Source organism: Halorussus ruber (genome assembly GCF_004765785.1).
Classification (GTDB): Archaea; Halobacteriota; Halobacteria; order Halobacteriales; family Haladaptataceae; genus Halorussus; species Halorussus ruber.
Genome location: NZ_SBIT01000008.1, coordinates 278,003 through 332,879, shown reverse-complemented (window position 1 = coordinate 332,879; position 54,877 = coordinate 278,003). Strand labels below are relative to the sequence as shown.

Here is a 54,877-nt window from a genome sequence, read left to right as displayed (position 1 = left end):
CTCGATTTCCGAGAGCTTCCGGGCGTAGACCGCGTTGATGGCGGCCTCCGGACCCATGATGGCGATTTCGCCGGAAGGCAGACCGATGACGCTCTCGGGGTCGTAGGCCGGGCCGCCCATGGCGTAGATGCCCGCGCCGTAGGCTTTCCGGACCACGACGGTCTGTTTGGGCACGGTCGCCGAGGAGGTCGCGTAGATGAACTTCTTGCCCTTCTCCAGAATCGCGTCCTTCTCGACCTGCGACCCGGCCATGAATCCGGGGGTGTCACACAGGTACAGCAGGGGAATCTCGTAGGCGTCGCAGGTCCAGATGAACTCGGCGGCCTTCTCGGCGGCGTCGGGGAAGATGGCCCCGGCGCGCTGTGCTGGCTGGTTCGCCACGATGCCGACCGGTCGGCCGTCGATGCGGGCGAACGCGGTGATGATTTCCTTGCCGTACTCGGGCTTGAGTTCGAAGTAGGAGCCTTCGTCCACGACCCGGTCGATGACGTCGGTCATGTCGTAGCCCTTGTTCGGCTCCTGCGGGACGATGGAGTCGATTCCCTCGGGGGACTTCAGCGGGGGCTTGCCCTCGGTCTGCGGGGGCTTCTCGTCCGCGCTGTCGGGTAGATACGAGACCAAATCAGCGACGAGTTCGCGGGCGTGTTCTTCGTCTTCAGCCACGAGGTCGGCGCTGCCGGACTGCTGGGCGTGAACGTCCGGGCCGCCCAGTTCTTCGAGTTCGATGTCCTCGCCCGTGACCATCTGGACCATCCGCGGCGAGGCGATGGCCATCGCGGACATGTCCCGAACCATGATGGTGAAGTCGGCGAACACCGGGGTGTAGGCCGCCCCGGCGATGCAGGGACCGTAGAGGACGCAGATTTGGGGCACCCGGCCCGAGAGCATCGAGTGGTTGTAGTAGTACTTGCCGATGCCCTCGCGGTTGGCGAAGAAGCCGGTCTGCTGGTCGATGCGGCCGCCCGAGGAGTCCATCAGGTACAGGACCGGCTTGCCGTTCTTCAGCGCGCGCTGTTGCATCCGGAGGAACTTCTCGACGCCCTTCTCGGCCATCGACCCGGCCTTGACGGTGAAGTCGTTGGCCATGAAGTGGAGTTCCCGGCCCTCGAACTCAGCCGCGCCGGTCAGCAGGCCGTCGCCGGGGAGTCGGTCGTCGTTGCCCTCCTCGACCTCCGGGCTGTCGGGGTGCCACGAGTCGAAGTTGGCGAACTTGCCGTCCTCGAACAGAATTCCGTCCTCGCCGTCGTCGGACTGCGTCCGACTGCTCGACGAGGTTCCCTCGTCGTTGAACCAGAGGTCGAGGCGGTCGCGGACGAAGAGTTTGCCCTGCTTTTCGAGGCGCTCCTTGTACTTCTCGGGACCGCCGAGTTCGATGTCCTCGATTTCGTCCCAGAGGGCGTACTCGCGGTCGGTCGGCCCGAGGTCGTCGTCGGTCTCGTCGGGTCTTCCGGCGGGACTGGCGGACCCCGCGGTCGTCGGCCGGTCGCGGACTACCGCTGGCGAGTCGGCGTCGCCGACGTACACCTCCACCTCGTCGCGGACGTGCTGGGCGAGCGCCTCCCCGATGGCGGAGGCCTCCTCGTCGGTCGCCCCGTCGCTGATACGGACTTTCATGTACCAGACTGCGGCCAGCGATTTCAAACAGTTTTCCCTTTCGGTTCGACCGAATCTTGCGGTCACCCCAGCGCGATGAGCGAGATTCCGACGACCGCAACCGCCCCGGCGACCAGTCGGAGCGCGAACCGGTCCTCGCCGAGGAGGACGCCGCCGAGGACGACCGCGACGATGGCCTGCGTGTTGAGAATCGGCGAGACCACGCTGGCCGGGAGGACCGCGAACGCCTGCATCATGGCGTGGCTCGCCACCGCGACGACGAGGCCCAGCGCGGCGAATGTCGGGATTGCGGGGGCGAACTCCTCGGCGTGCGACCACTGGCGGACCGCGAGGGGAACGAGGACGAGGCCGACCCCGCCGGTGTAGCCCAGCACCCACACGTCGGGGCGAATCCCCACGCCCTGCAACAGGACTCGGGTGCCCACGTCCACCGCGCCGAAGACCGCCGCGCTTCCGAGCGCCAACTGCGCGGGCCGGTAAGTCGCCGCCCGGCGGAGCGGCGCGAACAGGCCCGTCCCCTGGTAGTTCGCCAGATACACCGCGAGGGTGGCGAACCCGACGCCGACGACCTGCGCGCCGTCGAGGTGCTGGCCGACGAGGAGGACTTCGAGGGGCAGGGTGAACGCCGGGACGAGTTTCCCGAGCGGGGCGACGTAGGAGACGTCGCCAGCGGAAATCGCCGAGAGGAGCGCGACGGTGGCCGCGGCGCTGGCGACCAGCACGAAGGCGACGAGTGCGAGCGCGCCGGGGGTCACCGCCGCGTCCACGACCGGACCGTCCGCTGGCCGGAGCGCGACGACCGGGAGGTACCACGCGACCGCGGCGGCGTTGGCAGCGACGATGACGACTGCGGCCGGGAAGCGCGAGAAGTACCGCTTCAGGCTGAACAGGTAGCCGCCCCAGACGAGCGCCGAGAGCGTCGCGTACCAGATTCCGAGTCCAACCACGGGACCGCTTCGTCGTCTGCCGGGCAGAATCGACTGGTAGCCTCCGGTCGAGTCTCGGGACGCCGGACCGTCCGACTCGACGCCAGTAGCCTTTCCGGCGTCCGGCCCGAGGAGAGGGACATGGACCTCGATTCGTATTTCTCCGAGTTCGCAGCCCGCGACTGGGAGGAGGAAAGCGGCGGGACGGATGCTGACGGACCCATCCGTCTCGCCCTCGTCGGCCTCGGCGGATTCGCTCGGGACCACGTCCTGCCCGCGCTGTCCGGCGAGGCGACCGGCCCGACCGACCGGACGAGTTTCTGCGAAATCACGGCGCTGGTGAGCGGGTCGCCCGAGAAGGCCGAGCGAGTCGCCGACGAGTACGACGTGGGCCGCACCCTCACCTACGACGAGTTCGAGGCGGGCGAAGGCGTCGAGGCCTTCGATGCGGTGTACGTCGCGGGACCGAACGCGCTCCACCTCGACTACGCGACGACCGCGGCCGCCCACGGCAAGCACGTCCTCTGCGAGAAGCCAATCGAGGTGAGTGCGGACCGAGCGCGCGAGATGGTCCGAGTCTGCGAGGACGCGGGCGTCACCCTGATGGTGGGCTACCGGCCCCAAATCGACCCGGCGACGCGCCGACTGCGCGAGATGGTGCGCGACGGGGTTCTGGGCGACCCGGTTCAGTTTCACGGGGGGTTCACGGGACACATCTTGGAGGAGGGGAGCGCCGACCAGTGGCGACTCGACCCGGACCTCTCCGGCGGCGGCGCGCTGATGGACGTGGGCGTCTACCCCCTCAACGCCGCCAGATTCCTGCTCGACGCCGAACCCACCGCCGCGCAGGCCGCGACCTCCTCGCCGGACCCGGAGTTTTCGGGCGTGGACGAACACGTCGCCTTCCAGTTGGAGTTTCCGAGAGCGCGACGGCCTCCTGCACGGCGAGTTACGGCGCGCAGGCCGACGACCGCCTCCGGGTCATCGGCACCGAGGGGCAGGCCGAACTCGCCCCGGCGTTCAACTCGGAAATCAACCCGACGCTGACGGTGACGAAGGGCGACGAGGAGTTTTCCTACACCGGCGAGTTCGTCAACGAAGTCGCCGAGGAGTTCGAGTACTTCGCCTACTGCATCCTGACCGACACCCGGCCGGACCCGGACGGCCGCGACAGCGTGGCCGACATGGAGGCCGTCGAGGCCATCTACGAGTCGGCCGAGACGGGCCAGCGCGTCGAAGTCGGCGACGTGACTCTCTGACTTTCTCCCCGCCTCCCGCCGACCGCGGCGGCCGCGCCGCCGCGGGGCGCTCGGTGCCACAAACCACGGGAACGCGCTCGGTGACTCGTCCACCGGGGCATGCGCCCCGTGAAACTTCCCTCGGGTGGGATGAAGGGGCCGCCCGGTCGCGTCCAGTTTAGTCGCTGGTCGGCCCCTATCCAAGGTCGGGCGGTGTCTGCGGGAGCGAAGCGACCGCGACCGGGCGGGGGCTTCAAGAAGACAACATCACATCGGTTCTCCGGTTCAGGTTCGTAGACCAGCCAACTCCGCGGTTCGTACTCGCCATCATATCGAAGTCACACGTCGAGCCACAGAACACCCCAAATTTATCACATCTCGCCGTCACGCCACGACCACATGGACCGCATCGTCCCCGCTTCGTTCGCCCTCCTCGGACTCGTCCTCGGTGCAGTCGGACAGATAGACAGCTTCGCTCCGGCGCTGCTGACCGACTCGACGCCCGAATCGGTCGGCCTCGGCGTCGCGCTCCTCGGCGGCCTCCTCTTCTTGCTCTCGACGGTCGTCGTCGCGCTGGTCGGCTACTGGACCGGCCAGCGGGTAGACCTCCCCGCGGCGTTCGCCCGTTTCGCGCTGACCGCTGGCGCGGCGGTGGCGCACTTCCGGAGCGACGTTTGAGAAATGTAATTCTATCTTTAGGGAATAAAATACTGTGTTTAAAAATTAAAAAGATATGCTTCGGCGAGGTCAGAGCCGTACCACACCACCGACCAGTCGGCGGGACTCGGCAGGCCGCACCCGGTCAGCGCGACCAGCGCGACGGTCGCCACGTGGTCGCCCGCCGCGAGGGGGTCGGGAAGCGCGCCGACCAGCACCAGCGCGAGCGGCAGGGCCAGCAGGACCGGCAGGAGCGCGGCCACGCGGAGCATCCAGTCCGGCGTCGAGTCGGGCACGCGAGTAATCTCGACCCGGACCAGACCGCTGGCCACGGCGCTCTGGAGCGACGATTCGCCCGCGTCCGGCAGGACGGTGACGGTGTAGTCGGCGTCGGTGAACGACAACCCGAGCAGATGCAGGAGTTCGTGGGCGCAGACGCCGACCGCGAGCGTGACGAGCAGGACGGTTGCGAGTGTGAGCAGGTGGAGGGCGACTTGCATCGACGTTGACGGCGGTGTCGGTCGAAATTACTCAACTGTTTCGGAATGTTCCGGGTAGTCGTCTCGACAAGCGTATGACTGCAAACCGCCGGAATCGGTGTGGTGATGTCCTCTTGAAGCCCCCGCCCACGGCGGTTGACTCACAGAGCTTTCGCGTCGGTTGGTCAGTCGGGCGTTTGCCCGTGGTATAGTCGGCCGAGTGCACCCCGGCGGCTGGACCGCCCGGCGCTCCCGCGACTCGGACAGGTCAGTCAGAAATCCTCGGAAACAGCGTGAGAGAAATAATCGAACAGCGCGCTGGCCGGGTTCAGAACTCGGCTTCGAGTCTCTCGATGAGGTCCTCGTTACCGACGTAGACCGGCGTGCGCTGGTGAATCTCCTCGGCGTCGGCGTCCAGCAGCGACTCCGTCCCGTTCGAGGAGGCCCCGCCTGCGGACTCCACGATGTAGGCGATGGGATTGCCCTCGAACTGGAGGCGGAGTTTGCCCTCGGGCCGCGAGTCGAGTTCGGGGTAGGCGAACACCCCGCCGTAGGTCACGACTTGATTCACGTCGCCTATCATCGCGCCGCCGTAGCGGAGTTTGAGTTCCTCCTCGACGTCCCCGGCGTAGTCGGCGAAGCGGTCGGTCCAGTTGGGCACCCGGCCGCCGAACCCGTAGACCGTCGGGTCGTCGGGTAGCGAGATGTCCTCGCGGACCGCGCGGCGCTCGGCGTCCTCCGCGCCGTCTCGCGGCTCCGCCGCTCGACTGTCCGAGGCGCTTTGCGCCTCGCTCTCGATCACGTACTCGGTGACCTCGCCTTCTCGCGCGACCACCATCGTCGTGATGGGGCCGTAGAGGACGTAGGCCGCCGCGACCAGTTTTCGACCCTTGGCGGGCAGTTCGCCCTCGTAGACTCCGAGGATGGTGCCCATCGAGTTGTTGGACTTGAGGTTCGAGGAGCCGTCGAGGGGGTCCACGGCGACCGCCAAGTCGCCCTCGCCCGCGTCGATAACCTCGTCGCGCTCCTCGCTGGCGAACTGGCCCACGCCCTCGATGGCCGAGAGGCGCTCGGCCAGCAGTTCGTCGGCCCACACGTCGGCGGCGAGTTGGGTCTCGCCGCTGGCGTTCTCGTCGTCGGTCTTCGTCCGGCGGCCCGTCAGGCCGTCTCGGATTTCGGGGGCGGACCGGGCGACGACTTCGATGGCCTCGGAAATCGCGTCCTCGGCTTCGGCCTCCACGCGCGGCGATTCGGCGTCGCTCATTCGTCGAGTGCTTCGTCGGCGGTGGCTCCCTCGAAGATGACCTGTTCGAGCGCGTCGAGGATGCGCTTGGGTTCGTCGCGCTGCCAGACGTTCCGACCGACCGCGAGACCCGACCCGCCAGCGTCCATGACGGCCTCGACGCTGGAGAGGAACTCGTAGTCGCTGACCTTCGAGCCGCCGGACATCACGACCGGCATGTCGGCACCCGACTGGACGGCCCACTCCATCGCCTCCCGACTGCCGGGGTACTTGACCTTCGCCATGTCGGCGCCGATTTCCAGCGCGATGCGGGTCGCGTAGGCGATGACCGACTCCTTGGTGTCGTTCTTCATGCCCTGACCGCGGGGGTACGACCACATGACGACCGGCAGGTCGTACTCCGAGTGAGCCTTCTCTTGGATGTCGCGGAAGTCCTCGTACATCTCGGTCTCGTGGTTCGAACCGGAGTAGACCGTGTAGCCGACCGCGTCGGCACCCAGTTCCGCGGCGTAATCGACCGTCCAGTTCTGGGGCGAGTGGGGTTCGCCCATCCAGAGGTTGCTGGTGCCGTTGAGCTTCGCCAGCAGGTTCACGTCGTCGTCGTAGGAGGGGTAGTAGGTCTCGGCGACGCCCTTCTGGACCGCCAGCGACGTGACCGCGTCGTGGGTGGCGATGTCGAACACCTGCTCGGGGTCGAGGGTGTCGGGCACCGAGCTGAAGTCCGCGGAGGGACCGTGTTCGAGTCCGTGGTCGTACGCGAGAATGAGCGCGTTGCCGTTGCGCGTTACCGGGGAGTCTTCGAGTGGTATCATTCGTTCCAATCTCCGGTAACATCGCATAAGAGTCTAATGGTCACAACGGCCCCTGAGAAACAGTCTCAGAGGCCGTAACGCACCGCGAGGCCGGACCTGCTCCCGTCTTCTGAATCTGGAAACTTACTACTCAGATAGTAAAAAGTAGGGCGATCGGGAACGGAGAGCGAGGAGCGGAATCAGGCGAGGTCCTTTGCCTCGTCGCGCCACCGTTCGACGCGCTCGACGCCGAGGCCGAGCGAGTCGGCGACGTGTTCGGGGTCCGCCGTGGCGAGGCTCCGGACCGACGTGATGCCGCCGTTGGCCAGAATCTCGGCCATCTTCTCGGTCACGCCGGGCACGTCGGTCACGGGGTCGGGTTTGCTCCGCTCGCGCCACGCCGCCTCGGCCTCCGCGGCCGCACCGCTCCCGTCGGTGGTCGCCTCGCCGGTCGGGGTCCAGTCGCCGTCGGCGGTGGTCTGGGTCGTCTCGGTGGTTTCGGGGTCTTCGGACTCCCAGTCGCCGCTGCTGGCGGCGACCCACGCTCGCTCCTCGTCTTTGAGTCCGCGGACCTTCTCGGAGCGCTGTTCGAGCGAGTCGTCGTCCTCGTCGCTTCCGCCGAACGACCACGGCAGGGAGTGTTCCTTTCGCAGGCGGGTGGCGACGCCGGGGTTCACGCCCGCGTCCTGCAACATCTCGTAGGATACTGTCTTGTCGCTGATACCTGTGGCGTCGAAGGAAGCCTCGGCAAGCACCTCCGCAGTCGCCGGGCCGACGAAGTGGATGTCGGTCAGCGCCTCCTCGTCGTTGATTTTCGGGTCGTCGGGGGCGTCATTGTTGCTCACGGGGCGTCACCGATTTATTTCAGCGTCACACCGATAGGGCTTGAATGTTTTGCAAACTGTATCATAGCGTAAATACGTTTAGTCCGACACCCTGCTCGACTGTCTATTTGCGAAACGCCTACGCCCCCCAATTCCTAAGAGCGACTATGAACGAACCCGGACTCCACGTCCTGCTGGACCAATCGACGCTCCGCCGCCGAGTCGAGTCGGGAGCGCTTCCGGACTGGGCGGTCGCCCACTACGAGAGTTTCCGCGAGGGACTCCTCGGCGAGCGAAACGACACGCCCTTCCCGTGCTACTTCGGCGTCGAGATGGAGCGAGACGGCGACGGCCTCTACACCTTCTGCGAGTCGACTACCGACCCCGACTCGCTGTTTGCCCTCGGCGAGACTCTGCTGGAGTACCTCGACACCTACCGGAACCACGCCGAGCGCGCCCCGCTCACGGTCTTCTTCCGTCCGGTCGAGGAGGGCGCGGAGAACCTCACGGAGGCCGAGTACCACGAGCGACTCTGGCACGTCCTCCAGTTCCTCCACGTTCACGACCCCGAACCGTGGCCCGAGGAGGTCCCGACGAATCCCGACGACCCCTACTGGGAGTTCTGCTTCGGCGGCGAGGCCATGTTCCCGACGTGTCGCGCGCCCTTCTACGACGACCGCAAGAGCCGATACTGCCCGGTCGGCCTCGAAATCACCTTCCAACCCCGTACGCTGTTCGAGGGCCTGACCGCCGACACCGAGGCCGGTCAGCGCGCCAGAGACGTGATTCAGGGCCGCATCGAGGAGTACGACGGGGTCTGTCCCCACGCCGACCTCGGCGACTGGGGCGTCGAGGGCGACCGCGAGTGGAAGCAGTATCTGTTCTCCGCGGACGACGAGCAGGCCCCCGACGAGTGCCCGATTCGAGTCACCCGGGAGCATCCCAAGGCCGACCCCGACCTGCTGGTGGGAGCGTGAGCCTCGAAATACCGCCAGACGCGGTCCTCCTGCTCGTGGACTTCCAGCGCGGGTTCGACGCCCCCGGATGGGGCGACCGCAACAATCCCGAGGCCGAGGAGCGCGCCCGGGACCTCCTCGAAGCGTGGCGGCGCGCCGACCGCCCGGTGGTCCACGCCCGCCACGACTCGACAGAGCCGGACTCCTCGCTCCGAGGCGACAGCGAGGGCTTCGCGTTCAAGCCCGGCCTCGAACCCGACGAATCGAGGGAGAGCGAACCCGAGTTCCGCAAGCGCGTCAACAGCGCGTTCGTCGGCACGGAACTGTCGTCGTGGCTCCGCGAGCGAGAGTACGAGACGCTCGTCGTCGCGGGACTGACGACCGACCACTGCGTCTCGACCACGACCCGGATGGCAGAGAACCTCGGTTTCCGGCCTATCGTCGTCGCGGACGCGACCGCCACCTTCGACCGGGAAGCGCCCGACGGCGGCGCGATTTCGGCGTCAGAGAACCACCGGGTCGCGCTCGCGCAGTTGCAGGGAGAGTTCGCCCGCATCGCCGACGCGGCGGACCTGCTCGCCGCGATGGATTGACTACTCTTTGACGCTCTCGGCTGTTTCCGCGCGCATTCTATTGCTTCCAGTTTCTATCGACTCCAATCCGTTCACCGTCTCGATGATTCTGCGGTACCTGCTGAGTTCCTGCTCGGTCTCGACGCGCTCGGAGATGTCCACGAAGTAGACCGACAGGCCGGTCTCGGAGGGGTAGGCGTTGCTTTCGGCCCAGAGTTCGAGCGGTTCGTCGTAGCGGTCGAAGTCAACCGGCCGTCGGGTCGCCATCGCCTCGTGGAACTTCTCCCCGATGAGTCCCTCGGCGGTCTCGGGAACTCGTCCCAGATGCGCTCGTAGACTTCCGACTGTTCCTCGATTCGGCGCTCCTCGGTCTCGCTAACTGCGGAGTCAGTCGCGTCGGTCGGTCGGTCGGTCGCGGTCGCTCGCGGCCGGTCGGCAGTCCCGGATTTCGGTAGGCTTACCACCCGACCGCAAGAATTGCCGAGCATGGTACGCACGCTCGACAGCATCGAGAGCATCGGCGTAGTCGGCGCGGGAACGATGGGTAGCGGCATCGCGCAGGTCGCGGCCCAATCGGGTTACGACGTGGTGATGCGCGACATCGAGGAGGACTTCGTCCAGAACGGCTTCGACTCCATCGAGGACAGCCTCGACCGGTTCGTCTCGAAGGACAAACTCTCGGAGGACGAGGCCGCCCAGACCCTCGACCGCATCACGGGCACCACGGAACTGTCGGACCTCGCGGACTGCGACGTCGTGGTCGAGGCCGCCGTCGAAGACATGGACATCAAGCAGGACATCTTCGCGGACTTGGACGAGGAGATTCCCGAGGACGTGATTCTGGCGACCAACACATCCACGCTCTCCATCACGACCATCGCCTCGGTCACCGACCGCGAGGAGCAAATCGTCGGCCTGCACTTCATGAACCCCGTCCCGGTGATGAAGGGTGTCGAGGTCGTCGTCGGCGAGAAGACCGACGACGAGGTCGCCGAGTTCGCCCACGAACTCGCCGAGGACTTGGGGAAGGAGACGTGGGAGTCCGACGACAAGCCCGGCTTCGTCACCAACCGCATCCTGATGCCGTGGATCAACGAGGGCATCCGGGCCTACGACGAGGGCGTCGCCACCAAGGAGGACATCGACAAGGGCATGAAACTCGGCACGAACACCCCGATGGGGCCGCTCGAACTCGCCGACCACATCGGACTGGACATCTGTCTCGACGCCTCCCAGACGCTGTTCGAGGAGCTGGGCGACCGGTACAAGCCCGCCTACCTGCTCAAGCGCAAGGTGGACGCTGGCGACTTGGGCAAGAAGACCGGGAAGGGCTTCTACGAGTACTGAGTCCTCGATACGTCTAGCTAACCTACTCTCTCACTCGCCCGCTCTCACTCGCTCCGTCTTGCCCGACCCCTACACCGGCACGACGCGGAACACGTAGTCCGGATAGGCCGCGTCGAGGTTCACGGGACTCTCCTCGGCGGTGTGTTCCTGACAGAGGAAGGCCTCGGCCTCGACGGCACCGTGGCCGGTCTCCTCCTGATACCGTTCGAGGACCGCGAACGCTGGCGTCTTGTCACAACCGCGGCGGTGACACTCGCTCGGCGGGTCGGAGTGTTCCTCGCGTCGGGTCTCCGCACGCCGGATTTCGTCGGCGTCACCTGACTCGGCTTCGTCCGGCGGTTTAGCCTCGTCGGCGCGACGACGCGCCGCGTCGATTTCTCGCTCGCGCTGGCGTCGTTCCCGGTCGGCCGCTTTCTTCTCTCGACCGTCCTTCGTGTCTGGCATCCTCCTCATTAGGAGGGCGAACGGGATAATCCTGTGGTCGCTGGTACCGATACGCAGTCGAGTCAGCGAGCGCCCGCAGACAGAGAAACGATTACGTTTCTAAGAGAATCAAAATAGTTTCTAAAAGAAATAAGGATATTGCTGGGAGTTCACGACGGCGAGAACGGCTCGTCCTCCAACTGCGACCGGAGCTCGCCGATTCGCTCGCGCTCCACGTCGCCCGACTTGAACAGCTGGATGAGACCCATCACTTCCGCGCGAGAGACCTTCACGCCGCCCTCTTGGACCACGTCCTCGGGGCGCTCCAGCAACTCGCGGCTGGTCCCGACCGCCAGCAGGAAGGGGATGGCCCACGCTTCGAGGGTGTTGCCCTGCGACTCGGGCAGGACTTCCAGATACCGCTGAGCGTCGTCCATGTAGCCGCGAGCGTGGCGGGTCACGCGCTGGATGACCCCTGCGACCGCGGTCTCGTTCTCCGGTTCCGTCACGTTCGCGGGGCTGACGCCGCGCTCGCGGAGCCACGCCGCGGGCAGGTAGACGTTGTTCTCCTCGCGGAAGTCGTCGGAGACGTCCTTGGCGACGTTGACCAGTTGGAGCAGGAGCGCGAATCCGCGGGCGTTCGCCCGGAGAATCTCCGCGCGCCGGTCGTCCACGTCCTGTGCGACCAGATTCGTGATGAGTTCGCCGACGGTCCCGGCGGCGTACCAGCAGTACTCCTCCAACTCGTCGATGGTGCCGATTCGGAGGCCGCCGTCGTCGGAGTACCGCTCGACGAACTCGGCCATCCCGGTGACGAGTTCGCTGACGGGCGGGTAGATGGCCGACTGAGCGTCCGCGCCGAGCGACTCGAAGGTGGCGACCACCCGAGGAGACTCGGCGACGACCTCCCAGTCGTCGTCGGTCTCGTCGGGAATCCACGGCTCGACCTCGTCGCGGAACTCCTCGATGGTCGCCGAGCTCTCGGGGTCGAGCGCCCGGTCGTACTGCCGGAGGAGGGCGGCCTGCTGTTCGGGCGGGATGTGACCAGCGTCCTCGACTGTGTCGGCGACCCGACAGAGGAGGTAGCCGACGCAGATGTAGGAGGCCATCGGCTCCTCGAGTACCTCGATCGTGATGGCGAACGTTCGAGAGACGCCCTGGACGGCATCGAAGCACCAGTCGATGTCGCCGTCCGCGGGGCGCTCGGTGGGCGGCTCCGTATCCATTTACTTGGGGTATCTAAGAACCCGAGATTGAAAAGCTTGAGCAAACGCCTTAGAATTTACCGCCGAAACTCGCGCTGCGTCGCGTCGGACTGTTCACCGGCCCAACGCTTAACCCCGCCCGACTCCTCGTATGGGGCATGATTCCGACGCCGAAAGACGCCGCGAAGGTCCTCGCTGGCAAGCCGCTACAGGTCCAGAAGAATAAGCTGAACGTCGCGTCGTTCGTGCTTCAGGCCGCCCTCGCCTTCAAGAACGGCAAGCCCAAGCGTGCCTTCCTCCTGCTCGGCGCGGCCAGCATCGCGCCCAAGCACCCCACGGCCTCGTGGCTGGTTCAGGGCGCGGTCACGGCAGACGACATCCGGAAGAAGCTGTTTTAACCCGCTCTATTTCAGTCGAACCGTCCCGACGAGATGGTCAGCCGAACTGCCCCGACGAGACGGCGGTCGGCGGCCCGAATTTCCGGAGCGACGGCACGCCGAGCCAGTAGGCCCCGGCCAGCACCGACCCGAGGGCGCTGGCGAGCATGATGGTCCGACTGCCGAAGCGCGCGCCGACGAATCCGCCCAGTAGCATCCCGGCCGGGAGGACGAGACTCGACGCGCTCCCGATGACTGCCGTCACTCGCCCCAGCAAGTCGTCGGGCACGCCGGTCTGAATCGTCGCCGAGACCGAGACGTTGTAGACGCCGAGGGGGACCCGCGAGAGGGCGAACAGCGCCACCGTGACGAGTCGGCCGGGAAGGACCACCGCGAGCGCCCAGAGGAGGCCCGCCGAAGCGAGTCCGACGATGGTGGTCCCGCCGAGGGGAAGTTCGTCCACCGCCGAGGCCGCGACCGACCCGAGGACGATGCCGACCGTCGTGGCCGACAGCAGGAGACCGTAGGTCTCGGGGCCGCCCACCGCGTCGGCGAACGCCGGGAGGACCGCCAGCGTGACCCCCGTCAGGAAGTTGGCGAAGAGGCTGGCGACGAGCATCTTACCGACGACCGAGTCGGTGAGGACCGCCACGCCCTCGCGGATGTCGTCGAGGTATCGGTCGAAGTCGAGGGCGTCGGAGTCGTCCTCGGAACCGCTGTTACCCCCTTCGCGCGAGGGAATCGACAGCGACCCGTAGAGCAGCCCGGCCGCGACGAAGGTTGCGGCGTCAACCACGTAGAGCGCGACGGCACCGATAGCGGCGACGAGAACCCCGGCCACGCCGCGCGCCGCGGCGTCCATCGTCTTGGCGGTGACTTGGGCCGCCGAGTTCGCCCGGACTAGCTCCTCGTCGGCCACGATTCGGGGCAGGGTCGCGTTCTGGGCCGGTCCCGTCAGCAGGTTCGCCAGCGCCAGCAAGGGCATCACGGTCAGCACGACCACGACGTTCAGGTGGCCGAGCGCGGCCGCAATCGGAACCCCGAGGACGAGGAGGCCCTGCGCGAACTCCGAGAGCGTCAGCACGCGACCCAGCGGGAGTCGGTCCACGACCGGGCCGACGAAAACCTTCAGCACGCCGGGAATCCGGGTCAGAAACCCCGCGAGTCCGGTGTAGGCGGTCGAGCCAGTCAGTTCGTAGACGAGCCACATCGCCGCGACGGTGTAGAAGCCGTCGCCGAGGACGCTCACGGCGTGGGCCGCGAGCATCCTCCGCAGGTCCACGTCGCGGAGGACCGCCACCCTCCGGCGGGCCGCCGCGCGAACTCCGAGTCCGGTCATGGTCGTGGCCGACGCCCGAGGGCACCTTTAGCGTTCGGCGAACTCCAGTTCTGTAATCTATCCTATCTTATTCCGAGGGGTTGAATGGGATGGCGCGAGCAATTGTCTGCATGGCGAACTCGGAGGTGAGCAGATGACGAACTCCGGCGACGTGACCGACGCGCTGGAAGTCCTCGGCAACGAGATTCGAGTCTCCATCCTGCGGGAACTCGCGGAGGCCGACGGCCCGCTGTCGTTCACCGAACTTCGAGAGCGTTCCGGCGTCCGCGACACCGGGAAGTTCAACTACCACCTGAAAAAGCTCTGCTCGTACTTCGTCCGCGAGGCAGAGGGCGGATACGAACTCGGCCACGCCGGGTCACGGGTCATCGCGGCCGCCGACCCGCAGATGATGAGCAACGCGGAGGGCAGGGACGCGGAAACCGACGGCGGCGAACCCGAAACCGAGACCTGCCCGGTCTGTGGCGAGAAGGACTGCGAGAAGCTATTCCACGTGCATCTGACTCCTCCGTGGCGGTGACGCTCGACTGACCGTCCCACCTCGATACACGCTCGGCCGACCGTTCCACTGTCTGGGTGGACTGAAAGGGGCCGGGCGCTCGCGGCCGAAGGCCGTGGTCGTCTGGCCGATCCCTATCTGACGCGCGCAGAACTGCGCGCGTCAGATATGTCGGTCAGCGACCGCGAGCGTCCGGGGGCTTTCTAAACCGTCTTCTTCATTTCCTCGGCGGTTGCTCTCGACACGAATCTTCGTACTTCCCCGACCCCCGACGCCGAAGGGAAAACTAAAGGGTCGCTCCGGCGCAACTCCCTCGCATGGACTTCAGTCTCTCCGCCGAGCAGAAGCAGATACGCGACATGGTTGCGGAGTTCGCAGACGAGGAGATAAAGCCCCGCGCCGACGAAATCGACAAGAACGACGAGTTCCCCGAGGACCTCGTGGACGAGATGGCCGAGTTGGGCCTGATGGGGATGCCCTTCCCCGAGGAGTACGGCGGGGCGGGCCTCGACTACCACTCCTACGCCATCGGCCTCGAGGAGATTTCCCGCGGCTCGGGCGGTCTGGGCACCGTCGTCGCGGCCCACACCAGCCTCGCGGGCAACATGCTCTACGAGTTCGGCGACGAGGACCAGAAACAGGAGTATCTCACGCCCCTAAATCAGGGCGAGGACATCGGCGCGTTCGCGCTCTCGGAGGCCGGTGCTGGCTCCGACGTGCCCGCGATGGACACCACCGCCGAGAAGGACGGCGACGAGTACGTCGTCAACGGCGGGAAGCTCTGGATTTCCAACGGCTCGGTGGCCGACACGGTGACGCTGTTCGCCAAGACCGACCCCGAGGCCGGGAACAAGGGTATCTCCTCGTTCGTCGTCCGGCCCGAGGAGGACGACGGCTTCCACGTCGAGGGTACCGAGGACAAACTCGGCGACAAGGGCTGTCCGACCGCCGAGTTGCGGTTCGACGACATGCGAATCCCCGAGGACCGCCTGCTGGGCGAGGAGGGCCGCGGGTTCGTCCACGCCCTCAAGACCCTCAACGGCGGGCGCATCACCATCGCGGCGCGGTCCATCGGTATCGCTCGCGCCGCCCTCGAAGACGCGCTGGAATACTCCCAAGACCGCGAGCAGTTCGACCAGCCAATCTCGGAGTTCCAGACCATCCAGCACAAGCTGGCCGACATGGACACGAAGGTCCAGTCCGCCAAGATGCTGATGCACCGCGCCGCCGACCGGAAGATGCGCGGCGAGGACTACATCAAGCAGGCCGCGCAGGCCAAGCTCTACGCCTCGGAAATCTCGCGTGAGGTCGCCAACGAGGGCGTCCAGATTCACGGCGGCTACGGCTACACCAAGGACTTCCCCGCCGAGCGGTATTATCGGGACTCGAAGCTCAACGAGATTTACGAGGGGACCAGCGAGGTCCTGCGGAACACGATTGCGAACGAGTTGTTGGACTGAGAGCGTCCCAGACCACCGTCCTGGTGGACATGAAAAGGGCGAGCGACGGTCGGCGGGTGCCGACCGAGCGAGGGCTTTCCAGAACACGATTGCGAACGAACTGCTGGATTGACCACGGCGCGACTTTTTCGACGCCCTCCTCTCGGGTTACGTGCCGAGTTCGGCGACGAATCGGTCGATTTCCTCGATGTCCACGAGCATGCAGTCGATGGAGTCGAGCATCGCGTCCCAGTCGGTGCCCCCGGTGTCCCACTTGTCGGCCACGACGACGGCCTTCGGCACGTCGAACTGCCTGAAATCGCCCATCTCGGCGTAGGCCCGGCGCATGTGGTTGATGTAGGTACTCCGGTTCGAGGAGCGAGAGGTCTCTTTCACCTCGACGTAGCCCTTCCGGAGGTCGTGGTCGTCCAGCAGGACGCAATCGACTTTCCACCGGTTTCCGGACTTGCCGACCTCGTACTGTTTGGTGCAGGTGTAGCCGGTCGCTTCCGCGAGGGTGTCGCGGACGTGCTGCTCGAAATCGTCGTACTCGACGCCTCGGCCCATGACCCCCGCTACTCAGAGGTCACTGGTTAACGCTGCGCATCGTCGGCGTCCGACGAGGAGGCCATCTTCTCTTTCGTCCACTCGAAATGCTCCTCGACCCGCCGCTCGCCCGCCTCGGTCAGCGCGTAGGCGTCGTGAATCCCCTCGGTGCGCTGTTCTACGAACCCCTTGTCTTCCAGCGAGGAGAGCGCGCCGTAGAACGACTTCGAGTCGATGTGGGTGTCGTAGTGGTCTTCGAGGCGGGTCTTGAGCGACTGGCCGCGAAGCGGTCCCTCGCCGTACAGCAGGGTGCAGATGTCTCGCCGCCGTCCGCTCTGGAGCCATCGGGTCATGGTCGAGTAGTCTGGCCGAGCGACTACGACGCTTGCGCTTCGCCGCGAAAAATTGCTCGCCTCGGTGGCTCCTCAGGTGTTTTTCATCATGTCCCGGGCCTCGTCCTCCGAGACGTTCATAGAATTGCGAGGCGGATACCCCGACCCTTGAGGTCGGGGAGGAAGCCGATAACTGATGACACAAACCACGTACGATAGCAGAGCCGACTCCCCACCACCCATGATAAATACTTTCAAGTATATCTAGCGGTACTAATGAAGTATGGCGGTCGTCCGTAACATCCAGATAAAGCTCGACGTTCCAGAGGACGCTCATAGCGTTCTCGATGAGACGTTCGAGCAATTCCAACAGGCGGCCCAGCACGTCGCTGATGCTGGATGGAGCGACGACCCCACCAAAATCGAAGACACGAAGAACACGCTCCACGAACAGACCTACGCGGACGTTCGGGAGCAAACCAGCCTGCAAGCCAGTCTCGTCCAATCTGCCCGCAACCTTGCCGCCGACGCACTCGGCAACTGCAAAGACCGCATCCTCGACGACGGCAAGAAGACAAGCAAACCTGAGTTCCGAGGGAGTGTGGTCGTGTACAACGGGCGCACCATCACCTACAACGACGACCACGTGACCCTCGCCACCGTGGACGACCGCGTCCGCGCCGAGTTCGTCACGCCCGAAGACGACACGGGGACTCCCTTCGCAGAGTATTGGACGGACGACTGGGAACGCACGGAAGCAACGCTCCACAAGCGTGATGGTACATACTACCTCCACGTCGCAGTCGAGAAAGAAGTCGAACCTGCTGATTCTGACGACGAAGCGACCGAGAACGGAGTGGTTCTTGGCGTTGACTTGAACGTAGACGGGTATATTGCTGTCACCAGTACGGGAGCGTTCCTCGGGAACGCAGACTACCTCAACCACCGCCGCGACGAGTACGAGCGTCGGCGCGGCGACCTCCAACAAACGGGCACTCGCTCGGCACACCTCACCATCAAAAGCATCGGCTCACGGTTCGCACGGTGGAGCGCGGACTACTTGCACCGTGTCTCGAAGGCTATCGTTCGTGAAGCCGTGGAGAACGATTGTACGGCGATTGCATTCGAGAATCTGAAACACATCCGCGAACGCATCTCGAACGCCTCGAAGTTCCAGCAGTGGGCGTTCCGTGAACTCCAACGCCACGTCGAATACAAAGCTGAAGAATACGGCATCGAGGTGGACGATGTTGCACCTGCCTACACGTCGCAGCGGTGCAGTCACTCGGAGTGTGGGTTCACGCACGAGGACAACCGTGATGGTGACGAGTTCGAGTGCCTGAAGTGTGGGAAGGAACTCCACGCCGACTATAACGCCGCTCGGAATGTCGGGTGGCGTCTTGTCCAGCACTGGCTCAAGTCTGGTGCTGGACGGGCCACCAGTCAACTGGCCCTTAAGTCAGGGACGTTGAACGCGAATGGTCGATTTCGACCTACTGCATTACGCAGTTAGAGCGGGAGTCCACTGACAAGCCTCGGGGTTTGACCCCGAGGCGGTTGACATCGTGCTGGGACCGAGCGTGTATCTGGATGAAGTCCACCATCTCCTCCTCGTGTTCGTCGGTAATCTCGAAGTCGCAGTCCATTCCCTGTTCTCGACAAGCCATGTGCTTTGGCATCGTTTCTCAACCCCGGCAGAGGTGCCACCCGATTTGCCATAAATCTACTGCGGTCGCGGGCCGGGCGCGCTCGGTGGACCAGACCACGAGCGAGCACTCGGCCAATCAATCTCTGGAAACCGGCCAGCGGGCCAAACCACCGTAGGGTGGATGAAGGGGCCGCCCGGTCGCGGGCCGCAGGCCCGTGGTCGTCTCAGCGGGCCACTATCTGACGCAACTACGTCCGTCAGATATCCCGCTGAGCGACCGCGACCGGGCGGGGGCTTCAAGAAGCCTTCTCAGTCCTTTCGGAAGCCGTCTCCAGTCCAACTCCGCCTGTAATTTCTGAGAGACGAATCGGTACCTTCGACTGTCACCCCTCCTAACTCCCGGCCATGACCGACGAGCGACCCACCGAGGAGCAAGCCCAAAACGACGGCATCACGGCGCGCTACTACGAGACCGACGACGAGCGCGTCCTCGAATTCGAATCCGACCGCGCCACCGCCGCTATCGCCCAGAACGTCGAGGGCTACGCCATGCTGAAGGTCCGACCGAGCGCCGACGGCGACGAACTCGAACGCTACTACGGGTTCGACATGGCGCTCGACCACGCCGGAGAGCTGCTGGGCGTCTCTCCTCACGACCTGCCGGTGCCCGCCGCCGCCGAAGACATGGGTATGTGACCCACGGAACGTTCTCAGCAACCTCTTCCTATCTAAAGAAAACAATTTCCTATATTTAGGAAATAAGGATATTCCTTCCCCTTCCATCGCCTCCTCGACTGCGACGACCGTCCGGACCTCGCCACACAGACCGCCCGTACCTCCGCGCACGGAAGGATATTTCCCGCCGACACTCCAACCTCGCGCCCATGGACCGATTCCAGAACACGAAACTCCCCGACTGGGACTGGTGGGGTAAACTCTGGCCCGCGCCCGGCGAGACGCTCCGAGACCTCGGCGTCGAGTCCGGAACTACGCTCGCTGAGGTCGGGAGCGGCGACGGCTACTTCGCGCTCCCGGCAGCCCGAATCACCGACCCGGCCACCGTCTACGCAATCGACCTCGACTCGGAGGTGCTGGAAGAACTCGCGCTCCTCGCCGACCAGCACCGAATCGAGAACGTCGAGACCGTCGAGGGAGACGCCCGCTCGCTCGCCCGGAACCTGCCCGAGAAAGTCGATACCGTCCTCATCGCCAACACCTTCCACGGCGTCGATGATATTCCGGGCTTCGTCTCCGAGGTCTACGAGGCGCTCCGGCCCGGCGGCGAGTTTATCATCGTCAACTGGTACGACCGGCCGCGCGAGGAGACTCCAATCGCGGGCAGTCCGCGCGGCCCGCCGACCGACCTGCGGATGACCCCCGAGGAGACCGAGTCCGCCGTCCTCGGCGCGTCGGCGTTCTCGCTGGCGCGGCGAGTCGAGTTGCCGCCCCACCACTACGCGCTCGTCTTCGAGCGATAAAGATGAAGCAAGATAATCCGAGTGAGAGGTGTCCAGATACGCGCCGCCATCCACGGATTTCGCTCGGTGCCACAGTCACTGTCCTGGCGGACTGAAAGGGCGAGCGGGCCTCGCGTTCACGTGGTCGTCTGCGCAGGCCACTATTTCGGGCGTCTAAACGAGCGAAGCGAGTGGTGACGCCCGAAATATCCTGCGTCAGCGACCGCGAGGCCCGCGAGGGCTTTCGAAACCCGGCTCTATTTATTTGAAACCGCAATTCCTCAATATCTGAATACTACGTAGCGATAGTGACGCAACATCTATCCCGCGTGCGGACTCAATTGGTCGCATGACCGACTACACCACCGTCTCGATTCCGAAGGACCTCGCCGACCGCGTGGACGAGACCATCGAAGGCACCAGTTTCTCCAGCACGAGCGACCTCGTTCGGTTCCTTCTCCGGAGCATCGTCATCCAGCACCAGAAGGAGGGCGAACTCACCGAGGCCGAGTTCGAGGAGATTACGGGCCAACTCCGCGAGCTGGGCTATCTGGAGTAGCGCCGCTACGCCGACGACTTGCACCGACACAAGCAACTCGACCCTACGCCAGCGATTCGGCTGGCGGTTCGGCGTCAACGATTTCGAGCGGTTGGCGGCGACCGGACCGGTCGAACGCCGCCAGCGACGACTCGTCCCACGGCGGCACCGCGACGAGGATGGCCTCGTGGAGGTCGTCGGTCTTGTTCACTTCGAGGTTCCCCCGGGGGTGCGAGATGAACCGGCCCTGCGTCTGTCCGGCCGGGACCGAGAGGTCCACGCCGAAGACGGCGGTAATCGACTTGCCAGCCTCCGGCGGGTAGAAGTGGGTGAAGACGGGCGCGTCGGGCGGTACGTCGGCCAAGTCCTCGAACTCCGCGGCGGGCGTGACCGCGAGTGAGACCGTCGTCTCCTCTGGTTCGGCCTCGTGTGCGAGTTCGAGTAGCACGTCCACCAGTCCCCGCGTTACGTACACCACACGCCCCCTTCGGCCCGTTCGTGTATAACGATATTGCCCACCTAGCGATGCGCCACGACCGGCTTAATCTCGCTCGGACCGCCACAGGCGTCGGTTTACGCCGGTTAAGCGGACCCGGACTACCGCTGGACCAGCAGCCGCAGGTTCTCGGCGTAGAGCTTCGGCGTCCGACGCCGGGACCGCCGGAGCGCGTCTTCGAGGGCGTCGGCGGCGTTCTCCGTCGCGCCGCGGCCGTGTCCGACCAGCACGCGCTCGGGCCGCAGACCGCGCAGGACCGACGGCGGCGTGAGTCGCATCATGGGGTGGACGCCGATGCGCTCGCCCGGCGTGGTGAAGTAGGGCGCGTTGCCGACGCTCTCGCCCACGACGAGCGTGCCGGAGTCCTCGTCGTAGAGGGCCGCCTCCTCCCACCCGAACGAGTCGGCGACGTTCAGTACGCGGTAGTCGGTGCCCGGGAGCGTCGTGTCGAATCGCCGGAGCGGGGCCGTCATCTCGGGCACGCGGTCGAACCACGCGGGGACGTACACCGGCACGTCGTGACGCTGAGCGATTTCGTCGGCGTCCCGATAGTGGCGGTTCAGCAGGACGACCACGCCAGCCACGTCGCCGAACTCGGCGAACAGGTCGTCGATGCCCTCGGCGTCCACGGGGTCTACGACCCACACGCCCTCGTCGGTGTCGATGGCGTGACTCGCCCGAAGCATCGTCTCGTCGGGGTGGGCTATCCACCCGACGCCTTCCTCCCACCGGTCTATCTCCTCGAACTCGGTCGCGGATTGGGTCTTTTTCAGCGGCATGTCGTGGTATAGGGACCGAACCCTCAAAATCCCCGGTGGCCAGTAAGTGGGACGACGTGGTCGATGCATCACCCCTTCGACTGCTCCCGCCACTCGACTCCCACTGCTCCCGCCACTTGACTTCGACTGCCCCCGCCACTTAAGCGCCGGGCGTGCGTACCACGAAGCCATGCTCTCGGGGTTGCGATGGCTAGCGCTCGAAGCGAAGTATCTCGACCGGGCACGCGAGTTCTACGCGACCCACCTCGATCTCCCGATTCTCCGCGAGGGCGACGGCGAAGTCGTCTTCGAGGCTGGCGATTCTGCCTTCGTCCTCCGAGAACCCGGCGGGGTCCCCCGCGGCGGGGTCCACACCCACTACGCCTTCGCCGCGCCGCCCGACAGGTACGACGAGTGGCGCGACCGACTCGGCGAGTCGTTCGACCTCACGGAGTTCGACTTCGGCGGGTCGAAGTCGCTGTACTTCTACGACCCCGACGGGAACTGCGTCGAAATCGGCGGCTGTGGCGAGGGCGAGTCGGCCATCACCGGCATCTTCGAAATCGTGCTGGAAGTCGAGGACCTCGCGCGCGCAGAGTCATTCTACGAATCGCTCGGCTTCGAGGAGGTAGACCGCGGCGAGGAGCGAAAGCGCGTTCGCCTCTCCGGTCCGGTGGACCTCGAACTCTGGGAACCGCAACTCGGCATCGCCGACGCCCGCGGCGGTCTCCACGTGGACGTTGGATTCGAGGCCGACGACCCCGAGGCCGCAGTCGAGGCAGTCCGCGAGGACGCCTGCGAAATCGAACGCGTGGATTCGAGTGGCCGCTTCGAGGACGCGACCGCCGACGAGGCCCTGCGAGTACGTGACCCAGATGGCCACTACGTGACGCTCTACTGACCAATAACGGGGTTTGCGGGGCCGAGTTCACCCTGTGCCTAATCGTTTAGGTACCGTGCTTTTTGTGCCGGAGTATCCAGTAGAAGTTGCACCATGAATACGGACGCCCCGGACGTGACCGCTGGCTTCGCCGGAGGAAACAGCGGCATCTCGCCAGCTCTCGACGCTACGCTCGACCTCCTCTCGAACCGCCGCCGCCGGTACGTCCTCTATCACCTCCGAGAAGAAGGCAGTACGGTCACGCTCGACGAACTCGCCGAGCAAGTCGCCTCGTGGGAGAGCGAGGCTGGCGACCCCGTGGACGCAGAGCGCGTCCTCGCCGACCTCTACCACAGCCAACTCCCCCGACTCGAAGAAGCCGACGCCGTCGCGTTCGACCCCGAGGAGGGGTACGTGACGCTCCTGGAGGACGACGAGAAGCCCATCTCGGAGTACCTCGACCTCGCCGCCCGCGAGGAGAACGTCGTCTGAGGTTCCGCTGACGGTCGGCCGTCCGTGACGTCGCCCTTCCCCGCGATAGCTGTGTCCCGCGCTTCGGTCCCAGTCTCCTGTCTCCTCAGCCTCTCTGCTACCTTCTCAGCCTCCGTATTCTCTGCGATTCGATTGTCCTACCGCCCGGCCCGGGGTTCGCTACAGGTCGGTGACTTCGCCGACGCTCTCGGTGATGTCCTCGTCGGCCCGCCAGAGGTAGAGGCTGGCGTAGCTTCGATACGGTGCCCAACGCTGGGCGGCCTCGACCATCTCGGTTCTGGTCATCTCCGTGCCGAGGACTGCCTCGATGCCCTTCCGGATGCCGAGGTCGCCGACCGGGAACACGTCGGGCCGACCGAGCGAGAACATCAGTTGCATCTTGGCGGTCCACGTCCCGACGCCCTTGATTGCGGTGAGTTCGGCCAGCACCTCGTCGTCGGGCACCCCCGCGAAGTAGTCGAGCGAGTAGCCCTCCTCGATGAACGCCTCGGCCACGTTCCGGACGTACTCGGTCTTCTGGCGCGAGAGTCCGGCGTCCCGCAGGACTTGCGGGTCGGCCGCCAGCACGGCCTCGGGGGTCGGTTCCACCCGGTCGAACAGACGCTCGCGGGTCGCGGCCGCCGACGCCATCGACACCTGCTGGCGCAGGATGGAGACGACGAACCGCCGGTAGAAGTCCGCTGCCGGTTCGATGGTCAGCGGGCCGTACTCGGCGACCAGCGGCCCGAGGTCGGGGTCAGCCCGGAGTTCGGCGATGGCTTGCTCGGTCATCGGAGCGAGGTAGGAACTGCTCGCTAATCAGCGTACGGCCTCGATGCGGCGAGGAGTCGGCCTCGATTCAGTAAGGGATTTGAGACACCGCCCGAAACCAAACGCAATCCGACTCAATCCATGCACACCACTACCTCCGCCGACGGCGTCGAAATCGCCTACGAACGCTACGGCGATGGCCGCCCGCTGGTCCTCGTCCACGGGAGCAACGACTTTCGCTCGACGTGGCAACCGCTTCGGCCCCTGCTGGAAGAGGAGTTCGAGCTGTTCGCCATGGACCGCCGAGGCCGGGGCCAGAGCGGCGACGCCGACGGCTACGTCTTCGACCGCGAGGTCGACGACGTGCTGGCCGTTATCGAGGCGGCCCAAGAGGCGAGCGCCGAGGAGGACGAAGGGGTCGCGCTCCTCGGGCAGTCCTTCGGCGGCATCTGCGCGCTGGAGGCCGCCCGGCGGACCGACGCGGTGGAGTCGCTGGTCCTGCACGAACCGCCGGTCCTCCTCGAACCGCACCGCGCGGCCCACACCGAGATGGTCGCCGGGGCGACGGCCCGGGCCGCCGAGGAGGACGACGAGGCCGCGCTCCGGTGGTTCCTGCGCGAGGCGCTGGGGCTTCCCGAGGCGATGATAGCGAACATGCCGATGTGGGACCAGCGCGTCGAGTTCGCGGACGTGAGCCGCCGGGAGCTAGACGCCGCGGGGATGTACCGCCCGCCGGAGACCCCGGACATCGAGGCCGAGACGTTGCTCCTCTGGGGCACCGAGAGTCCCGACTACCTGCGGGAGACCGCCGAGGAACTGGCCGACCGCATCGCCGACGCCGAGGTCCGGCGACTCGACGGTCGAGGCCACCTCGCCCACGCGCTGGCCCCGGATGCGGTCGCCGAGGAGATACTGGACTTTCTCGGGGAGTGAGCCAGTTACTCTCCCCACCGACTGAGTGCGCTCGGTGACCCAGCCGCCTCCTGGTGGACTGAAAGGGCGAGGGCTTTCGAAACCTCGTTCCCTCTGTTCTCTCTATTCGAACCAGCGACTCTCTCTCCCAATTCTCTCACTCCGCCACCACACCGTAGAACCCGTCTGCGAGTCGCGGAAACACCCCCACAGAGAGCGCCCCGACCAGCAACGCGAACGCGACCGACGCGACCGGCGAGACGGCCTCGCTCAGGGCGCGGCCGCCGTAGGCCGCCAGCGCCAGCACGGCGTTGTAGTAGCCCAGTCGGAGGAGGACCAGCGACGGCGTCATCGCCACCCATCCTGGTTCGTCGGTGGCGAGCGGCGTCACCCACCCGCCGCGGAGGAGCGCCGCGCCGACGACCATCGTCAGCCACGCCACCAGCGCCCCGAACTTGAGGCCGAACCACGCGTTCGTCGCGCTCGTCATCAGGTGGAACAGAACCGGGATGCTCAGCACGGAGATGTCCGCGAAGGCGTAGGTCACGTCGTCCAAGAACACGCCGACGCCGTCCTTCTCGTCCACGCGCCCCTCGCCCCACCCGGACCACGACTGGCGGCGTCGGCTCGTCGCGGGTCGGGTCTGTCTGGCCCCGCGGTCTGACATGTTGGCGAGTACCACGCTCGGCGAGATAAAACTGGGGCCGGACCGGCGTCGAGGAATTGAGGTCAGACCGCCGTCGAAGACGAGAAGACCGACAGAGAATGAATATTATTTGTTTAGAGAATAAGTACAATTGTTAGAAAATTATATTGGTGTGTTTACTCCCTGAATATCGTTACGAGGTCACTCCTCGGTCTGCTCTTCCTCTTCCTCCTCGGTCTCCTCTTCCTGGTCCACGCGCTTCTGGACGTTGACTTGATAGTGCTTCAGGATGTCGCGGCCGAGCAGAACCGGGTAGTCCATGTGGGCGCGGTCCTCGACGCTCGCGGTCACGGTGTGGCGGTTCCCGCCGACGCCGACCACCACGTCCACGACCGGCCGGGAGCGACTCGACTTGCTACTGCCCGATTTGACCTTGGCGATGCTCTTGATGGGGCCAGCGCCGATTTCGGCCGCGAGTTTGGTGTCGATGCTGGTCCGGGTCGCGCCCGTGTCGGACTTGGCGACGACCGTCTCCGACCCGCTGGTGCCGCTCAGGATGACCTCCTCGGTGTAGCCGACGACGATTGGTTCCCCTGACCCGATGTCCTTGGGCATCGGCTTGCAGGCGGGAACCGAGTCGTCCAGCGAGGCGGTCAGGTCCTCGACTTGGCCCTCGTCTACGGTGCCGCCGCCGCGCTCGATGGCGAGCTGGGCGATGTAGGGCGCGGCGCTCCGACCGGTCGCCTTGAACAGACCCTTGAAGCCCGCGGTCGGGTTGACTTCGAGGACGTACCAGCCGTCGTGGCCCTCGATGAGGTCCACCCCGGCGTAGTCGAGGCCGATGACGTCGGCGGCGTCGCGGGCGATGTTCGCCACCTCGCGGGGGAGGTTGTCGGTCGCGTCCTCGACGGCTCCGCCGAGCGCCACGTTGGTCCGCCAGTCGTTGTCGGGCGCGTAGCGGTTCATCGCGCCGACGATGCGGTCGCCGACGACGTACACCCGCAGGTCGCGGTGTTCGCCCTCGTCGCGCTCGATGAGTTCCTGCAGGAAGGCCTGCCGGTCGCCGACTCGGGGGTTGACGAGTTCGTCGGGGCCGACCTTCCACGTCCCGCCGCCGTGGGTCCCGATGGCGGTCTTGTAGACGGCCTCCTCGCCGAAGTCGCTCCGACCGTCGTTGAGTCGGTCGTTCGACAGCGCGAGCAGGGCGTCGGGAACCGGCAGGTCGGCGTCGGCCAGCGCGGTCGCAGTCGAGAACTTGTGGATGGCCGTCATGACCGAACTCGGGTCGTTCAACACCGGCAGGAGGCTGTCGTAGATTTTCGCCAGTCCGACCGCCTCCGAGGGCTGTTCTGTGTTCGACAACAGGAGACGATTCGCCACGATGTCCACGTCGGGTTCGAGGACGACTTCGCCGTCGGAGAGGCGAACCGCCGTGTTCTCCTCCCGAAGCCAGAAAGGTTCGTGACCGAGGTCTTCGATTGCGTTCAGAATCGCTTTGGTTTCCTTGCTGTTGTGGAGACTCAGTACACCCACCCGCACACCAGAACCATCTGCAGTCATTGGTATTCAAATATTGTACGCCATCCCTTAAAAAGGGGAACATCGAACTGGCTCGGAACGAAAACAACTCGAAGCGCGTCTCCCCGTCTTTATATATGCCGGAGTCCGAGTGGGTGGTATGACCGGTTCGGAGGAGGACCCCGACGCGTTTACGTACAACGGCGGCATCGTCGAACCGGGCGAGACCCAGAACGTCCGCTACGGTATCAGCGAGACGTATCTGGGCGACCCCGTTCGCATCCCCGTCACCATCGTCAACGGGACCGAACCCGGCCCGACGGTGTTTCTCTCGGCGGCGGCCCACGGCGACGAACTCAACGGCATCGAAGTCGTCCGCGAGGTGGCCCACGAGTGGAATCACGAGGACCTCTGTGGCACGCTCGTCTGCATGCCAGTCCTGAACGTCCCCGGCTTCCTCGCTCAGGAGCGCTACCTCCCTATCTACGACCGAGACCTGAACCGCTCTTTCCCCGGCCGGAGCGGTTCGACCAGCGCCAAGCGGATGGCCCACCAGATTTTCCGGAACTTCATCGCGCCCTGCGACATCGGTCTGGACTTCCACACCTCGACTCGCGGCCGGACCAACATGCTCCACGTCCGGGCAGACATGGCCGACCCCGAGGTCGCCCGCCTCGCCAAGGCCTTCGGGTCCCACGTCGTCATCTCCTCGGAAGGGCCGTCCGGAACCCTGCGTCGGGAGGCCACCGACTACGGCATCCCGACCATCACCATCGAGATGGGCGAGGCCCACCGCTTCCAGCGGGAGTTCATCGACCGGGGACTAGAGGGCGTCGAGAGCGTCCTCGCGGAGTACGGCGTCCACCGCACCGACGCAGTGAAGTGGCCCGGGTGGCGCACAATCATCGACGACGACAAGGCGAAGACGTGGATTCGGGCCGACGCCGGCGGACTGGTGGACATGCACCACGACCGGGGGTCGCTGGTCTACGAGGGCGACACCATCTGCACCATCACGAACCCGTTCAAGACCGACCGCGAACCGGTCGAAGCGCCCTTCACGGGCCTGCTCGTCGGCGTGCTGGAGAACCCGGTCGTCTATCCGGGGAACCCGCTGTGTCACATGGTCGAACTCTCGGCGAACACCCGGAAGGCGCTGAAGCGAGAGCGCGCCCAGAGCGAGTCGGTCGAGACGCCGACGCCGCCGCCCGCGGTGCCGGAGAAGCGATAAAATGGCACCGAAAGCCACCGTCCAAAACTGATTCTTCGACAATTCCCAGATATAGTACAAAATCCACGCCGGAAAAAGCCAGACCGAAGTGGACTGGTTAATTCCCGAGAGGAGCGCGCTGATTGGCTCCAGTACGTATAATTTGTGGCCGGTTGACACCCTTTGGCGGGTGGCTATGTGTTCGAATATCGCTCGTAAACCGCTGTTGGACGTACTCGAACAGCGAATCGACGCGCTGGAGTCGGTACGGGAATCTGGAAAAGACAAGCGCGAACTGGTCGAGAGCCTCGACTGCTCGCGCTCGACGGTCGATAGAAGTATTCGAGAACTCGAATCGCACGGCCTCGTGGCGTATTCGGCGGGCGAGTATCGCCCGACCACGTTCGGCAGGCTCGCGCTCGCGGAGTACCGCCGATTCGAGGAGCGAGTCGAGACGATGAAGCGCCTCAAGCCCGCCTTGGAGTGGCTCCCGGTCGAGGAGTTCGACCTCGATTTCGGCTGTCTGACCGACGCGGAGGTAATCGTCTCGACGCCGAGCGACCCCTACGCGCCGGCGAACCGCCACGCGGACGTGGCCTCGCAGGCCGAGACCTTCCGGGCGCTTTTGCCCGCAGTCGGCCTGAATCAACTGGAGGCCGGGCGACAGTCCGCGGTCGAAGACGGCCAGCGCCAGCACGTCGTGGTCGAACCGAGCGTCGCCGAGCAACTTCGGGAGAAGCCCCACTACGCCGAGAAAATCGAGGAGATGCTCGACACGGGGCGGGTCGAGATTTCGGTCTCCGAGGGCGACATTCCCTACTTTCTCGGCCTCTACGACGAGATTGTCCACGTCGGCGTCGAGGACGAAGACGGGATTCCGCGGGCGCTCATCGAAACCGACGCCGAGGAGATCCGCGAGTGGGCCGACTCGACGTTCGCCGAGTACGAACGTGCGGCGCGGGCCTTCGGTTGAGTCGTCGGTGGAGCGGTCGGGGGCGAGCGGCGGTCGGCTGATAACGAACTGAGTTGTCGGTTCGGGAATCGAACGCGGCTATCGGCTTCCGGTCCGGAAGAAGGTAGAAACTTCTATTTGCCCACAGTCCAACTCCCCGAACGGACAAGTATGAGTCAATCGTACAATCGAGGCCTCATCGAAGACTTCGGCCGGTGGAAGGAGTTCACGGCCGGGATGTGGGCCTGGATACTTCACAAGTTCACCGGGTGGGTACTCATCGGCTACCTGTTCACCCACATCGCCGTGCTGAGTACCGCAACGACCGGTGCGACCGCGTACACCGACACGATTCAAGGGCTCGAAAGCCTGCTCGTCGTCCGCGTCATGGAAGTCGGCCTGCTGGCCGTCGCCGTCTTCCACATCCTGAACGGCGTCCGCCTGCTGTTCGTGGACCTCGGACTCGGACTCGAGCAACAGGACAAGAGCTTCTACGCGTCGCTGGTCGTCACCGGCGTCATCGTACTGGCAAGTGTTCCGACCTTCCTGGAGGGGGCGTTCTGAGATGGCCGAACGCTACTCGTCCTTCCAGAGCGGAAGCCTCTCGTGGTTCCTCCAGCGAATCACGGCGGCCTTCCTGGTCGTGGTGCTGGCGTTCCACTTCTTCCTCCTGCACTTCGTCAACCACGCCTCGGAAGTGACTTTCGCCGGAACCACCGCCCGGATGGAGCAGTGGGGCTACATGCTGACGATGGTGCTGTTCCTACTGACCGCGACCTTCCACGGCGTCAACGGCGTCTACGCCGCCCTGCTGAATCAGGGCCTGACGGGCGGGAAGAAGACCGCCGTGAAGGGCCTCCTCGCCATCGCGGGCCTCGCGCTGGCAGGGCAGGGAACCTACCTCGCACTCGTCATGGCCGGAGTGATGTAATCATGAGCACGCAAGTACCCGAAGAGCAAGAACAGACCGAACCCGACGAACAAGCGGCCGAGACGGCGGTCCAGCAGCGGGAGACGCCGGGCGACCGACGCCGGGCCGAGCGAGACGCCGAGCGCCAAGAGCGCCAAGCGGCGGCTGGCGCGCCCGCCGAACCCGACGAGGACGCGGTCCTCCTCAAGGTGTTCCGCTACGACCCCGAGGTCGAAGGCAAGATGGAGCCGCGCTTCGACGATTTCTACGTCCCCCGAAAGAAGGGGATGACGGTCCTCGACGCGCTCATCTACGCTCGGGACCACTTCGACACGACGCTGACCTTCCGCCACTCCTGCCGACAGGCGGTCTGTGGGTCGGACGCTTTGTTCATCAACGGTCGCCAGCGCCTCGGCTGTCAGACCCAGATTTCGGACCTCGACGACCCGGTCCGAGTCGAGCCGCTTCCCCACCAAGACGTGGTGAAGGACCTCGTCGTGGACATGGAACACTTCTACGACCAGATGCACGCGGTCGAACCCTTCTTCCAGCCGGAAGAGGAGTCGGGCGGCGACTTAGAGGAGTACCGACAGACCCGCGAGAACCGCGAGAAGATCAAGATGTCCACGCGGTGCATCTGGTGCGGTGCCTGCATGTCCTCGTGTAACATCGCGGCCGGGGACAACCAGTATCTCGGTCCGGCGGCCATCAACAAGGCCTACCGGTTCGCCATGGACAAGCGCGAAGGCGAGAACATGAAGGAGCATCGGCTGAACGTGATGGACCAGGAACACGGCGTCTGGCGGTGCCAGACCCAGTTCTCCTGTACGAACGTCTGTCCGAAGGACATCCCGCTGACCGAACACATTCAGGAACTCAAGCGAGAAGCGGTCAAACAGAACCTCAAATTCTGGTAGACCAACCACAATTCAACACCAACTATGCACGAACACGACGTTCTGGTAATCGGCGGCGGCGGTGCCGGACTCCGTGCGGCCATCGCGGCCCACGAGGAGGGTGCAGACGTGGCTATCGTCACGAAACTCCACCCCGTCCGGAGCCACACCGGCGCGGCCGAAGGCGGTATCAACGCGGCGCTCCGCGAGGGCGACGACTGGGAACTCCACGCCTACGACACGATGAAGGGGTCGGACTATCTCGGTGACGCCCCCGCAATCGAGACCCTCGCGCAGGACAGTCCCAGCGAGACCATCCAACTCGAAAACTGGGGGATGCCGTTCTCCCGCGAGGACGACGGCCGCGTCTCCCAGCGACCGTTCGGCGGCCTCTCCTTCGCCCGGACGACCTACGCCGGAGCGGAGACCGGCCACCACATGCTCCACACGATGTACGAGCAGGTCGTCAAGCGGGGGATTCAGGTCTACGACGAGTGGTACGTCGCCGACCTCGCAGTCACCGACCACGACGACCCGGCCGACCGCGAGTGTCACGGCGTCGTCGCCTACGACATCAAGACCGGTCAAGTCGAGGGCTTCAAGGCGCGAAACGGCGTCATCCTCGCAACCGGCGGCACCGGACAGGTGTACGACCACACGACCAACGCGGTGGCCAACACCGGCGACGGGCAGGCGATGGCCTACCGCGCTGGCGTCCCGCTCGAAGACATGGAGTTCGTCCAGTTCCACCCGACCACGCTCCCCTCGACCGGGGTCCTGATTTCGGAAGGTGTGCGCGGTGAGGGTGGCATCCTCTACAACAGCGAGGGCGAGCGCTTCATGTTCGAGTACGGCTACGCCAACAACGCCGGGGAACTGGCCTCCCGCGACGTGGTGTCGCGCGCCGAACTCACGGAGGTCAACGAGGGCCGCGGCGTCGAGGACGAGTACGTCTACCTCGACATGCGCCACCTCGGCGAGGAGCGCATCACCGACCGACTCGAGAACATCCTCCACCTCGCGCGGGACTTCGAGGGCGTCGACGGCCTCGAAGAGCCGATGCCGGTCAAGCCCGGCCAGCACTACGAGATGGGCGGCATCGAGACCGACGAGAACGGCGAGACCCTCATCGACGGCCTCTACGCCGCTGGCGAGTGCGCCTGCGTTTCGGTCCACGGCTCGAACCGCCTCGGCGGCAACGCCCTGCCGGAACTCATCGTCTTCGGCGCGCGCGCCGGTCGCCACGCCGCGGGCAAAGACCTCGGCGAACCCGAGATTACGACGGGCAAGACCGACGACATCGAGAAGGAGACCGACCTCGACACGCCGGTCGAACCCGGCGCGGTCGGGGCTAGCGAAGGAGACGCGGTCGCCGACGGCGGGGCCGCCGTGGTCGAACCCGACGAGACGGTGCGTGCCGCAGTCGAACGCGAGCGGACTCGCATCGAGCAACTCATGGAGAAGGACGACGGCATCCAGCACGCCGAACTCCGCGAGGACCTCCAGAAGTCGATGACCGCCAACGTCAACGTCTTCCGGAACAAGGAGGGACTCAAACAGGCGCTCGAAGACATCCGCGAGGTCCGCGAGGCCTATCAGGATGTCTACGTCAACGACCCCTCGCGCACCTTCAACACGGACCTCATCCACACCATCGAGACGCGCAACCTCATCGACCTCGCCGAGGCCATCACGCTCGGTGCCCTCGCCCGCGACGAGTTCCGCGGTGCCCACTGGCGACAGGAGCACCAGGAGCGCAAGGACGACGAGTGGCTCAAGCACACGATGCTCTCGTGGAACGAGGGCAGTCCGGAACTGTGGTACAAGCCGGTCATCCTCGAAGGCGAGAACAAGACCTACGAGCCGAAAGAACGCTCGTACTAATCGAGATTTCTTTCTCTCCGGCTTTTCTTCTTCGCCGTTCTGTTTCGATTGCTCTCTTTTCGGGTTGGAGTCGGTGGTTCTCTTGTCTCGGTAGGCACTCTTCTCGATTCGGCAGGTATTTCTCCCGATTAGCAGGCACTCCTCTCGATTCGGCGCGCGCTGGCGCGGCGTCTCGTCGCCGCGCCATCGGCGTGCGAGGGATGAGTAGCGCAGGAGCGTAGCGACGAGCAACGCAATCGGTTGGGGAGGACGTGGCTCGCGGTCGCGGTGCGGGGCGGTGCGGTAGACGCCTAGGCTTCGGCCTGAAGCTAGCTTCTTTCAGCCTTTAACGTCGGGTCTGCTTCTCATAACAATCAGACGAGCAGATAGAACTGGGACTTCAAGAAGACGGAAACAAGGTTTAGAAAGCCCTCGCGCGGTTCGCGGTCGCTCAGCGGGATATTTCCGCGCTCTCCGCACAGCCCGCGCGGAAATAGTTGCCCGCTGAGACGACCAAGCGTTGCGCGAACCCCGCTCGCCCTTTCAGTCCGCCAGGGACGTGGACTGTCGAACTGAGCGAAGTGGGTAGGGACGGTGTGTTCGAATACTCTGGTTCTCCCCGTCCTCAAACCCCAAAACCGGGTCTGAATTTACGACCCCTCCGCCGATTCACCAGCCAGTCCTTCCAGAAGGTACTCTGCCGAGGTCCGCGTCGTCGCCATCGGCACGTCGTGAACGTCACAGAGGCGCAGGAGCGCGGTGATGTCGGGCTCGTGCGGCTGGGCCGAGCGGGTCCCGCAGGAAGACGATGCCGTCGAGGAGGCCCTCGACCACCTCCGCGCCGATTTGGGTGTCGCCGCCGATTGGGCCGGACTCCTTGCGTTCGATTTCGAGGCCGGTCGCCTCGGCGATTCGCTCGCCGGTCGAACCGGTCGCCACGAGGTCGAACGTCGAGAGGAGGTCCTCGTGTTCGGTGGCGAGCGAGATGATGACCGGCTTCTCGTCGTCGTGGGCGATGAGTGCGAGACGAGTCATACTCTTGGGTCGGTTTGCATCGTTATTGGCTTGCTGGCGGCTGAAGTCTAAGGAGTTTGGAAGTCCTTGACGTGTCGCTCTCTTTGGGTGTAATCGGGAGTGAAGACAGCAGGACTACGGCGGTGTTGTCTTCTTGAAGCCCCCGCCCGGTCGCGGTCGCTGGTCGGCATATCCGACGGACGTGGTTGCGACGGATAGAGGCCGACCAGCGACTACAGTGAACGCGACCGGGCGGCCCCTTCATCCCGCCCACGGCGGCTGATTCGCCGAGCGCATCCCGGCGGTTGGTCGGGCGGGGGCGTCCCGGCAGTTGATGAGTCGAGCGCCTCCTGTCGGCTGATTCACCGAGCGTTCGCGCGTGGTCTGTTCCACCGGGGGCTCGCCGCGGGCGGCGAGCGCCCTCGCGCAGAGAAATGAAGATACGTGCTAAAGAAATGTATTTATATATTTAGAAACGAATTAGTTATCCATATACCCAAAACACGCCCTAACACGACCCGTTCGTCCGGACGCCGATCGTCTCCACTTCTGCCTCCTCGGCCCGGAGGGCCTCGCCGGTCACGTCGATGGTCGAGGAGCGCACCGCGCACCCGTCCGCACCGGCCACCCAAATCCCGTCGCGGTCGCCGCGAGGGTGGCGGACGCAGAGACTCTCGAATCGGCAGTCGTCCCGGCGGGTGGCCCGGACCGCGGCCCCCGACTCCGCGGACCCCGAGATGCGGACGTTGCGCGCCCGGAATCGGGTGCGCTTCGGGAGACTGCCCATGCTCGGGATGGTCTCGCCCGCCATGCTCTCGATGGGATTCCGGACGTGGAGACCGTAAGCGTCGGCGTCGGTCCGGATTTCGGTGTTCACCACGACCGCCTCGCCGAACTGCTTGCCGACGACGATAGCGCCCGAGCTGTAGGTCCCGGTCAGGTCCGTGATGGCGACGTCGCAGTCCTCGATGCGGACCTTGCCGCCCTCCTCGGCCCAGATGCCGCGCATGTTGGGCTTGTACTCGGGCCGTCTGGGGTTGTCCACGCGGACGGTCACGCCGCGGACCAGCGCGCCGGAGGTCCCGCCGCCGACCCGGACCTGTTCGATGCCGTTGTTGGCGTAGTAGCCGCCCAAGATTCGGAGCGGCCCGCGGTGGTAGGCCGCATACAGGCCCTCCATCCAATGCTCGACCCGGCAGTTCCGGAAGGTGAGGTCGCCGACGCTCCGCGGGAAGACGTAGACCGCGTGGCCGTGGGTCGAGCCGTCGGGGAGTTCGACGTTCTCGAAGCGCAGTTCAGAACCCTTCCCCGCCGCCGCAACCTCGAAGGCGGTCGTCGGCGCGCGTCGGTGGCCCCGGACCGCCACGTTCCGGACGACGTTGCGCCCGCCAGAGACCGAGAGGTAGGTCACGGGCGCGACACGGTTCCCCCGGCAGTCGACGGTGAATCCCGAGAAGCGAAAGTCGCTGAGGTCGCCCCACATCAGCCAGTAGTCGCGCTTGCCCTCCGGCGGAATCAGCGCGGCGTCGTCGCCCACGACCCCGAGGTTACTGTACCCGGTCGCCTCCCACTCTCCGAGCTTGTAGCGCCCCGGCGGAAAGTACAGCAGGGTGTCGTCGCCGACGCGCTCGTTCAGAACCGCGTCGATTGGCTCCTCGCCGGAGGTGTCAGCGCCCGCGTCCGCGACGTTGACGACGGTCTCGTACCGGCTCCGGTCCACCCCGGTCGGAGTCCGCGCGGAAGTCGAGTTCCCCCTCGTCGTCGCCGTCGTCTCGCCGGTCGGCGTGTCGGCGGTTTCAGTAATTTCGGCGGTTTCGGTCGAAGTGGTCCGTCGCGTCGTGGTCGTCTCTCCGGGCACGAACTCGCTACACCCGGCCAGCGCACCCGCCGCGGCGGTCGCTCCGGCGGCGCGGAGATACGCGCGTCTCGTCGTCGGACTCTCGCGGTTCACGTCCGACTCTCTCGCCTCTCGGGCGCATTGTTATGGGCGTCCTGTGAGCCGAACAGGAACTTCCTGAAAAGGGATATGTCAGGGAGTCTCCTCGGCGTCCGCCGGGCGACCCACGACGACCCTCGACCAGAGCGACCCGAACGGCGGCGCGCCGTCGTAGAGCCAGAGCAGGACCACCGAGGCCATCAACCCGAGTTCGACGGCGAGGTACGTCGAGACCTCACCCTGCGCGAGTTCGGCCACGTACCGGACGAACAGCGTCCGGACCATCTCGACGAAGCCCACGCTGGCCTCCGAGACCGACGCGGGCACCACCGGCCAGAACAGGAATCCGTAGTTGGGTTCGCCCCCGACGAGCAGGGGATAGAAGACGTCACCGGGCAGGTGCGAGAGGTAGCCGAACGCGAACGCCGCGCCGACTTTCCGCCGACCGAGCGCCCACGCCGCGGTCACCGCGAGCGCCGACGCCGGGAGCGCCACCAACAGCGAGTGGGCCAGCGAGTGCCCGGAGGGCAGAATCCCGAACGCCCACGCCAGCGGTTTGTCCACCAAATCCGGAAATTGCGTCCCGAGCGCCAGCGCGACCACCGGCCACGTTCGCGGCGCTCGCCGCCCGAAAACCCGGACGAACAGCGAGTAACAGAGGTATCCCACTGCGAGGTGTTCCCAAGGCCACATGGAGTTAGCGAGGAGCCATCGAAATCAGGCTATCCCGAGACGTTGACCCAGACGTGGACCCGCCGGTAGGCGTTGTCCGTCGTCGGATTACTCGGCGGGTCGCCCTCGTAGACCAGATACGTGAGTCGCAGGTTCTGGCCGGTCATGGTCGGGGTGACCTCGTGGGTCGCCCGCCACGACTCGCCCGCGCCGACCGTGGGCGTGAACGTCGCCAGCGTTCGCTCCTGCAACACCTTGGCTCCGCCGTCGCCCGTCTGCTCGACGCGCTGGAGTTCGACCACGACCGAGTAGTCGGTCCGGACCTCCTCGTGGTTCTCCAGTTCCACGACGAGGGGTTTGCCCTCACCGCTGGTGAAGTTCCGGGGGTAGTCGTCGGCCACGAGCTTTCCGGTCTCGTTCTGCGAGAGCAGCGAGACGCTGGTGTAGTCCTGACCGGGCGAGGGCGCGGCCACCGCGTAGCCGACCGCCGCGACGGCGACGACGACCGCCGCCGCGAGGCCGACGTTCAGGACAGTATCGGTAATCGACCCGCCGGAGACCGCTCGCTTCGCGTCGCCGGACCACGCCCGAATCGGGAGCGAGAACCGCCGGTCGGCCGGACGCCGGAGTCGCCGAACCGTCCCGAGGAGAGCGAACAGAGACGCGACCACGGCGACCGACAGGATGGCGGTTCCGGGCGTGATGGCCCACGGCGAGAAGCCGAGCGCGACTCCGAGCAGCGGGAGTAGCGCGACGCTGAACCCGAAGCCGAGGGCGGCGCGCTCGCCGCCGGTCAGCCCGTGTTGGCGGGCGTCGGCCAGCGACCAGTTCGGCGAGGCGTCGTCGGGCGTCGCGCCGGGGAAGAGGAAAGACACCAGCGCGTACCCCGGCGCGAAGAACAGGAGCGGAATCCCGACAGCGACTGCCAGCGGCGTGCCGTACACCCCCGGCTGAGACAGGACGACGACCGCCGCGACGGCGTAGGCGACGACCGCGAGCAGGTCAAGCGGGAGCGCCGGTCGGGCGAGGCGCTCGACCAGCGTGTCGTCTGCGGCCTCGTGACTCATGGGTCCGACGACCCTCCAACGACGCTTCGATACCAATCGGAGTCGGTTCGACGGCTCATTACAGTCGGGCAACGCGCGATTGCCACTTTGTTATCTCGTGGCTGTCCCCCCGTAATCGCCGATTACACCGAGCCGAGATTCGAGACCACCACCGTCGCGGATTCTCTCGGCAATCTCGAACTCCTCGGGAATCGATAACAGGGAGGACCTACGAGTCGCTCAACGGACGTATAACAAAGGTCCGCACAGGGACACATATGGAGTAACGTTCGCTCCGGCGTTCTCTGTCCGGGGAGAACGGCCACAACGTCAGAATAACACCGGATAACGTTTGGATACCATGCTCTCGAACGATGCAACGACAGTCTTCGACAGGAGGAACGACCCATGAGAAACGCCGTCTTCGCCGGAATGTTGGCGCTGCTGGTCGCGGTCGCGCCGGTCGTCGGCACGGTCGGGGCCGTCAGCGCGCCCGACGACGCCGGAAACGCCCCGCCCGAGCGGTGGGCCAAGACGGTCGGCGGGAACGGTGACGACAAGTTGGCGACCGGCGTCCCGGTCGACGACGGCTACCTCGTCGTCGGGTGGTCGAACAGTTCGGACCCCAGCGACCCCCACGACGGGTACGTCGCCATGCTCGACCGAGCGGGCGAGACGCGCTGGGAGAAATCCTACGGCGGGTCGGGTGCCGACAGGATTTTCGGCGTCGAGGAGGTCGGCGACGGCTATCTCGTCGTCGGCACGAAGACGACCGACGGGGACAAAGACGGCTGGGTGATGAAACTCGGCTCCGACGGCGCGAAGCGGTGGGAACGGACCTACGGCGCGAACGGCCCCGAGGAGTTCTGGTCGCTGGCCCGCTCGGGCGGCAACATCTACGTCGGCGGCTGGCGGAAGGACGGCGGCAACGCCGAAGCGTGGGCGATGAAGCTGACCGGCGACGGCAAGGAAGTCTGGAGCGAGACCTACGACACCGTCCGCTCGGGGTCCGACGAGTACGTCAACTCCATCTTCGTGACCGACGGCGGCGACCTGCTCATGACCGGGACCACGCAGGGTAGCTCCGCCGACCCCTCCGACGGATGGGTCCTTCGCGTCGACGGCGAGGGCGAAGTCGAGTGGGACGAGACCTACGGCGGCGGCGAGTTCGACAAGGTCCACGACGCCGTCGCGGCCTCGGACGGCGGCTACGTCCTCGCGGGTCGGACCGCGAGCGAGGGCAACGGCGAGCAGGACGGCTGGATGCTGAAAATCTCGGGGAACGGCGAGACCCAGTGGGAGCGGACCTACGGGACCGCCAAGGACGACGCCTTCTACGGCATCCACAACGACCCTGACGGCGGCTACGTCGTCTCGGGCACCAAGCACGTCCTCGGCGAAGTGGGTGCCGACGGCTGGATGCTCAAGACCGACGCGAGCGGCAAGAAGAGCTGGGAGCAGACCTTCGGCGGCGAGTACTGGGACAAGTTCTGGCCGGTCGTCGAGGGCCACGGCGGCGGCTACCTCGCAATCGGCGAGTCCACGAGCTACGGCGAGACGCGGGACGGATGGGTCGTCCGGGTCGGCGGCCCGGCGGTCGCGGCCATCCAAGACGCTGACGCGAACGAGTCCGGGACGACCGTGATGTTCGAGGACTCGCCGGTTCGAGCGGTCACCCTCTCGGACGCGAACGTCTCGGGCGTCCTCTCGGTCGCCGAGGAGTCGAACGTCTCTGCGCTCTCGCCGCCGGGCGAGGCCCTCTACGCGGTCACGATGGACGGGCCGAGCGCACTTGCGAACGGCTCGGCGACAGTCGAGTTCACGGTCCAGACCGCGGCGGTCGAGGCCAATCTCTCGGACGTCAAAGTCGCCCAGAAAACTGCTGACGGGTGGACGATGCTGAAGACGACGCTGGTGTCCGAGGAGAACGGAACCGCGGTCCTCGCGGCCGAGACCGAGGGCACCGGCACGCTGGCCGTGACCGACGTGCCAGCGCCGAGTGCGAGCATCGACGCCGACGAGTCGGTGCTGGTCGGCGAGACCGCCGAACTCTCCGCGAACGGCTCGACCGCCGAAAGCGGCGAGCCGACCAGCTACGAGTGGTCGGTCGGCGACGAGTCCTTCTCGGGCCAGACCGCGAGCGTCGGCTTCGACAGCGTCGGCGAGCGGACCGTCGAGTTGACCGTGACCGACCAGAACGGGCTTCAGGACACCGAGACGGCGACGCTGGTGGTCAACGACAAACCGCAGGTCAGCGTCTCGACGCCCGACTCGGCGACGGTCGGTACGGCAGTCGGCTTCTCGGCGGACGTGACCGACGAACTCGGCGACACGACCGTTACGTGGCGCTTCGCTAGCGGGAAAGTCACGGGCGAGTCGGTCGAACACAGCTTCGGGTCGCCCGGCACGCAGACGGTGACGGTGGTCGTCGAGGACGAGTACGGCGCGACCGTGACCGAGGAAGTGCAGGTGCAGGTCGAAGCGCAGGGGAACGACGCCGGACAGGAGACGACCTCCTCGGGCTCGGGGAGCGCCGTCCCCGGATTCGGCGTCGGCGTGACGCTGGTGGCGCTGCTGGCGGCCTCGCTGGTCGCGGCGCGACTCCGCGCGTAAGTTTCCCTTGACTTCTCGACCGCGGTAACTGTCCGTTTCGCATCGTTTTGCGGCGGTACGCTGGCCGTAACGTCCCGTTACGGATGGGAGTGAGGTGTATACTAAAGAGGCTACCGCAGCTAAAACTGAGTACGTCACGCCGAACGACGGTGATCTACCCTGAGTTGGACAATCCCCACAGCCGACCTCGACGAATCGTTCGAAGAGGGAGAAGTCATGTTCGCTGTCGACGACAGCGACGACGAGCGCACGACCGTCATCGCCGACGTCTCGAACGACGAAGCGTATCTGGCGATGCCGTTCGAGGAGTCGCACACCCTCTCGCAGTGGCGATAGCTCGATAACCAGCCCTCCTTCTCCTCGGTTTTCGGTCCGGCACGGCAGTTTCTCGATAGACCATCTCAGAGCGTCTCGCGTAGTGGAACTTCTTTCTCGGCGCGTGCTGGCGTCTTGCCGAGCGAAGTGAGGCAAGGCTCGTGGGAGCTTGCCTCCCACGGCGCGGCCTCTCGTGGCCGCGCCGAACCGCGCGAGGGACGACTGAGCGACCAGCGGGAGCGAAGGAGGAGGTTGGGGAGGTCTGAGGCCCACGCTCGGTGCCCCTTCCACGAGGATGTGCTCGACCAGTCGAACCTCGTCGGGTGGATGAAGGGGCCGCCCGGTCGCGTTTACTTCAGTCGCTCTGCGGCCTCTATCCGTCGCAACTACGTCCGTCGGATATGCCGCAGAGCGACCGCGACCGGGCGGGGGCTTCAAGAAGCGTTCTCGGTCTCGGTTGTTGTCGAGTCCGGAACTCACGTTCGTACTCGCACTCAAACCGCTTCCCTTGGTCTCCTTCCTGCATCCAGAATCACAAACTGCTTTTCTCCCAATCGCAAACCCAGAACCCGATGAACGTCACACTCACCCTCTTCGCCCTCCTTACCGGATTCCTCACGGGCGCGCTGTTCACCTTCCTCGGCATCCCGATGCCCGCGCCGCCGAAGCTCCCCGGCGTGGTCGGCATCGTCGGCATCTACATCGGCTACCGGGCCGTCGAGTACTTCGACGTCGGCGTGGACCTCCTCTCGATGCTCGGTCTGGCCGGGTGAAAGGCGGTTTGCAAGCGTTTGAGTTTCGAGTTTTCGCGGGCGTGCTTCCAGAGAAAGAATTGTTCTTGGTTGTTAGAGATAACTATTTAGTTCTTAAGGAATTGTTTTGGTTGCTTTAGAGCGTCACGAAGGTTCAAGTACGAAGCCGGGACCAACTGGTGTCGGACGTTTCGTGTGGTCGCTCGGAGGTCGGGCCGGGGACCGCCAGTCCGACTACCCCGAGAGGGCTGAGCCATTGGAGTGAGTTGCATCGTTGTGACTCCTCGGCTGACGTGTCGGGGGTATGGTCGAGGAGAGAGCGAGTTAGTTGCTCTGCGAGAGTCGCTGGTTTGCGGAGTTAGCGTGGGACGGCGTTTGGGGTGAAGTAGAGCTAGCTACTCCCGAAGCCTAGGCGTCTACCGCAACCGCACCGCGACCGCGGGCCACGTCCTCCCCAACCGATTGCGTTGCTCGGGGTTCGCTTCGCTCACACCCTGCGCTACTCATCCCTCGCACGCCGATGGCGCGACACGAGGTCGCGCCAGCGCGCGCCAGAGACTCTAGTTATCACCTCACACTGAGCCGAATCCCCCACACCAGAAATCGAAGATAGAACCAAAACCCCAGAAAAACAGCCGAAAGCGGGACGCAGAGCGTAGTTAGATGTAGCCGAGGTCGCTGAGTCGGTCCTCGACCGACCCGTCGTCCGTCTCGCCGACTGCTCCCGATTCGGTCCCGAAGGGGACCTCGCCGTAGTCGGCCCGCGCGACCGACTCCCCGAGCAAGTCCGCCGGGACCTCGCCGGTCATCCGAGCGGGCACGTCGAGACCGGCCGCGGCCATCGCAATCGGTGCCACGTCGGTCAGCGAGAGGCCGTCGCCGAGGAGTGCCTGCACCTCCTCGCCCGTCTCGAACGCCGGGCCGTCGGCGATGAAGACGCCCTCGCGCTTGTGGTCGTGGTCGTCGAGGGGCACGAACTGCTGGCCGATGAGGTTGGTGCTGAGGACGTGGTTCATGTCGGCGGGCATGAACAGCACGTCGCATGCGTGTTCGGCGTCGGGGCCGTCGTAGACCTCCTCGCGCCGCCGGACCCACTCGAAGACCGGGTCGCCGTCCGGCGTCCGGAGGGAAGCGAGCGTCCGAATCAGGTCGTCTCGGACCGACTCGTACTCCTCGGGCGCGACGACGCCGGAGGGTTCCCGGCCTGCCAGATTCACCCGGACGCCGAGTTCGACGCTCCGGCAGTAGGCCGTCGATTCGGCCCAATCGACGCCCTCGCTGGCGGCGGACACCGCCTCGTAGGGCAGGATTTCGGTCAGCAGGTCGCCCACGCCGAGTCGCGTCGCCATCGCGTAGGCGTCGCCCGGCGAGATGCCCACTCGACCGAGCGCCCCGGTCGCGGCCGAGACGACCCGACCGGTGACGGAGGGACCGCTTGCAGCGGCTTCGCTCGCGCCGCTCCCGTCGCCGGTTCCGCTGGCCCCTCCGCCACCCCCGTCGCCGGTCAGCGCGGCCTTCTCGGTCATCAGACTCGGCCGCGAGGAGTCGGTCGTGGTCTCCACGAACCCCTCGTCGCGCAGGATTTCGTTGAGGTAGACCGTGTAGCCGTCGACCTCGCCCATGCCGTGGTCCGAGCAGATCACCACGTTGGCGTCGCCAGCGACCTCCCGCACCCGACCGAGGACCTCGTCGGCCCGCTCGTAGGCCCGCCGGAAGGTCTCGCGGTCGCCGAAGTCGTGGAACACCGTGTCGGTCTTCTGGACTTGGACGACCGCGACCCGCCAGTCGTACTCGGTCAGGAGGTACTCGGCGGCCGCGCCGCGCATCCGAATCACGTCGAGGTAGCTCTCGCGTTTGTCGCCGTGGTCGTCGCCGGTCTCTGCCGCCGAGTAGATGCGGTACTCCTCACCGATGGCCTTCGAGATCTCGTCGCGGACGCCCTCGGGATAACCCGCGTCCTCCTCGTGGGCCAGATACCCCGGCACGAGGACGCCCTCGACCGGTTCGGCGGGGTGCGTGACCGGGACGTTGAGGACGACGACCGGTTCGTCCATCGCGGTCAGGTAGTTCCAGACCGCGGGTTCGCGGACGTGATCGCGCGTGACCAGCACGTCCTCGTCCGGGTAGCGGTCGGTGTGGTGGAAGAAGCCGTAGGTCCCGTGGTGGCTCGGGTCCGTGCCGGTGAACATCGAGGGCCACGCGCTCCCGGTCCACGGCGGGAAGGTCGACGTTAGCGGTGCCTCGACGCCCGACTCTCGAAGCGCCCCGAAGTTGGGGAGCGACGAGGAGAACTCGTCTAAGTAGTCGAACGCCAGCGCGTCGAATCCGAGGACGACTGTTCTGTTGTTGCTCGACATCGATCTCCCGCGGTCGATGTCTTCGACCGCTCTCGACACAACCCACGGACGCTCGGGCCATTGTTCTCTGGCGCTTAGGTCGAACACATCGTTCGGCTAACGATTTCGTCCCGCGAGAGACGTGTCGTTACTTCCGCCGAGCGCACGCGGCACCTGAAGGGCGTCAGCCCGAACCTGATTTCCGAAAATCGGGGGAACGCGGTGGCTGACGCCGAGCTACCGGGGTTACGCCGCTCCTGTAGCGGTCGGCAGGTCCGAGTTATCGACCGCGCTACCACGGCGTCGGCACGAAACCGAAGTACGCGGCGACGAGCGCGAGGACGACGAGGACCAGTAGCTTCGCCACTCGACCGCCGGAGGTGGTCTCGACCACCAGCCGCAGCCCTTCGAACTCGCCGAGGGTCGGGACCGACGCTCGCTCGACGCGCAGGCGGAACTTGGCCCACACCAGCGGCCCGCCCTCGCGGTCGGAATCGGAGTCGGTGTCGGAGGTCATGCTTGGGGACCGGAGTCGCTTGCCGCTCGATACCCACCCCGCCACGGCGGACGACCGCGAGAGCGACGAGCCAGTCGGAGCCGGAGTGATGCGTCTGTCGCCTTGCTTAGTTCATAATTATTTTACGAGATAAAAGAAGATAAAAGCTTTGGCAGTTCCGCCTTGGTTTTCTTACCGAAGCTTCTGGTAGACGCTCGACAGGGCGTTCGTGACCTTGTTGCCCTTCTGGATGGCGTAGTGCGACCGGAGTTCCGGGGCGAACTTGGCCTTGTAGCCGCAGAGTCGCTCCTCGTTCGCGCCCACGAGGTCGTAACGCTCGATACCGCGGTCCATCGCGTCGGTCATGATTTCCCAGTCCACCAAATCGTTGACCGGCAGGTCGTGGTCGTGTTTCGCGCCGCCCTGCCACCGGTAGACGGTATCGCCGAACTCGAGGGCTATCATCCCGCCAGCGATTTCACCGTCGATTTCGCAGGCGTAGGGCCGGACCGCGCCCTCGGGGAGATTCTGATAGAGGTCGGTCACGAACCGGGGCGTGACGCCGTAGCTCTCGCCCTGCTCGTCGTGGCGCTCTTTGACCTGCGAGACGATTGCTCGAATCTCGTCGGGGCCGCCCTCGTAGACCCGATAGTCGCCCTCGGTCCGGATGTTGTTCCGGGCGTCACTGGAGAAGGACATCAGCACGTCCTCCTCGCCCGGCGTGATGTCCACCGCGTAGGTGTGGCGCACGTCGATTTCGAAGTCGCGCCACTCGAAGGGCCGGACGTCCCGATAGGCCGGGTCGGTCCGGACGTTGGTGAACTTCGGGCCGAGTTGTCGCTCTATCCAGTCGAGACTGCCTTGGACGAACCGCTTGGTCCGGCGCTCGCGCTTCCGGCGCTTGAGCTTGCGGTGGTTCAGGAGCGCGGGACCGAGATAGGAGACCCACAGGGAGGGCGCGGGCGAGAACGCCATGCTCATCCCGCCCTTGCGCTTCTCGAAGACCGGAAAGATGCCGACCGGTTCGTGGCCCTTGTAGCCGACGAGGAGGTGAAGCCTCGCGTCGGCGTGGTCGGCCTGCGCTCGGAGCGATTCGAGATAGTGGAAGACGTTGGCCTGTGGCGACCGCTCCACGAGGTCGTTCCACTCGTGGTGGTCGAAGGCGTCCGCGGGTCCGATGCTGATACCGTCGTTGTCGAGAATGCTAACGCTCATCGTTGGAAATTCATTCGAGATAGCCGAGGTCGGCGAGTCGCGCCTCGACCTCGTCGTCGTCGGTCCGTTCCTGCTCGCCCGCGTCGAAGGCGGGGTACCGCTCCGTGCCGACCGACTCGACCGCGGGGAGGGTCTGGCCGTCCATGCGCTCGCCCGCCGGGAGACCCATCGTCGCCAGAATCGTTGGAGCCACGTCGAACAGGTGCGCGCCGGAGAGGTCCGCCGTCGGGTCCACCCCCGTCCCCGACACCGCCACGATGCCGTCGCGCTTGTGGTTGTAGGGTTCGCTCGGCGGGCCGAACTGACCGTCGCCGACTCTGGTCGAGAGGAACTCGTCGTACTCGCGCGGAATCGTAATCACGTCGGGGGCCTCCTCGACGTAGGGACCGGAGAACACCTCCTCGCGCCGGGCGACCTCCTCGAAGACCGGCTTTCCGTCGGGCGTCGTGACCTCCGAGAGCATGGCCACGAGGTCGTCGCAGAGCCGGTCGTACTGGCTCTCGGAGACGACGCCGTCGGGTTCCCGGCCTTCGAGATTGACTCGGATGCCCAGTTCGATTCGGTCGCGCATGTAGGCCTTCGAGGACGGGAAATCGACCTGCTCGGAGGCCGCGCGGGCGACGTCGGTCGGGACGCGCTCGGCGACGAAGTCGGCCAGTCCGACCGCGTCGAGCGCGGCGTGGATGCGCTGGCTGGTGACGCCGACGCTGGCGAGTCCGGCCATGCCGCGCCGGAGGAGGTCCGGGCCGTCGTCGGCCTCGGTCTTGCCCTCCTTGCCGTCTTGGAGCTGGTTGTCGGCGATGGTGGACCACGTGGGCATCCCCTCGCCCTCGGTGGTGGTCTCGACCAGTCCCTGCTGGCGCAGGAACTCGTTGGGTCGGAACTCGTGACCGGTGTACTCGCCCATGCCGTGGTCGCTGGCGACGACGACGGTGTCCGGGTCGCACTTCTCGAGGATGGTCCCGAGTTGGCGGTCCACCGCCTCGTAGACGGCCCGGACCTTGCCGTGGTCGCCCGGGAACTCGTGGAAGACGGTATCGGTCTGCTGGAACTGGACGAAGCCGAACTCGGGGTCGAACCGGTCTGCGAGGTAGCGAAACGCCTCGCCGCGCATCTCGACCAGTCGCTCGTACCACCTGACCTTCTCCGGGCCGTCGGCGTCCCGGGGCGCGTACACTCGGTACTCGCCGACCTCCTCGCGGATGTCGTCGAGGAGGCCCTCCGGGTGGCAGTCCGGCTCCTCGGGCGCGGTGTATCCCGGCACGATTGCGCCGTCGATTGCTCGCGGCGGGTGCGTGACCGGGGCGTTGACCACGACGCTCGACTTGCCGCGCTCGTCCAGCAGTTCCCAGAGGGTGTGCTGGCGAACGTGGGTCGCGTTCACCACGTCCCAGTCGTAGCCGTCGAAGGTCAGGAATCCGAACACGCCGTGCTTGCCGGGGTTCGTGCCGGTGTAGAGCGAGGGCCACGCGCTCGGCGTCCACGGCGGGGTCTGAGACGCCAGCGGTCCGGCAGTACCGGTATCGAAGACCGACTCCAGATGAGGAACCGCATCGGCCTCGAACAGGGGTTCGAGGACGGACCGACACCCGGCGTCCAACCCGACCAAGAGGGTCTGCATGCTCGTCTGCGGGCGGTCAGCCATGTATCGTCTCCCACCGTGCGTTCGGCCTTTGTTATGCGCCGTCTGTCACGGTCCAAACACGACCTATCCCCGTAATCGCGGGTTAACCTTGGATTACCGCCGAGAAACGGACTGTTTCGATTCGGGACAGCCCAACCCTCCCGACTGTTTCGAAATCGGCCAAAGCACTTAAATCAGTAATGTAGCATTGAAGCAAAGTCGAAGCCTTTATGAATAGGTAGGCTCGCATTGAGAATTACATGGCACGCGACGATACGGCACGCGAACGCAGTTCGGAACAATCGCTCCTCGACCGACGCTCGTACCTCAAACTCGCAGGCGCGGCGGCCGCGTCGGTAGGGGCGGCAGGCGTCTCCACCAGTTCCGCGGCGGCGGCCTCCTACGACACCATCAAGGTCCCCGCGAACTCCAAGAAGGTCATCGAGGTCGGCCCCGGCGAGACCTTCGAGAACAAACTCATCGACATCACGGCCGACGGCGCGCACGTGAAGTTGATGACCCAGGGTAGCGGTTGGACGGTCCGGAACGTCGGCGTGAAGGGCGAGAACGACAACATGGACGGCACCTACGGCACGTTCTACCTCCGTTGCACCGACGGCGGAGAGGCGCTCGCCGAGAACATCTACATGGGCGACGGCGCGGCCGACCGCTGCGGTCACGCCGCCGTCTCCGACTGGGCCAACGCTGGCACGGTCACCATCCGGAACATCCACATCCAGGGCTGGGCGGCCGACGGGATGTACATGTCCCACGCGGGCAACCACGTCAAGCAGACGATGGGCGTCACGCAGGTCGAGAACGCCTACCTGAAGAACAACAACATCGAGAACTGCCGACTCGGCACGCCCGGCAGCTACATCAAAGACAGCGTCGTCCACGTCGAGAGTCAGGACGCCGTCCCGGCGAACCAGAACGGCCAGACCAACGCCCGCGGTATCTGGTTCAAAGAGCAGTCCGGCCTCAAGGCCATCAACTGCGACATCTCGGTCAGCGGCTCTCACGCCGTCTTCGCCAGCGACAGCGGCTCTGGCACGCTCAAGAACTGCCGAGTCGAAGGCTCCATCACGGGACCGGTCGAGGAGGTCAACGTCACGGGCACCCCCGACCTGACGCCGCCCGACAGCGTCCCGATGTCGGCCGAGGAGGCCGCCTCCGGCGAGATTAGCTCCTCGTCCTCGACCACCTCTCCGTCGTCCACTTCGCCCGACACCACCCAGCAGAAGCAGGACGCGAAGGGGACGCCGCTGGAACTCGTGCCCGACGAGAGCGCCTCGCGCGTCAAGTACGAGTTCACCGTGGACGGCAGCGTCCGCAAGCGCACCTCCGGCGCAGACCCCCTCGCCGAGGAGGCCGACGAGGTCACCGACAACGGCGACGGCACGGTGACGGTCTCGGGCGTCGCGGGCAACGGCTACGGCGACGCCTTCCTCGTGGACGGCGCGATTACCGCGATGGACCTCGACGAGAGCGTCTGGACGGTCCGCTACGACGACAGCGAAGTCGCGCCCTCGGACCTGACCCTCTCGAAGAAGCTGGTCATCGACGGGAGCGACAGCGGTCGCCAAGTCAGCGAGTACGTCTTCACGGTCAGCGGCACGGCTCGCAAGGCCACCGACCTCGGGTCGGTGCAGGCCAGCGACACCGTCGAGGACGGCAAAATCTCCGGCGCGGTCTTCGACGGCAAGGACGGCTACCGGTTCTCGGGCGATGTCACCGGCTTCTCGCTCGACGGCCCGGCCAACGTCCGCGTCGAGGACGCCTAATCCGGGTTTCCGGTCGCAACGGCCTCTCCCGGTCGCAACGACGGTTCCCCCTCGCGGTCTCCCGCTGGCGCTCCCTCCGGCAGCCCGCTGGCGCTCTCCCACTCTTCCCACGCGACTCCCTCGCAGTCTCTCGCTGACGGCCTTCCCTCACGCGACGCCCCCGACGCGGCGACCCCTCTCGCCGTACTGCCGCCGAGGTCCTCGCCTCCGTGGCCCTCCCACGACTCCCCTCTCGCCTGCGACGCCCCCGACGACCTTCCCCACGCGACTCCCCCAGACGACTCCCTCGTTCGCGGCGCTCCGCGCCGCTTCGACGCGCGATTCCGCGCTTCTCCCACGCGGAATCCCGCACCTCTCCCACGGTCCCCCGCGGCGACTCACCCAGACCTCCCTCGACGCCCCCAACTTTCCCCCTCTCGCTAGGTTCTTCCCGCTCGATGGCGTCCTTCTCCTGTTTCGCTACTCCTCGTCCGATTTTCCGCCGGTAGTGATTAGCTGGGATGGAGCAACCTATACAATTCTTTTAGAATTTATTCGTTTGGCTAAGTAATTATAGAGTTGTCTCTTGAAGGGAAATAGTGGTCGAACGAGCGCGTCGTCGGACCTCGACCCGTCGAGGTCCGACGCGCGCGGCGCTGGTTTTCGTCGCCCCGGGGTTCGAGGTATCGCGGGTCGGCGGAAATCTTGATGTGGGACCGGCAGGTAGACCGGGGTGAGTCCCGTGAATCGGGCATGGTTTCAGCAGAACCCTTGCGGGCTTGAGGCCAGCAGAACGCCCGCGAACCCGAGGCCCCAAACACTCCCGCGAGGAGACTCCCCACGCCGACCAGTCACGACTCTCGGCCGCAGTCGAGGAGCAGGCCTCCTCGAACACCCTCGACCAGCACCGAACCCCGTCAGTCAGAGTACCGTTGCACGCAGTTCCGTCAGAAATCCGCCCGGTAAAGCCAGGATTACCGGCCGGTTTTCTCGGGGGAGAACTTATACTGGTCGGGCGCTACCCCTCGAATAGGCGCGGTGCGAGCGGGAGGCGGCCACGCCGAGCGTTCGGCCACTATACTTAAATCGGCAAGCTCACATTGAAATGAAGTCGGTACCTTTTTCAAGTGGTAATCATGCATTGAAGACTGCATGGCACGCGACGATACGGCACGCGACTTCGACTGCGAAACCGCCCTCGACCGTCGTTCGGACCTCCAACTGGCAGGCGCTCCTCCGGCGACGGTCGGCGGGGCCGAGACCGCGGCTGGCACGCCCGCGGTCTCGTCCTCCGGCACTCTCTCTGACTTCGCTATCGAGACGCAACGCACCGCCGCTGGCACCGGCGCATCCTCCTCGGAGGTGCAGTATGGCTCCTAAGAACGCCCAGACCGCCGAGGGCGACTGGCAGGAGGTGCCTCGGGACCCCGACCCGGAACACCTCGGCTACGAACTCGACGACTGGGAGGTCATCCGCGCCCGGAAAGACGACCGCGGCCACCTGATGTTCCTGCCCGAAGAAGAGGAGATGCTCCGCGACGAAGCGTTCATCGTCGCGGACGCCTGCTCGGTCTGCGACGTGGCCGACCGCATCTGACTGAGCGTCTTCGACTCACCTCGCTGACTCGACTCACCTCGCCGATTCGACTCACCTCGCCGCTTCGACTCACCTCGCCGCTTCGACCAACTGCCTGGCTTCTGCGAACAGTTCGTCCGCGCGCTCCTCGCTTCTGGCCTCCGCCGTCACCCTGACCAGCGGTTGGGTCCCGCTCGCCCGCACCAAGAACCACCCCGAGTCGGTGCCGACCCGCACGCCGTCGAGGGTCTCGACGTCGTCGTACTCGGCAAGTACCTCCTCGCGGACTCGCGCCATGACTTCGGCCTTCTCCGCAACTTCGACGTTCCCGCGCCGGAGCGGGTAGGTCTCGACTTCGCCGACCAGCCTGTCCAGCGACCCCTGCCGGGAGACCAGTTCCGCGAGGAGACACGCCGCCAACGGGCCGTCGGGACACAGCGTCTCGTCGGGCCAAATCCACGCGCCGCTGGGTTCGCCGCCGAACGCCACGCCGGGGTCGGTCGCGCGCTCGGCGACGTAGACGTCTCCGACGCGCGTCCGAGAGACCGACACGCCCTGCGATTCCAGCAGGTCGGCGACCGTCAGGCTGGTATCGACCGGAACCGCGACCTCGTCGCCGGGACCGGCGGCCTCGCGGGCGAACAGCGCCAGAAGCAGGTCCCCGGAGACGAACTCGCCCGACTCGGTGACCGCCCGCATCCGGTCGGCGTCGCCGTCGTGGGCGATGCCGAGGTCGGCGTCGCTCGCGGCGACGAACTCGGTCAGCGCCCGGCAGTTCTCGGCGGTGGGTTCGCTCGGCCGCGCCGGGAAGGTCCCGTCGGGCCGGTCGTTGAGGGTCTGGACCTCGTGGCCCAACCGCCGGAGCGCCTCGGCAGTCACGCCGCCCGTGCCGTTGCCCGCGTCCACGACGACGTCGAGGTCGCCGGACCCCGCGGCCTCGACCAGCGCGTCGGCGTGGCGCTCGGTCGGGGTCACGTGGCGCTCGGTCGAGTCGTCCCGCCGGTCCTGCTCGCCGAGTTCGTCCCACGACGCGAGGTCGTATTCTTCTTCGCGCACGCGAGCCGAAATCGCTTCGCGCTGGCCCTCGCCGAAGGCCTGCCCGGAGGGGTTCCAGAGCTTGATGCCGTTGTCCGGGGCCGGGTTGTGCGAGGCCGTCACCATCAGGCCCGCGTGGGCGTCGAACCACCCGACGCTCCGGGCGACGGTCGGGGTCGCGGCCTCCCCGAGTCGAATCACGTCCGCGCCGCACTCTCGGAGTCCGGACGCCGCGGCGTCGGCGAGCATCCGACCGCTCTCGCGGGCGTCTCTGCCGACGACGACCGTCTCGTAGCCGTCGCTGGCGAGGGCGCGTCCGACCGACAAGGCGAGGTCGCAGGTCACTTCGTCGCCGATTCGTCCTCTGATGCCGCTGGTTCCGAACATCTACTCAGTTCTCCTGTCCGTTCGCGCGATGTAGTTCGGGCGGCGTGCCGACGTCGCCGCCGCGTCGATACTTGAGGTAGTGGACGATTGCCGAGACGCCGAACACCACGAGAATGAGCGTCGCCAGCACGAGACCCGGAATGAGACCGAAGGGGTAGATGTCGAGCCACACCGCGGCCACCAGCAGCGAACTGGCGGCTACCAGCCCGAGATAGTATCGGTCCCACGGGAACTCCTCGCGGGACACGTCGCCCAGATAGATGTCGAGGTCCGAGGCCCGGTCGCCGAGCCGGACGATGCCCTCGTCGCGGTCGTACTCGACGATGTCCGCCTCGTCGAGTTTCGGGAGATGGGTCTGGTACAGCGAGATGTACACGCGCTTGCGCTGCTCTGTCGAGAGCGCGGACGGCGTGGTTTCGTTCTCCCAGGCCGCGACCTGTTCGGTCAGGTCCGAGAGTTCGGACTCGCCGCCCTCCTGACGGAGGTAGTAGAGAGCATATCGTCGTCGTGGACTCTTCAGGACCTCGAAGACCTCGTCCTGAGAGAGCTCGTCAGCGCGAGACATGCTCCCGTGGTATTCGGCAGGTCGTCGGAGGCGATACACGCTCAGAGCCACCGGGTTGGGAGGATGTCCGCAGGTGAGACCGCCGCATACCCCTGATATTACCGCGTTGGCACTTTGTTACCCAGTTGCTGCCCGCGGGTAATCCGATAGTATATCGGGTCCGACCGGGGCTACCGAGGGATTATCCCCAACGTTCCGGAGCCGCGAAACGTTCCTGACCGACGACTGACGACGAGAACGAAAACCCGCGTATTCGGCCGGAAAACGTGGGATAGGCCCCAGATACTCACTCACCAAGCAGCGTATAACAAAGAGGTGAGCAAGGCATGGAGTCAATAACGCCCGGCCCTCCGTCCGGCGGTACGGCCGGGCAAATCGACTGACCTACTATGATTCCGTTACCGACGTCAACCGTTCGACCGGTCCCCCGCAACCGAACAGAGGTGACCCCCCGTGGCTAAAGCCGACCCCCGGTCGGAAGCCGACGACCGACTCGACCCCCGACTCGGCGACGACTGCGAGGTCTCCCCCGCCGCGACGGTCGGCCACCGCCACCGCGAGGAGGCCTCCCCGCCGGTGCTGGGCGACCGCGCGACCGTTCGCGCCGGAAGCATCGTCTACGCCGACGTGACAATCGGCGACGACTTCACCACTGGTCACAACGTCCTCGTGCGAGAGGACACCGCCATCGGCGACGACGTGGTGGTCGGCACCAACACCGTCGTCGACGGGACGACCACAATCGGGTCGCACGTCAGCCTCCAGACGGGCGTCTACGTCCCGACGAACACCGACATCGGGTCGGAGGTGTTCGTCGGTCCCAAGGCGGTGTTGACCAACGACGCCTACCCGATTCGCAAGGACTTCGAGTTGGAGGGGCCGACCCTCGAAGATCACGTCTCTATCGGCGCGAACGCCACCTTGCTGCCCGGCGTGACCGTCGGCGAAGGCTCGTTCGTCGCCGCGGGTGCGGTCGTGACCGAGGACGTGCCGCCCGAGACGCTGGCGGTGGGCGCGCCCGCCGAGTTCCGCTCGCTTCCCGAGGAGTTGGAAGGGGGGAACCAGATAGCATGAGCGAGATTCCCATCGCCGACCCGGAGCTGGGCGAGCGCGAAATCGAGCAGGTCCGCGAGGTCATGGAGTCGGGCCACATCGCGGACGGTCCGGAAGTCCGCGAGTTCGAGGAGGCGTTCGCCGACTTCTGCGAGGCCGAGCGCGGCGTCGCCACGAGCAACGGGACGACCGCCCTCCACGCCGCCTTCGAGGCGCTCGACGTCGGGCCGGGTGACAAGGTGGTGACGACGCCGTTCTCGTTCGTGGCGAGCGCGAACTCGGTTCGGCTGGCGGGCGCACAGCCCGTCTTCGCCGACATCGACCCGGACACCTTCAACCTCGACCCGGCCGCGGTCGAGGAGGTCGTCCGCCGCGAGGACGACGTGGCCGCAATCATGCCGGTCCACCTCTACGGGCTTCCCGCCGACATGGACCACCTGCTGGACATCGCCGACGACTACGACCTCGCAGTCGTGGAGGACGCGGCGCAGGCCCACGGCGCGGAGTACCGCGGGCTGAAGGTCGGGTCGCTCGGAGACGCGGCCTGCTTCTCGATGTACCCGACCAAGAACATGACCACGGGCGAGGGCGGGATGATAACCACCAACCGCGACGACGTGGCCGACGCCGCCGAGAGCTTCATCAACCACGGTCGGCCGCCCGAGGGCGGGTACGAACACGTCCGGACCGGCCACAACTTCCGGATGACCTCGATGGCGGCCGCAATCGGTCGCATCCAACTCGACCGCCTGCCCGACTACAACGAGGCCCGGCGGTCGAACGCGGCCTACCTGACCGACGCGCTGGCCGACGCCGACGTGGTGACGCCGACCGAACCCGACGAGCGCCGCCACGTCTACCACCAGTACACCGTCCGGACCGACGACCGGGCGGGACTGGCCGACCACCTCGAAGACGCGGGGGTCGGCACGGGAGTCTACTACCCGACGCCGATCCACGAACTGGCCGCCTACGAGGAGGTAGACCACGCCGCGCCGGTCGCCGAGCGAACCGCCGAGCGGGCGCTCTCGGTGCCGGTTCACCCGAACGTCTCCGAACAGAACCTCCGAACTATCGCTTCTGCCATCACCGAATATGAGTGTTGACTTTCCTGATTCGACGAACGCCGCCGTCATCGGCGTCGGGGCAATGGGTCGCCACCACGCGCGAGTCTACAGCGAACTCCCCGACGTGAACCTCGTCGGCGTCTACGACGTCGACGAAGCGCAAGCCCGCGAGGTCGCCGAGGACCACGGGAGTCGCGCGATGAGCATGGAGGAACTCGTCGGCGCGGCGGACGTGGCCTCCATCGCGGTGCCGACCCAGTTCCACGCCGACCTCGCCGAGGAGTGCATCGACCACGGCGTGAGCGTGCTGGTCGAGAAGCCCTTCGTGGACGACCCCGCGGTCGGGCGCGAGCTTATCGAGAAGGCCGACGAGGCGGGCGTGACGATTCAGGTCGGCCACGTCGAGCGGTTCAACCCCGCGATTCGGACGCTGGCGGACATCGTGGCCGACTTGGACGTCATCGCCATCGACGCCGAGCGACTCGGGCCGCCGCCCGAGGGTCGGCAGGTCGACGAGAGCGCGGTGCTGGACCTGATGATTCACGACATCGACGTGGTGCTGGCGACGATGGGCGAGGAGCCCGCCGAAATCACGGCCCACGGCGTCAAGAACAACCAGTATGCGACCGCCGACCTCGAATTCGGCGATGGGACCGTCGCCTCGCTGACCGCGAGTCGA

Annotated in this window: 58 protein-coding genes and 1 pseudogene (2 of these 59 cut by a window edge); 31 read left to right on the top strand and 28 right to left on the bottom strand. The window is 65.8% G+C overall.

The window, feature by feature from the left end:
- Positions 1–1,614 carry the 5' portion of an acyl-CoA carboxylase subunit beta gene (locus tag EPL01_RS14665; protein ID WP_135826021.1) on the bottom strand. It extends 204 nt beyond the left edge of the window, so only the first 1,614 of its 1,818 coding nucleotides appear in the window; it begins with the start codon at positions 1,612–1,614; its stop codon lies off the left edge, out of view.
- Positions 1,615–1,676: 62 nt separating this feature from the next.
- Complete coding sequence (locus EPL01_RS14660) at positions 1,677–2,561, bottom strand: DMT family transporter (RefSeq protein ID WP_135826020.1); 885 nt, start codon at positions 2,559–2,561, stop codon at positions 1,677–1,679.
- Positions 2,562–2,681: 120 nt separating this feature from the next.
- Here EPL01_RS14660 and EPL01_RS14655 point away from each other — a divergent pair, with 120 nt between their 5' ends.
- From EPL01_RS14655 to EPL01_RS14650, 3 genes are all read left to right on the top strand, one after another.
- Positions 2,682–3,587 carry a Gfo/Idh/MocA family protein gene (locus EPL01_RS14655; protein ID WP_246045708.1) on the top strand — a complete coding sequence of 302 codons (906 nt, stop codon included), beginning with the start codon at positions 2,682–2,684 and terminating at the stop codon, positions 3,585–3,587.
- Complete coding sequence (locus EPL01_RS22225) at positions 3,524–3,799, top strand: Gfo/Idh/MocA family oxidoreductase (RefSeq protein WP_368279537.1); 276 nt, start codon at positions 3,524–3,526, stop codon at positions 3,797–3,799. The genes EPL01_RS14655 and EPL01_RS22225 overlap by 64 nt, the downstream gene beginning before the upstream one ends.
- A 378-nt stretch (positions 3,800–4,177) precedes the next feature.
- A complete protein-coding gene (locus EPL01_RS14650) occupies positions 4,178–4,456 on the top strand; it encodes a hypothetical protein (protein WP_135826019.1) in 279 nt (92 codons plus the stop codon).
- 38 nt (positions 4,457–4,494) lie between these two features.
- On the opposite strand, the gene EPL01_RS14645 is transcribed toward EPL01_RS14650, so the two are convergent.
- The 4 genes from EPL01_RS14645 to EPL01_RS14630 form a co-directional block, all read right to left on the bottom strand.
- Entirely contained in the window at positions 4,495–4,935 is a 441-nt protein-coding gene (locus EPL01_RS14645) for a hypothetical protein (RefSeq protein ID WP_135826018.1), read from the bottom strand.
- Between the two features lie 307 nt (positions 4,936–5,242).
- A complete protein-coding gene (locus EPL01_RS14640; RefSeq protein WP_135826017.1) occupies positions 5,243–6,178 on the bottom strand; it encodes a class 1 fructose-bisphosphatase in 936 nt (311 codons plus the stop codon).
- Complete coding sequence (locus tag EPL01_RS14635) at positions 6,175–6,969, bottom strand: class I fructose-bisphosphate aldolase (protein ID WP_135826016.1); 795 nt, start codon at positions 6,967–6,969, stop codon at positions 6,175–6,177. Before EPL01_RS14635 ends, EPL01_RS14640 begins: the two co-directional genes overlap by 4 nt.
- A gap of 179 nt (positions 6,970–7,148) precedes the next feature.
- Positions 7,149–7,793: a helix-hairpin-helix domain-containing protein gene (locus tag EPL01_RS14630; RefSeq protein ID WP_246045706.1), complete on the bottom strand. Its 645-nt coding sequence runs from the start codon at positions 7,791–7,793 to the stop codon at positions 7,149–7,151.
- Between the two features lie 146 nt (positions 7,794–7,939).
- On the opposite strand from EPL01_RS14630, the gene EPL01_RS14625 reads away from it, so the two are divergent.
- Both EPL01_RS14625 and EPL01_RS14620 read left to right on the top strand, forming a co-directional pair.
- The gene (locus EPL01_RS14625) at positions 7,940–8,749 is read left to right on the top strand and encodes a YqcI/YcgG family protein (RefSeq protein WP_135826015.1); all 810 of its coding nucleotides are present in this window, start codon (positions 7,940–7,942) and stop codon (positions 8,747–8,749) included.
- Entirely contained in the window at positions 8,746–9,321 is a 576-nt protein-coding gene (locus EPL01_RS14620) for a cysteine hydrolase family protein (RefSeq protein ID WP_135826014.1), read from the top strand. The genes EPL01_RS14625 and EPL01_RS14620 overlap by 4 nt, the downstream gene beginning before the upstream one ends.
- Here EPL01_RS14620 and EPL01_RS14615 read toward each other — a convergent pair whose 3' ends face one another.
- Positions 9,322–9,567, bottom strand: a complete 246-nt coding sequence (locus EPL01_RS14615; RefSeq protein WP_135826013.1) for a hypothetical protein — start codon at positions 9,565–9,567, stop codon at positions 9,322–9,324.
- A gap of 219 nt (positions 9,568–9,786) precedes the next feature.
- Between EPL01_RS14615 and EPL01_RS14610 the strand changes: the two genes are divergently transcribed.
- On the top strand, positions 9,787–10,647 hold the full coding sequence (locus EPL01_RS14610; protein WP_135826012.1) for a 3-hydroxyacyl-CoA dehydrogenase family protein: 861 nt from the start codon (positions 9,787–9,789) through the stop codon (positions 10,645–10,647).
- A gap of 69 nt (positions 10,648–10,716) precedes the next feature.
- On the opposite strand, the gene EPL01_RS14605 is transcribed toward EPL01_RS14610, so the two are convergent.
- On the bottom strand, positions 10,717–11,091 hold the full coding sequence (locus EPL01_RS14605) for a hypothetical protein (RefSeq protein WP_135826011.1): 375 nt from the start codon (positions 11,089–11,091) through the stop codon (positions 10,717–10,719).
- 149 nt (positions 11,092–11,240) lie between these two features.
- Positions 11,241–12,296 carry a phytoene/squalene synthase family protein gene (locus EPL01_RS14600; RefSeq protein WP_135826010.1) on the bottom strand — a complete coding sequence of 352 codons (1,056 nt, stop codon included), beginning with the start codon at positions 12,294–12,296 and terminating at the stop codon, positions 11,241–11,243.
- A 137-nt stretch (positions 12,297–12,433) separates the two neighbouring features.
- Here EPL01_RS14600 and EPL01_RS14595 point away from each other — a divergent pair, with 137 nt between their 5' ends.
- Positions 12,434–12,673, top strand: coding sequence for a hypothetical protein (locus EPL01_RS14595; RefSeq protein WP_135826009.1), 240 nt, complete (start codon positions 12,434–12,436; stop codon positions 12,671–12,673).
- A 37-nt stretch (positions 12,674–12,710) separates the two neighbouring features.
- Here EPL01_RS14595 and EPL01_RS14590 read toward each other — a convergent pair whose 3' ends face one another.
- Positions 12,711–13,991: an MFS transporter gene (locus tag EPL01_RS14590; RefSeq protein WP_135826008.1), complete on the bottom strand. Its 1,281-nt coding sequence runs from the start codon at positions 13,989–13,991 to the stop codon at positions 12,711–12,713.
- Positions 13,992–14,124: 133 nt separating this feature from the next.
- Here EPL01_RS14590 and EPL01_RS14585 point away from each other — a divergent pair, with 133 nt between their 5' ends.
- Both EPL01_RS14585 and EPL01_RS14580 read left to right on the top strand, forming a co-directional pair.
- Positions 14,125–14,511, top strand: coding sequence for a winged helix-turn-helix domain-containing protein (locus EPL01_RS14585; RefSeq protein ID WP_135826007.1), 387 nt, complete (start codon positions 14,125–14,127; stop codon positions 14,509–14,511).
- Between the two features lie 296 nt (positions 14,512–14,807).
- Positions 14,808–15,950, top strand: coding sequence for an acyl-CoA dehydrogenase (locus EPL01_RS14580; protein WP_135826006.1), 1,143 nt, complete (start codon positions 14,808–14,810; stop codon positions 15,948–15,950).
- 147 nt (positions 15,951–16,097) lie between these two features.
- On the opposite strand, the gene EPL01_RS14575 is transcribed toward EPL01_RS14580, so the two are convergent.
- Together EPL01_RS14575 and EPL01_RS14570 are read right to left on the bottom strand one after the other, a co-directional pair.
- The gene (locus EPL01_RS14575) at positions 16,098–16,496 is read right to left on the bottom strand and encodes a hypothetical protein (protein WP_135826005.1); all 399 of its coding nucleotides are present in this window, start codon (positions 16,494–16,496) and stop codon (positions 16,098–16,100) included.
- A gap of 26 nt (positions 16,497–16,522) precedes the next feature.
- Entirely contained in the window at positions 16,523–16,828 is a 306-nt protein-coding gene (locus EPL01_RS14570) for a PadR family transcriptional regulator (protein ID WP_135826004.1), read from the bottom strand.
- A 262-nt stretch (positions 16,829–17,090) separates the two neighbouring features.
- Here EPL01_RS14570 and EPL01_RS14565 point away from each other — a divergent pair, with 262 nt between their 5' ends.
- Positions 17,091–18,320, top strand: coding sequence for an RNA-guided endonuclease InsQ/TnpB family protein (locus EPL01_RS14565; protein WP_135826003.1), 1,230 nt, complete (start codon positions 17,091–17,093; stop codon positions 18,318–18,320).
- Here the strand turns inward: EPL01_RS14565 and EPL01_RS14560 are convergent.
- Complete coding sequence (locus EPL01_RS14560; RefSeq protein ID WP_281275374.1) at positions 18,301–18,474, bottom strand: DUF1059 domain-containing protein; 174 nt, start codon at positions 18,472–18,474, stop codon at positions 18,301–18,303. The two genes, EPL01_RS14565 and EPL01_RS14560, sit on opposite strands and share 20 nt — an antisense overlap.
- Positions 18,475–18,860: 386 nt before the next feature.
- On the opposite strand from EPL01_RS14560, the gene EPL01_RS14555 reads away from it, so the two are divergent.
- From EPL01_RS14555 to EPL01_RS14545, 3 genes are all read left to right on the top strand, one after another.
- Entirely contained in the window at positions 18,861–19,151 is a 291-nt protein-coding gene (locus tag EPL01_RS14555) for a DUF7111 family protein (protein ID WP_135826001.1), read from the top strand.
- Between the two features lie 188 nt (positions 19,152–19,339).
- Positions 19,340–19,933: a class I SAM-dependent methyltransferase gene (locus tag EPL01_RS14550; RefSeq protein WP_135826000.1), complete on the top strand. Its 594-nt coding sequence runs from the start codon at positions 19,340–19,342 to the stop codon at positions 19,931–19,933.
- A gap of 328 nt (positions 19,934–20,261) precedes the next feature.
- Complete coding sequence (locus tag EPL01_RS14545; RefSeq protein WP_135825999.1) at positions 20,262–20,471, top strand: ribbon-helix-helix domain-containing protein; 210 nt, start codon at positions 20,262–20,264, stop codon at positions 20,469–20,471.
- A 43-nt stretch (positions 20,472–20,514) separates the two neighbouring features.
- Here the strand turns inward: EPL01_RS14545 and EPL01_RS14540 are convergent, their stop codons facing one another.
- Positions 20,515–20,928 carry a JAB/MPN domain protein-containing protein gene (locus tag EPL01_RS14540; RefSeq protein ID WP_135825998.1) on the bottom strand — a complete coding sequence of 138 codons (414 nt, stop codon included), beginning with the start codon at positions 20,926–20,928 and terminating at the stop codon, positions 20,515–20,517.
- A 119-nt stretch (positions 20,929–21,047) separates the two neighbouring features.
- Complete coding sequence (locus tag EPL01_RS14535; protein ID WP_135825997.1) at positions 21,048–21,725, bottom strand: MBL fold metallo-hydrolase; 678 nt, start codon at positions 21,723–21,725, stop codon at positions 21,048–21,050.
- A 169-nt stretch (positions 21,726–21,894) separates the two neighbouring features.
- Between EPL01_RS14535 and EPL01_RS14530 the strand changes: the two genes are divergently transcribed.
- Both EPL01_RS14530 and EPL01_RS14525 read left to right on the top strand, forming a co-directional pair.
- Positions 21,895–22,605 carry a VOC family protein gene (locus EPL01_RS14530; protein ID WP_135825996.1) on the top strand — a complete coding sequence of 237 codons (711 nt, stop codon included), beginning with the start codon at positions 21,895–21,897 and terminating at the stop codon, positions 22,603–22,605.
- A gap of 93 nt (positions 22,606–22,698) precedes the next feature.
- A complete protein-coding gene (locus EPL01_RS14525; RefSeq protein WP_135825995.1) occupies positions 22,699–23,076 on the top strand; it encodes a DUF7344 domain-containing protein in 378 nt (125 codons plus the stop codon).
- A gap of 159 nt (positions 23,077–23,235) precedes the next feature.
- Here the strand turns inward: EPL01_RS14525 and EPL01_RS14520 are convergent, their stop codons facing one another.
- A complete protein-coding gene (locus EPL01_RS14520; RefSeq protein ID WP_135825994.1) occupies positions 23,236–23,847 on the bottom strand; it encodes a DNA-3-methyladenine glycosylase family protein in 612 nt (203 codons plus the stop codon).
- Positions 23,848–23,967: 120 nt separating this feature from the next.
- Between EPL01_RS14520 and EPL01_RS14515 the strand changes: the two genes are divergently transcribed.
- Positions 23,968–24,759: an alpha/beta fold hydrolase gene (locus EPL01_RS14515; RefSeq protein ID WP_135825993.1), complete on the top strand. Its 792-nt coding sequence runs from the start codon at positions 23,968–23,970 to the stop codon at positions 24,757–24,759.
- A 136-nt stretch (positions 24,760–24,895) separates the two neighbouring features.
- Here EPL01_RS14515 and EPL01_RS14510 read toward each other — a convergent pair whose 3' ends face one another.
- Together EPL01_RS14510 and EPL01_RS14505 are read right to left on the bottom strand one after the other, a co-directional pair.
- Complete coding sequence (locus EPL01_RS14510; protein ID WP_135825992.1) at positions 24,896–25,405, bottom strand: DUF8215 family protein; 510 nt, start codon at positions 25,403–25,405, stop codon at positions 24,896–24,898.
- A gap of 180 nt (positions 25,406–25,585) precedes the next feature.
- Positions 25,586–26,944 (bottom strand): ATP-grasp domain-containing protein, encoded by a 1,359-nt coding sequence (locus EPL01_RS14505; protein ID WP_135825991.1) that lies wholly within the window; start codon positions 26,942–26,944, stop codon positions 25,586–25,588.
- Between the two features lie 118 nt (positions 26,945–27,062).
- Here EPL01_RS14505 and EPL01_RS14500 point away from each other — a divergent pair, with 118 nt between their 5' ends.
- From EPL01_RS14500 to EPL01_RS14475, 6 genes are all read left to right on the top strand, one after another.
- Positions 27,063–28,133, top strand: coding sequence for a succinylglutamate desuccinylase/aspartoacylase family protein (locus tag EPL01_RS14500; protein ID WP_135825990.1), 1,071 nt, complete (start codon positions 27,063–27,065; stop codon positions 28,131–28,133).
- 175 nt (positions 28,134–28,308) lie between these two features.
- Positions 28,309–29,085: a helix-turn-helix transcriptional regulator gene (locus EPL01_RS14495; RefSeq protein WP_135825989.1), complete on the top strand. Its 777-nt coding sequence runs from the start codon at positions 28,309–28,311 to the stop codon at positions 29,083–29,085.
- Between the two features lie 150 nt (positions 29,086–29,235).
- Positions 29,236–29,628 (top strand): succinate dehydrogenase, cytochrome b556 subunit, encoded by a 393-nt coding sequence (gene sdhC, locus EPL01_RS14490; protein ID WP_135825988.1) that lies wholly within the window; start codon positions 29,236–29,238, stop codon positions 29,626–29,628.
- Position 29,629: 1 nt separating this feature from the next.
- Positions 29,630–29,995 (top strand): succinate dehydrogenase/fumarate reductase transmembrane subunit, encoded by a 366-nt coding sequence (locus EPL01_RS14485; protein ID WP_135825987.1) that lies wholly within the window; start codon positions 29,630–29,632, stop codon positions 29,993–29,995.
- A 2-nt stretch (positions 29,996–29,997) separates the two neighbouring features.
- Positions 29,998–30,891: a succinate dehydrogenase/fumarate reductase iron-sulfur subunit gene (locus tag EPL01_RS14480; RefSeq protein ID WP_135825986.1), complete on the top strand. Its 894-nt coding sequence runs from the start codon at positions 29,998–30,000 to the stop codon at positions 30,889–30,891.
- Positions 30,892–30,915: 24 nt separating this feature from the next.
- Positions 30,916–32,754, top strand: a complete 1,839-nt coding sequence (locus EPL01_RS14475) for an FAD-binding protein (protein ID WP_135825985.1) — start codon at positions 30,916–30,918, stop codon at positions 32,752–32,754.
- A gap of 629 nt (positions 32,755–33,383) precedes the next feature.
- Here the strand turns inward: EPL01_RS14475 and EPL01_RS14470 are convergent.
- From EPL01_RS14470 to EPL01_RS14455, 4 genes and pseudogenes are all read right to left on the bottom strand, one after another.
- A pseudogene (locus EPL01_RS14470) lies at positions 33,384–33,768 on the bottom strand (methylglyoxal synthase).
- 487 nt (positions 33,769–34,255) lie between these two features.
- On the bottom strand, positions 34,256–35,698 hold the full coding sequence (locus tag EPL01_RS14465; protein ID WP_135825984.1) for a hypothetical protein: 1,443 nt from the start codon (positions 35,696–35,698) through the stop codon (positions 34,256–34,258).
- A gap of 78 nt (positions 35,699–35,776) precedes the next feature.
- Positions 35,777–36,376 carry a metal-dependent hydrolase gene (locus EPL01_RS14460; protein ID WP_135825983.1) on the bottom strand — a complete coding sequence of 200 codons (600 nt, stop codon included), beginning with the start codon at positions 36,374–36,376 and terminating at the stop codon, positions 35,777–35,779.
- A gap of 29 nt (positions 36,377–36,405) precedes the next feature.
- The gene (locus EPL01_RS14455) at positions 36,406–37,422 is read right to left on the bottom strand and encodes a DUF1616 domain-containing protein (protein WP_135825982.1); all 1,017 of its coding nucleotides are present in this window, start codon (positions 37,420–37,422) and stop codon (positions 36,406–36,408) included.
- Positions 37,423–37,809: 387 nt separating this feature from the next.
- Here EPL01_RS14455 and EPL01_RS14450 point away from each other — a divergent pair, with 387 nt between their 5' ends.
- From EPL01_RS14450 to EPL01_RS14445, 3 genes are all read left to right on the top strand, one after another.
- Positions 37,810–40,014 carry a PKD domain-containing protein gene (locus tag EPL01_RS14450; protein WP_135825981.1) on the top strand — a complete coding sequence of 735 codons (2,205 nt, stop codon included), beginning with the start codon at positions 37,810–37,812 and terminating at the stop codon, positions 40,012–40,014.
- Positions 40,015–40,173: 159 nt separating this feature from the next.
- A complete protein-coding gene (locus tag EPL01_RS22735; RefSeq protein ID WP_449272273.1) occupies positions 40,174–40,350 on the top strand; it encodes a DUF7556 family protein in 177 nt (58 codons plus the stop codon).
- Positions 40,351–40,901: 551 nt separating this feature from the next.
- A complete protein-coding gene (locus tag EPL01_RS14445; protein ID WP_135825980.1) occupies positions 40,902–41,102 on the top strand; it encodes a XapX domain-containing protein in 201 nt (66 codons plus the stop codon).
- A gap of 638 nt (positions 41,103–41,740) precedes the next feature.
- Here the strand turns inward: EPL01_RS14445 and EPL01_RS14440 are convergent.
- The 4 genes from EPL01_RS14440 to EPL01_RS14425 form a co-directional block, all read right to left on the bottom strand.
- Positions 41,741–43,438 (bottom strand): alkaline phosphatase family protein, encoded by a 1,698-nt coding sequence (locus EPL01_RS14440; protein WP_135825979.1) that lies wholly within the window; start codon positions 43,436–43,438, stop codon positions 41,741–41,743.
- Positions 43,439–43,709: 271 nt separating this feature from the next.
- On the bottom strand, positions 43,710–43,934 hold the full coding sequence (locus EPL01_RS14435) for a hypothetical protein (RefSeq protein WP_135825978.1): 225 nt from the start codon (positions 43,932–43,934) through the stop codon (positions 43,710–43,712).
- Positions 43,935–44,105: 171 nt separating this feature from the next.
- A complete protein-coding gene (locus EPL01_RS14430) occupies positions 44,106–45,128 on the bottom strand; it encodes a lipid II:glycine glycyltransferase FemX (RefSeq protein WP_135825977.1) in 1,023 nt (340 codons plus the stop codon).
- Between the two features lie 10 nt (positions 45,129–45,138).
- A complete protein-coding gene (locus tag EPL01_RS14425) occupies positions 45,139–46,773 on the bottom strand; it encodes an alkaline phosphatase family protein (protein WP_135825976.1) in 1,635 nt (544 codons plus the stop codon).
- A gap of 239 nt (positions 46,774–47,012) precedes the next feature.
- Here EPL01_RS14425 and EPL01_RS14420 point away from each other — a divergent pair, with 239 nt between their 5' ends.
- From EPL01_RS14420 to EPL01_RS14410, 3 genes are all read left to right on the top strand, one after another.
- Positions 47,013–48,536 carry a right-handed parallel beta-helix repeat-containing protein gene (locus EPL01_RS14420; RefSeq protein WP_135825975.1) on the top strand — a complete coding sequence of 508 codons (1,524 nt, stop codon included), beginning with the start codon at positions 47,013–47,015 and terminating at the stop codon, positions 48,534–48,536.
- 1,131 nt (positions 48,537–49,667) lie between these two features.
- Positions 49,668–49,895: a hypothetical protein gene (locus EPL01_RS14415; protein ID WP_135825974.1), complete on the top strand. Its 228-nt coding sequence runs from the start codon at positions 49,668–49,670 to the stop codon at positions 49,893–49,895.
- Positions 49,885–50,112 (top strand): hypothetical protein, encoded by a 228-nt coding sequence (locus tag EPL01_RS14410; RefSeq protein ID WP_135825973.1) that lies wholly within the window; start codon positions 49,885–49,887, stop codon positions 50,110–50,112. Before EPL01_RS14415 ends, EPL01_RS14410 begins: the two co-directional genes overlap by 11 nt.
- A gap of 69 nt (positions 50,113–50,181) precedes the next feature.
- On the opposite strand, the gene glmM is transcribed toward EPL01_RS14410, so the two are convergent.
- Both glmM and EPL01_RS14400 read right to left on the bottom strand, forming a co-directional pair.
- Positions 50,182–51,513 carry a phosphoglucosamine mutase gene (glmM, locus tag EPL01_RS14405; RefSeq protein ID WP_135825972.1) on the bottom strand — a complete coding sequence of 444 codons (1,332 nt, stop codon included), beginning with the start codon at positions 51,511–51,513 and terminating at the stop codon, positions 50,182–50,184.
- Between the two features lie 4 nt (positions 51,514–51,517).
- Positions 51,518–52,078: a DUF7344 domain-containing protein gene (locus tag EPL01_RS14400; RefSeq protein ID WP_135825971.1), complete on the bottom strand. Its 561-nt coding sequence runs from the start codon at positions 52,076–52,078 to the stop codon at positions 51,518–51,520.
- Between the two features lie 453 nt (positions 52,079–52,531).
- Here EPL01_RS14400 and EPL01_RS14395 point away from each other — a divergent pair, with 453 nt between their 5' ends.
- The 3 genes in view from EPL01_RS14395 to EPL01_RS14385 are tightly spaced (each overlapping or abutting the next) and all read left to right on the top strand, a layout consistent with a single transcriptional unit that may run on beyond the window.
- A complete protein-coding gene (locus EPL01_RS14395) occupies positions 52,532–53,152 on the top strand; it encodes an acyltransferase (protein ID WP_135825970.1) in 621 nt (206 codons plus the stop codon).
- Positions 53,149–54,237 (top strand): DegT/DnrJ/EryC1/StrS family aminotransferase, encoded by a 1,089-nt coding sequence (locus tag EPL01_RS14390; protein ID WP_135825969.1) that lies wholly within the window; start codon positions 53,149–53,151, stop codon positions 54,235–54,237. The genes EPL01_RS14395 and EPL01_RS14390 overlap by 4 nt, the downstream gene beginning before the upstream one ends.
- On the top strand, positions 54,227–54,877 hold the 5' portion of the coding sequence (locus EPL01_RS14385; protein ID WP_135825968.1) for a Gfo/Idh/MocA family protein. The gene runs 426 nt beyond the window's last position; 651 of the gene's 1,077 nt are visible here — the first part of the coding sequence; it begins with the start codon at positions 54,227–54,229; its stop codon lies beyond the right edge, outside the window. The genes EPL01_RS14390 and EPL01_RS14385 overlap by 11 nt, the downstream gene beginning before the upstream one ends.

Coding starts and splice junctions, on each gene's coding strand:
- EPL01_RS14655 (WP_246045708.1), top strand. CDS start 2,682: ATGGACCTCGATTCGTATTTCTCCGAGTTCGCAGCCCGCGACTGGGAG.
- EPL01_RS14650 (WP_135826019.1), top strand. CDS start 4,178: ATGGACCGCATCGTCCCCGCTTCGTTCGCCCTCCTCGGACTCGTCCTC.
- EPL01_RS14645 (WP_135826018.1), bottom strand. CDS start 4,935: ATGCAAGTCGCCCTCCACCTGCTCACACTCGCAACCGTCCTGCTCGTC.
- EPL01_RS14640 (WP_135826017.1), bottom strand. CDS start 6,178: ATGAGCGACGCCGAATCGCCGCGCGTGGAGGCCGAAGCCGAGGACGCG.
- EPL01_RS14635 (WP_135826016.1), bottom strand. CDS start 6,969: ATGATACCACTCGAAGACTCCCCGGTAACGCGCAACGGCAACGCGCTC.
- EPL01_RS14625 (WP_135826015.1), top strand. CDS start 7,940: ATGAACGAACCCGGACTCCACGTCCTGCTGGACCAATCGACGCTCCGC.
- EPL01_RS14615 (WP_135826013.1), bottom strand. CDS start 9,567: ATGGCGACCCGACGGCCGGTTGACTTCGACCGCTACGACGAACCGCTC.
- EPL01_RS14610 (WP_135826012.1), top strand. CDS start 9,787: ATGGTACGCACGCTCGACAGCATCGAGAGCATCGGCGTAGTCGGCGCG.
- EPL01_RS14605 (WP_135826011.1), bottom strand. CDS start 11,091: ATGCCAGACACGAAGGACGGTCGAGAGAAGAAAGCGGCCGACCGGGAA.
- EPL01_RS14600 (WP_135826010.1), bottom strand. CDS start 12,296: ATGGATACGGAGCCGCCCACCGAGCGCCCCGCGGACGGCGACATCGAC.
- EPL01_RS14595 (WP_135826009.1), top strand. CDS start 12,434: ATGATTCCGACGCCGAAAGACGCCGCGAAGGTCCTCGCTGGCAAGCCG.
- EPL01_RS14590 (WP_135826008.1), bottom strand. CDS start 13,991: ATGACCGGACTCGGAGTTCGCGCGGCGGCCCGCCGGAGGGTGGCGGTC.
- EPL01_RS14585 (WP_135826007.1), top strand. CDS start 14,125: ATGACGAACTCCGGCGACGTGACCGACGCGCTGGAAGTCCTCGGCAAC.
- EPL01_RS14580 (WP_135826006.1), top strand. CDS start 14,808: ATGGACTTCAGTCTCTCCGCCGAGCAGAAGCAGATACGCGACATGGTT.
- EPL01_RS14575 (WP_135826005.1), bottom strand. CDS start 16,496: ATGGGCCGAGGCGTCGAGTACGACGATTTCGAGCAGCACGTCCGCGAC.
- EPL01_RS14570 (WP_135826004.1), bottom strand. CDS start 16,828: ATGACCCGATGGCTCCAGAGCGGACGGCGGCGAGACATCTGCACCCTG.
- EPL01_RS14565 (WP_135826003.1), top strand. CDS start 17,091: ATGGCGGTCGTCCGTAACATCCAGATAAAGCTCGACGTTCCAGAGGAC.
- EPL01_RS14560 (WP_281275374.1), bottom strand. CDS start 18,474: ATGGCTTGTCGAGAACAGGGAATGGACTGCGACTTCGAGATTACCGAC.
- EPL01_RS14555 (WP_135826001.1), top strand. CDS start 18,861: ATGACCGACGAGCGACCCACCGAGGAGCAAGCCCAAAACGACGGCATC.
- EPL01_RS14550 (WP_135826000.1), top strand. CDS start 19,340: ATGGACCGATTCCAGAACACGAAACTCCCCGACTGGGACTGGTGGGGT.
- EPL01_RS14545 (WP_135825999.1), top strand. CDS start 20,262: ATGACCGACTACACCACCGTCTCGATTCCGAAGGACCTCGCCGACCGC.
- EPL01_RS14535 (WP_135825997.1), bottom strand. CDS start 21,725: ATGCCGCTGAAAAAGACCCAATCCGCGACCGAGTTCGAGGAGATAGAC.
- EPL01_RS14530 (WP_135825996.1), top strand. CDS start 21,895: ATGCTCTCGGGGTTGCGATGGCTAGCGCTCGAAGCGAAGTATCTCGAC.
- EPL01_RS14525 (WP_135825995.1), top strand. CDS start 22,699: ATGAATACGGACGCCCCGGACGTGACCGCTGGCTTCGCCGGAGGAAAC.
- EPL01_RS14520 (WP_135825994.1), bottom strand. CDS start 23,847: ATGACCGAGCAAGCCATCGCCGAACTCCGGGCTGACCCCGACCTCGGG.
- EPL01_RS14515 (WP_135825993.1), top strand. CDS start 23,968: ATGCACACCACTACCTCCGCCGACGGCGTCGAAATCGCCTACGAACGC.
- EPL01_RS14510 (WP_135825992.1), bottom strand. CDS start 25,405: ATGTCAGACCGCGGGGCCAGACAGACCCGACCCGCGACGAGCCGACGC.
- EPL01_RS14505 (WP_135825991.1), bottom strand. CDS start 26,944: ATGACTGCAGATGGTTCTGGTGTGCGGGTGGGTGTACTGAGTCTCCAC.
- EPL01_RS14500 (WP_135825990.1), top strand. CDS start 27,063: ATGACCGGTTCGGAGGAGGACCCCGACGCGTTTACGTACAACGGCGGC.
- EPL01_RS14495 (WP_135825989.1), top strand. CDS start 28,309: ATGTGTTCGAATATCGCTCGTAAACCGCTGTTGGACGTACTCGAACAG.
- sdhC (WP_135825988.1), top strand. CDS start 29,236: ATGAGTCAATCGTACAATCGAGGCCTCATCGAAGACTTCGGCCGGTGG.
- EPL01_RS14485 (WP_135825987.1), top strand. CDS start 29,630: ATGGCCGAACGCTACTCGTCCTTCCAGAGCGGAAGCCTCTCGTGGTTC.
- EPL01_RS14480 (WP_135825986.1), top strand. CDS start 29,998: ATGAGCACGCAAGTACCCGAAGAGCAAGAACAGACCGAACCCGACGAA.
- EPL01_RS14475 (WP_135825985.1), top strand. CDS start 30,916: ATGCACGAACACGACGTTCTGGTAATCGGCGGCGGCGGTGCCGGACTC.
- EPL01_RS14460 (WP_135825983.1), bottom strand. CDS start 36,376: ATGTGGCCTTGGGAACACCTCGCAGTGGGATACCTCTGTTACTCGCTG.
- EPL01_RS14455 (WP_135825982.1), bottom strand. CDS start 37,422: ATGAGTCACGAGGCCGCAGACGACACGCTGGTCGAGCGCCTCGCCCGA.
- EPL01_RS14450 (WP_135825981.1), top strand. CDS start 37,810: ATGAGAAACGCCGTCTTCGCCGGAATGTTGGCGCTGCTGGTCGCGGTC.
- EPL01_RS14445 (WP_135825980.1), top strand. CDS start 40,902: ATGAACGTCACACTCACCCTCTTCGCCCTCCTTACCGGATTCCTCACG.
- EPL01_RS14440 (WP_135825979.1), bottom strand. CDS start 43,438: ATGTCGAGCAACAACAGAACAGTCGTCCTCGGATTCGACGCGCTGGCG.
- EPL01_RS14435 (WP_135825978.1), bottom strand. CDS start 43,934: ATGACCTCCGACACCGACTCCGATTCCGACCGCGAGGGCGGGCCGCTG.
- EPL01_RS14430 (WP_135825977.1), bottom strand. CDS start 45,128: ATGAGCGTTAGCATTCTCGACAACGACGGTATCAGCATCGGACCCGCG.
- EPL01_RS14425 (WP_135825976.1), bottom strand. CDS start 46,773: ATGGCTGACCGCCCGCAGACGAGCATGCAGACCCTCTTGGTCGGGTTG.
- EPL01_RS14420 (WP_135825975.1), top strand. CDS start 47,013: ATGGCACGCGACGATACGGCACGCGAACGCAGTTCGGAACAATCGCTC.
- EPL01_RS14415 (WP_135825974.1), top strand. CDS start 49,668: ATGGCACGCGACGATACGGCACGCGACTTCGACTGCGAAACCGCCCTC.
- EPL01_RS14410 (WP_135825973.1), top strand. CDS start 49,885: ATGGCTCCTAAGAACGCCCAGACCGCCGAGGGCGACTGGCAGGAGGTG.
- glmM (WP_135825972.1), bottom strand. CDS start 51,513: ATGTTCGGAACCAGCGGCATCAGAGGACGAATCGGCGACGAAGTGACC.
- EPL01_RS14400 (WP_135825971.1), bottom strand. CDS start 52,078: ATGTCTCGCGCTGACGAGCTCTCTCAGGACGAGGTCTTCGAGGTCCTG.
- EPL01_RS14390 (WP_135825969.1), top strand. CDS start 53,149: ATGAGCGAGATTCCCATCGCCGACCCGGAGCTGGGCGAGCGCGAAATC.